The 52686-nt window shown below is 59.2% G+C and carries 42 protein-coding genes and 2 pseudogenes (1 of these 44 cut by a window edge); 16 read left to right on the top strand and 28 right to left on the bottom strand.

What is annotated here, in order from left to right:
* A pseudogene (locus CKW15_RS19230) lies at positions 1-161 on the bottom strand (IS256 family transposase); the annotation flags it as partial.
* Positions 162-320: 159 nt separating this feature from the next.
* Here CKW15_RS19230 and CKW15_RS19225 point away from each other — a divergent pair.
* Complete coding sequence (locus CKW15_RS19225; RefSeq protein WP_095152603.1) at positions 321-1880, top strand: autotransporter outer membrane beta-barrel domain-containing protein; 1560 nt, start codon at positions 321-323, stop codon at positions 1878-1880.
* A gap of 83 nt (positions 1881-1963) precedes the next feature.
* Here CKW15_RS19225 and oadA read toward each other — a convergent pair whose 3' ends face one another.
* Positions 1964-3772 (bottom strand): sodium-extruding oxaloacetate decarboxylase subunit alpha, encoded by a 1809-nt coding sequence (gene oadA / locus CKW15_RS19220; protein WP_095152602.1) that lies wholly within the window; start codon positions 3770-3772, stop codon positions 1964-1966.
* An 11-nt stretch (positions 3773-3783) separates the two neighbouring features.
* Complete coding sequence (locus tag CKW15_RS19215) at positions 3784-5199, bottom strand: acetyl-CoA carboxylase biotin carboxylase subunit (RefSeq protein ID WP_008045577.1); 1416 nt, start codon at positions 5197-5199, stop codon at positions 3784-3786.
* A 190-nt stretch (positions 5200-5389) separates the two neighbouring features.
* Between CKW15_RS19215 and CKW15_RS19210 the strand changes: the two genes are divergently transcribed.
* Entirely contained in the window at positions 5390-6352 is a 963-nt protein-coding gene (locus tag CKW15_RS19210; RefSeq protein WP_095152601.1) for a LysR family transcriptional regulator, read from the top strand.
* Here CKW15_RS19210 and CKW15_RS19205 read toward each other — a convergent pair.
* The 3 genes from CKW15_RS19205 to CKW15_RS19195 form a co-directional block, all read right to left on the bottom strand.
* Positions 6294-6500 (bottom strand): PA3496 family putative envelope integrity protein, encoded by a 207-nt coding sequence (locus CKW15_RS19205; protein ID WP_095057893.1) that lies wholly within the window; start codon positions 6498-6500, stop codon positions 6294-6296. The two genes, CKW15_RS19210 and CKW15_RS19205, sit on opposite strands and share 59 nt — an antisense overlap.
* 201 nt (positions 6501-6701) lie before the next feature.
* Positions 6702-7568: a transcriptional regulator HexR gene (gene hexR, locus CKW15_RS19200; RefSeq protein WP_007954250.1), complete on the bottom strand. Its 867-nt coding sequence runs from the start codon at positions 7566-7568 to the stop codon at positions 6702-6704.
* Between the two features lie 134 nt (positions 7569-7702).
* On the bottom strand, positions 7703-10576 hold the full coding sequence (locus CKW15_RS19195) for an EAL domain-containing protein (protein WP_095152600.1): 2874 nt from the start codon (positions 10574-10576) through the stop codon (positions 7703-7705).
* 256 nt (positions 10577-10832) lie between these two features.
* On the opposite strand from CKW15_RS19195, the gene uvrD reads away from it, so the two are divergent.
* The 3 genes from uvrD (at position 10833) to CKW15_RS19180 (ending at position 14733) form a co-directional block, all read left to right on the top strand.
* Entirely contained in the window at positions 10833-13016 is a 2184-nt protein-coding gene (gene uvrD, locus CKW15_RS19190) for a DNA helicase II (protein WP_095152599.1), read from the top strand.
* Between the two features lie 289 nt (positions 13017-13305).
* A complete protein-coding gene (locus CKW15_RS19185; RefSeq protein WP_095152598.1) occupies positions 13306-14187 on the top strand; it encodes a Tim44 domain-containing protein in 882 nt (293 codons plus the stop codon).
* Positions 14188-14325: 138 nt separating this feature from the next.
* Positions 14326-14733, top strand: coding sequence for an SMI1/KNR4 family protein (locus CKW15_RS19180; RefSeq protein WP_095152597.1), 408 nt, complete (start codon positions 14326-14328; stop codon positions 14731-14733).
* Positions 14734-14751: 18 nt separating this feature from the next.
* Here CKW15_RS19180 and CKW15_RS19175 read toward each other — a convergent pair whose 3' ends face one another.
* A complete protein-coding gene (locus CKW15_RS19175; protein WP_095152596.1) occupies positions 14752-16515 on the bottom strand; it encodes a cation:proton antiporter in 1764 nt (587 codons plus the stop codon).
* 286 nt (positions 16516-16801) lie between these two features.
* On the opposite strand from CKW15_RS19175, the gene CKW15_RS19170 reads away from it, so the two are divergent.
* Positions 16802-17284 (top strand): acyl-CoA thioesterase, encoded by a 483-nt coding sequence (locus tag CKW15_RS19170; RefSeq protein ID WP_095057899.1) that lies wholly within the window; start codon positions 16802-16804, stop codon positions 17282-17284.
* 70 nt (positions 17285-17354) lie between these two features.
* Here CKW15_RS19170 and pdxY read toward each other — a convergent pair whose 3' ends face one another.
* Positions 17355-18227 carry a pyridoxal kinase PdxY gene (gene pdxY, locus CKW15_RS19165; protein WP_095057900.1) on the bottom strand — a complete coding sequence of 291 codons (873 nt, stop codon included), beginning with the start codon at positions 18225-18227 and terminating at the stop codon, positions 17355-17357.
* A 119-nt stretch (positions 18228-18346) separates the two neighbouring features.
* Here pdxY and CKW15_RS19160 point away from each other — a divergent pair, with 119 nt between their 5' ends.
* Positions 18347-18760 carry a DUF3301 domain-containing protein gene (locus tag CKW15_RS19160; protein WP_095057901.1) on the top strand — a complete coding sequence of 138 codons (414 nt, stop codon included), beginning with the start codon at positions 18347-18349 and terminating at the stop codon, positions 18758-18760.
* 4 nt (positions 18761-18764) lie between these two features.
* On the opposite strand, the gene CKW15_RS19155 is transcribed toward CKW15_RS19160, so the two are convergent.
* Positions 18765-19736: a CobW-like GTP-binding protein gene (locus CKW15_RS19155; RefSeq protein WP_095152595.1), complete on the bottom strand. Its 972-nt coding sequence runs from the start codon at positions 19734-19736 to the stop codon at positions 18765-18767.
* Positions 19737-19763: 27 nt separating this feature from the next.
* On the opposite strand from CKW15_RS19155, the gene CKW15_RS19150 reads away from it, so the two are divergent.
* Positions 19764-20132: an NADH:ubiquinone oxidoreductase gene (locus CKW15_RS19150; RefSeq protein ID WP_095152594.1), complete on the top strand. Its 369-nt coding sequence runs from the start codon at positions 19764-19766 to the stop codon at positions 20130-20132.
* Here CKW15_RS19150 and zigA read toward each other — a convergent pair whose 3' ends face one another.
* A complete protein-coding gene (gene zigA, locus CKW15_RS19145) occupies positions 20133-21338 on the bottom strand; it encodes a zinc metallochaperone GTPase ZigA (RefSeq protein WP_095057904.1) in 1206 nt (401 codons plus the stop codon).
* A gap of 94 nt (positions 21339-21432) precedes the next feature.
* On the opposite strand from zigA, the gene folE2 reads away from it, so the two are divergent.
* Positions 21433-22329, top strand: a complete 897-nt coding sequence (folE2, locus tag CKW15_RS19140; RefSeq protein WP_095152593.1) for a GTP cyclohydrolase FolE2 — start codon at positions 21433-21435, stop codon at positions 22327-22329.
* Between the two features lie 2 nt (positions 22330-22331).
* On the opposite strand, the gene CKW15_RS19135 is transcribed toward folE2, so the two are convergent.
* The gene (locus tag CKW15_RS19135; RefSeq protein WP_095057906.1) at positions 22332-22853 is read right to left on the bottom strand and encodes a DUF3617 domain-containing protein; all 522 of its coding nucleotides are present in this window, start codon (positions 22851-22853) and stop codon (positions 22332-22334) included.
* A gap of 133 nt (positions 22854-22986) precedes the next feature.
* Between CKW15_RS19135 and cls the strand changes: the two genes are divergently transcribed.
* Positions 22987-24426 (top strand): cardiolipin synthase, encoded by a 1440-nt coding sequence (cls, locus tag CKW15_RS19130; RefSeq protein ID WP_095152592.1) that lies wholly within the window; start codon positions 22987-22989, stop codon positions 24424-24426.
* Here the strand turns inward: cls and cfaB are convergent.
* From cfaB to hflK (CKW15_RS19105), 5 genes are all read right to left on the bottom strand, one after another.
* Positions 24423-25607: a C17 cyclopropane fatty acid synthase CfaB gene (gene cfaB, locus CKW15_RS19125; protein ID WP_095057908.1), complete on the bottom strand. Its 1185-nt coding sequence runs from the start codon at positions 25605-25607 to the stop codon at positions 24423-24425. The two genes, cls and cfaB, sit on opposite strands and share 4 nt — an antisense overlap.
* A 225-nt stretch (positions 25608-25832) precedes the next feature.
* Entirely contained in the window at positions 25833-27743 is a 1911-nt protein-coding gene (locus CKW15_RS19120; RefSeq protein WP_095057909.1) for a cation-translocating P-type ATPase, read from the bottom strand.
* On the bottom strand, positions 27740-28798 hold the full coding sequence (gene hflK / locus CKW15_RS19115; protein WP_095152591.1) for a protease modulator HflK: 1059 nt from the start codon (positions 28796-28798) through the stop codon (positions 27740-27742). Before hflK (CKW15_RS19115) ends, CKW15_RS19120 begins: the two co-directional genes overlap by 4 nt.
* The gene (gene hflC, locus CKW15_RS19110; RefSeq protein WP_095057911.1) at positions 28795-29835 is read right to left on the bottom strand and encodes a protease modulator HflC; all 1041 of its coding nucleotides are present in this window, start codon (positions 29833-29835) and stop codon (positions 28795-28797) included. Before hflC ends, hflK (CKW15_RS19115) begins: the two co-directional genes overlap by 4 nt.
* Positions 29832-31790 (bottom strand): protease modulator HflK, encoded by a 1959-nt coding sequence (gene hflK, locus CKW15_RS19105; RefSeq protein ID WP_095152590.1) that lies wholly within the window; start codon positions 31788-31790, stop codon positions 29832-29834. Before hflK (CKW15_RS19105) ends, hflC begins: the two co-directional genes overlap by 4 nt.
* 201 nt (positions 31791-31991) lie before the next feature.
* Here hflK (CKW15_RS19105) and lpdA point away from each other — a divergent pair, with 201 nt between their 5' ends.
* Positions 31992-33392 (top strand): dihydrolipoyl dehydrogenase, encoded by a 1401-nt coding sequence (lpdA, locus tag CKW15_RS19100; RefSeq protein ID WP_095152589.1) that lies wholly within the window; start codon positions 31992-31994, stop codon positions 33390-33392.
* 57 nt (positions 33393-33449) lie between these two features.
* Here lpdA and CKW15_RS19095 read toward each other — a convergent pair whose 3' ends face one another.
* A complete protein-coding gene (locus tag CKW15_RS19095) occupies positions 33450-33923 on the bottom strand; it encodes an Lrp/AsnC family transcriptional regulator (RefSeq protein WP_095057914.1) in 474 nt (157 codons plus the stop codon).
* A gap of 145 nt (positions 33924-34068) precedes the next feature.
* Between CKW15_RS19095 and CKW15_RS19090 the strand changes: the two genes are divergently transcribed.
* On the top strand, positions 34069-34695 hold the full coding sequence (locus CKW15_RS19090; RefSeq protein ID WP_095152604.1) for a LysE family translocator: 627 nt from the start codon (positions 34069-34071) through the stop codon (positions 34693-34695).
* 3 nt (positions 34696-34698) lie between these two features.
* Here CKW15_RS19090 and CKW15_RS19085 read toward each other — a convergent pair whose 3' ends face one another.
* The 5 genes and pseudogenes from CKW15_RS19085 to CKW15_RS19065 form a co-directional block, all read right to left on the bottom strand.
* A complete protein-coding gene (locus tag CKW15_RS19085) occupies positions 34699-36831 on the bottom strand; it encodes a hypothetical protein (RefSeq protein ID WP_095152588.1) in 2133 nt (710 codons plus the stop codon).
* The gene (locus tag CKW15_RS19080) at positions 36818-38014 is read right to left on the bottom strand and encodes a DUF3142 domain-containing protein (RefSeq protein ID WP_095152587.1); all 1197 of its coding nucleotides are present in this window, start codon (positions 38012-38014) and stop codon (positions 36818-36820) included. The genes CKW15_RS19085 and CKW15_RS19080 overlap by 14 nt, the downstream gene beginning before the upstream one ends.
* Positions 38015-38199: 185 nt before the next feature.
* A pseudogene (locus CKW15_RS19075) lies at positions 38200-39078 on the bottom strand (pyridoxamine 5'-phosphate oxidase family protein); the annotation flags it as partial.
* Positions 39079-39118: 40 nt separating this feature from the next.
* A complete protein-coding gene (locus CKW15_RS19070) occupies positions 39119-39745 on the bottom strand; it encodes a glutathione S-transferase family protein (RefSeq protein ID WP_095152585.1) in 627 nt (208 codons plus the stop codon).
* Positions 39746-39863: 118 nt separating this feature from the next.
* The gene (locus CKW15_RS19065; protein WP_095152584.1) at positions 39864-40766 is read right to left on the bottom strand and encodes a LysR family transcriptional regulator; all 903 of its coding nucleotides are present in this window, start codon (positions 40764-40766) and stop codon (positions 39864-39866) included.
* A 590-nt stretch (positions 40767-41356) separates the two neighbouring features.
* Here CKW15_RS19065 and CKW15_RS19060 point away from each other — a divergent pair.
* Genes CKW15_RS19060 through CKW15_RS19045 form a run of 4 tightly spaced genes read left to right on the top strand, consistent with a single transcriptional unit; the run spans position 41357 to position 46140 of the window.
* Positions 41357-42484, top strand: coding sequence for an AI-2E family transporter (locus CKW15_RS19060; RefSeq protein ID WP_095057921.1), 1128 nt, complete (start codon positions 41357-41359; stop codon positions 42482-42484).
* 14 nt (positions 42485-42498) lie between these two features.
* Positions 42499-44007 carry an efflux transporter outer membrane subunit gene (locus CKW15_RS19055; protein ID WP_095152583.1) on the top strand — a complete coding sequence of 503 codons (1509 nt, stop codon included), beginning with the start codon at positions 42499-42501 and terminating at the stop codon, positions 44005-44007.
* A complete protein-coding gene (locus tag CKW15_RS19050; protein ID WP_095057923.1) occupies positions 44004-45122 on the top strand; it encodes an HlyD family secretion protein in 1119 nt (372 codons plus the stop codon). Before CKW15_RS19055 ends, CKW15_RS19050 begins: the two co-directional genes overlap by 4 nt.
* Positions 45112-46140: a DUF2955 domain-containing protein gene (locus CKW15_RS19045; RefSeq protein ID WP_095057924.1), complete on the top strand. Its 1029-nt coding sequence runs from the start codon at positions 45112-45114 to the stop codon at positions 46138-46140. Before CKW15_RS19050 ends, CKW15_RS19045 begins: the two co-directional genes overlap by 11 nt.
* 92 nt (positions 46141-46232) lie before the next feature.
* Here the strand turns inward: CKW15_RS19045 and glmS are convergent, their stop codons facing one another.
* From glmS to atpG, 6 genes are all read right to left on the bottom strand, one after another.
* Positions 46233-48065 (bottom strand): glutamine--fructose-6-phosphate transaminase (isomerizing), encoded by a 1833-nt coding sequence (gene glmS, locus CKW15_RS19040; protein WP_095152582.1) that lies wholly within the window; start codon positions 48063-48065, stop codon positions 46233-46235.
* Between the two features lies 1 nt (position 48066).
* On the bottom strand, positions 48067-48843 hold the full coding sequence (locus CKW15_RS19035; protein ID WP_095057926.1) for a DeoR/GlpR family DNA-binding transcription regulator: 777 nt from the start codon (positions 48841-48843) through the stop codon (positions 48067-48069).
* 192 nt (positions 48844-49035) lie between these two features.
* A complete protein-coding gene (gene glmU, locus CKW15_RS19030; RefSeq protein WP_095057927.1) occupies positions 49036-50403 on the bottom strand; it encodes a bifunctional UDP-N-acetylglucosamine diphosphorylase/glucosamine-1-phosphate N-acetyltransferase GlmU in 1368 nt (455 codons plus the stop codon).
* A gap of 112 nt (positions 50404-50515) precedes the next feature.
* Positions 50516-50941 carry a F0F1 ATP synthase subunit epsilon gene (locus CKW15_RS19025; protein WP_059403770.1) on the bottom strand — a complete coding sequence of 142 codons (426 nt, stop codon included), beginning with the start codon at positions 50939-50941 and terminating at the stop codon, positions 50516-50518.
* Positions 50942-50986: 45 nt separating this feature from the next.
* Positions 50987-52366 (bottom strand): F0F1 ATP synthase subunit beta, encoded by a 1380-nt coding sequence (atpD, locus tag CKW15_RS19020; RefSeq protein ID WP_095057928.1) that lies wholly within the window; start codon positions 52364-52366, stop codon positions 50987-50989.
* A gap of 27 nt (positions 52367-52393) precedes the next feature.
* A protein-coding gene (atpG, locus tag CKW15_RS19015) for a F0F1 ATP synthase subunit gamma (RefSeq protein WP_095057929.1) crosses the window boundary here: on the bottom strand, positions 52394-52686 show its 3' portion. It continues 568 nt past the right edge of the window; the window shows 293 of its 861 coding nt (coding positions 569-861); its start codon lies beyond the right edge, outside the window; its stop codon occupies positions 52394-52396.

Genomic DNA, 52686 nt, shown 5'->3' with positions numbered 1-52686 from the left:
CCAAGCTCAGCACTGAGGGCTCGCTCGATCAAAGCCTTCTTGAACGCCGCAGAGGCGTCCTCAATGGCTTCAGCGGTCATCGGTCCATCGGTGAATTGCTCGAGCAGCTCTTTCGGGATTTTCGGTAGTTCTCGCAACGCGGGTTTCTTTTTGGTTGGCATACATGCACCTCTTACTCATGTTATGCCCGAACACAAAATTTCTGACACCCCCAAGTCGTCGCGCTACCGGGTAATTATCTGGAAAACCGACAGTACACAATCATCAAGGCCGGTAGCATCACAGGTGAATTCGGCGTCATTAAAAACGATTTGGCGTACATGAAAGCAACCCCCCGTCGCTTCGCAAAATCGGTCGGGCTGACCTTCGAACGTAATGGCGAACCAATCGCGATCTTCGCAACCAACGATAATGGCCGAAACCTCGCTGAAAGCATTGAAGAAAGCCAAGACATACCCAGCCCCCTCTCTGATGACGATGTGCCCCCGGATTTCGTAGTTCACAATCAAGAGGCAGACACTGTCGAGACTCCCGCCGTATCACCGACTACAGCGCAAACTTCCACCCCCTCTGCCGCGCCGACCGACAACGAACCAGCATTGGCCAATTCAACGCCAGCCACTTTGCCTCCATCAGAGCCTTTAGCGCATTTGCCACCCGATAATGTCGCCATCACTTCAGAGGTAACTGCCGGTACGTCCGAAATCGACGCTGCATCCATCGCAGCGCAGACGCCGACCACCCCTTCAATGCCAACCATTGCCGCCAATCCAGCTCCGACAACCCCGGCACCAACGCCTGCGACAAATCCCACGAGCCCTGCGCCCAAAACGGCTACTCCAACGAACGCAGCTGTCGCAGCCCTACTCGCCACCGACAAAAAAACTGCGCCCTACGCCATCGAACAACTGGCCGGCGGCAGCATCCCCAACCTCGCGAAAGTGACGTTGAACAGCGACGCTCCCGTGAGCGCCTCGATGCTCGCGGCCATGCGCCAACTGAACAGTGCCGCCGCTTCTGGTGGCCGGAAAAGAGCACCTCAACTGGCGGCCGGTAACGAAGCCAATGGCCGCGTCTGGCTCCAGGCATTGGGACATGGCGGAAAACTGGATCGTGACTTCGATACCTTGAAACACTCCACCCAAGGTCTGGTCATGGGGACGGATTGGGCCGTCGACCACGAGTGGCGCATCGGCCTGATCGGCGGCAAATCCCAAACGCGCATGGACAGCCGAGAACTCGACGGTGATCTCGATAGCTGGCATCTGGGGGCGTATGCATTGCGTCAGAACGGTCCGATGTCTCTGCGTCTCGGCGCGACCTACAGCAACCACGACGGCAGCACAAAACGCCGCGTAGCCTTCAAGGGTTTCAGTGATCGCCTGGAAGGTCAGTACGATTCCAGCACCCAGCAGGCGTTTGCAGAAGTGGGCTATAACCTCGGCCGGGCTAACACCAGCATTGAGCCCTTCGCAGGTCTTGGCTACCAACGCTATCAGCGCAATGGCTACACGGAAAAAGGCGGCGCTGCGGCGTTGAAGGTCGATGGTCAGGAACAGAACAACCTCAACAGCACCTTTGGTCTGAGACTGGCGAAGATCAATACCCTGGATAACGGCATGCAACTGACGCCACGGTTCAGTGCCAGCTGGAAACATACCTACGGAGAGATCGCCACAGAAACCCGCCAACGGTTGATCACGGGTGGTCGCAAGTACACCGTTTCCGGTGCGCCGCTGGATCGGGACAGCCTGATGGTGGACGCGGGGCTGGAGTTGGGGCTTTCGGCGCGACAGACGCTGGGCGTCGGCGTAAATGGTGAGATGGCAACCGACAGCCGAAACCATGGCGCAACGGCTCAGTGGCGGATGACCTTCTAAAAACCGTCTCCACAAATCCCGGACGAAAAAAAGGGGAGCACATGCCCCCCCGAGGTTTAAAGCGTTGTATCGAGGCTGTTAAATCAGCCTTCGATCTCGATCAGGATTTCGCCCGGGTTGACCCGGTCGCCCTTGGCCACGTGAATGGCGGTGACTTTACCGGCGATGGCAGCCTGGACTTCGGTTTCCATCTTCATCGCTTCGGTGATCAGCACAGCCTGGCCAGCCTTGACGGTGTCGCCTTCCTTGACCAGCACATCAACGATGTTGCCCGGCATGGTGGTGCTGACGTGGCCCGGAGCAGAGGCTTGCTTGCGCTTGCTGCCACCACCACCGACGAATTCGTTGAGCGGTTCGAACACCACTTCTTCCGGCATGCCGTCGATGGACAGATAGAAGTGACGCTTGCCTTCGGCCTTGACGCCCACACCGGTGATGTCGACGCGGTAGGTTTCGCCGTGAACGTCGATGACGAACTCGGTCGGCACGCCTTCGCCGCCCGCCGAAGCCACCTTGCCGGCTTCCGGAATCGGCAGCAGCACTTCAGGTGTCAGGGTTCCAGCCGCGCGTTCTTCGAGGAACTTGCGACCGATATCCGGGAACATGGCGAAGGTCAGCACGTCTTCTTCAGACTTGGCCAGAGCGCCGATGTCGGCACGCAGTTTGGCCATTTCCGGCTTGAGCAGATCGGCTGGGCGAACGTCGATCACTTCTTCGCTGCCGATGGCCTGGCGACGCAGTTGTTCGTTCACGATGCCCGGCGCTTTGCCGTAGCCGCCTTGCAGGTACAGCTTCACTTCGTTGGTGATGGTCTTGTAGCGCTCGCCGGCCAGAACGTTGAAGAACGCCTGGGTACCAACGATTTGCGAAGTCGGGGTCACCAAAGGAGGGAAACCGAGGTCTTCACGAACACGCGGAATTTCGGCAAGCACTTCGCTCATGCGGTTCAGTGCGCCCTGCTCTTTCAACTGGTTGGCCAGGTTGGAAATCATCCCGCCCGGAACCTGGTTGACTTGAACACGGGTGTCGACGGCAGTGAATTCGCTTTCGAACTGGTGGTACTTCTTGCGCACGGCGTAGAAGTACAGGCCGATCTCTTGCAACAGCTCCAGGTTCAGGCCGGTGTCGAACTCGCTGCCTTTAAGGGCGGCGACCATCGATTCGGTGCCCGGGTGGCTGGTGCCCCAAGCGAAGCTGGAGATCGCGGTATCGATGTGATCGGCACCGTTTTCGATGGCCTTCATCTGGCACATCGCGGCCAGGCCAGCGGTGTCGTGCGAGTGGATAAACACGGGCAGCGATTGCTCGCTTTTTAGAGCCTTGACCAACTCGCCGGTGGCGTACGGGGTCAGCAGGCCAGCCATGTCCTTGATCGCCACCGAGTCGCAACCCATGGCTTCCATTTGCTTGGCCTGGTTTACGAAGGCCTCGATGGTGTGCACCGGGCTGGTGGTGTAGGCGATGGTGCCTTGGGCGTGTTTGCCGGCGGCTTTCACGGCTTCGATGGCCACGCGCAGGTTACGCACGTCGTTCATGGCGTCGAAGATGCGGAACACGTCGATGCCGTTGACAGCTGCCTTGGCGACGAAGGCCTTGACCACGTCGTCGCTGTAGTGGCGGTAGCCCAACAGGTTCTGACCGCGCAACAGCATTTGCAGGCGAGTGTTAGGCAGCGCGGCGCGCAGCTGGCGCAGACGCTCCCACGGATCTTCTTTGAGGAAACGTACACAGGCGTCGAACGTTGCGCCGCCCCAGCATTCCAGCGACCAGTAGCCGACTTTGTCGAGCTTGTCGCAGATCGGCAGCATGTCTTCGGTGCGCATGCGGGTCGCGAGCAGCGATTGGTGGGCGTCGCGCAGGATTGTGTCGGTAACGTGGATTTGCTTGCTCATTATTCTATTCCTCACAGGCCTGCGTGGGCGGCGATGGCGGCGGCGATGGCCAGGGCCAGCTCTTCGGGTTTGCGCTTGATCGAGTAGTTGGTCAGTTCAGGGTGGCTTTCAACGAAGCTGGTGTTGAACTGGCCGCTACGGAATTCCGGGTTGCGCAGGATTTCCTGGTAGTACGCGGCGGTGGTCTTGACCCCTTGCAGACGCATGTCGTCGAGGGCGCGCAAGCCACGGTCCATCGCCTCTTCCCAGGTCAGCGCCCACACCACCAGTTTCAGGCACATCGAGTCGTAGTACGGCGGAATGGTGTAGCCGGTATAGATCGCTGTGTCGGTGCGCACGCCGGGGCCGCCGGGTGCGTAATAACGGGTGATCTTGCCGAAGCTCGGCAGGAAGTTGTTCTTCGGGTCTTCGGCGTTGATCCGGAATTGCAGGGCGAAACCACGGTGGTGGATGTCTTCCTGTTTCACCGAAAGCGGCAGGCCGGAGGCAATGCGAATCTGCTCGCGGACAATGTCGATGCCAGTGATTTCTTCGGTGATGGTGTGTTCCACCTGCACCCGGGTGTTCATTTCCATGAAGTACACCTCGCCCTCGGCGAGCAGGAACTCCACGGTGCCGGCGTTCTCGTAACCCACGGCCTTGGCTGCACGCACCGACAGGTCACCAATGTAGGCGCGCTGTTCCGGGGTCAGTTGCGGGCTCGGGGCGATTTCGATCAGCTTCTGGTTGCGGCGCTGGATCGAGCAGTCACGCTCGAACAGGTGAACCACGTTGCCAAAGCTGTCGCCGAGGATCTGCGCTTCGATGTGCTTCGGATTGACGATGCACTTTTCCAGGAACACTTCCGCCGAACCGAAGGCCTTGGTGGCTTCGGAAATGACGCGCGGGAATGCTTGTTCGAGTTCTTCACGGCTGTTGCAGCGACGAATGCCGCGACCGCCACCACCGGAGGTGGCCTTGAGCATCACCGGGTAACCGATGCGATCGCCTTCGGTCAGGGCTTCTTCAATGCCCGACACGTTGCCTTCGGTGCCTGGAGTGACCGGCACGCCGGCCTTGATCATGCTGCGGCGAGCTTCAGTCTTGTCGCCCATGCGGCGAATCACTTCAGCCGATGGACCGATGAATTTGATCCCGCGTTCGGCGCAGATTTCCGCCAGTTCGGCGTTTTCCGAAAGGAAGCCATAGCCTGGGTGCAGTGCGTCGCAACCGGTTTCCACCGCCAGGTTCACCAGCTTGCGCGGGTTCAGGTAGCCAGCCAGTGGCTCGGCACCAATGCTGTGGGCTTCGTCGGCACGCTTGACGTGCAAAGCATGACGGTCGGCGTCGGAGTAGATCGCGACCGAGCGAATGCCCATTTCGGCACAGGCACGTACGATTCGTACGGCAATCTCACCACGGTTGGCGATCAGGATCTTTGTTATCACTTGGAGTTTCCCTTGAGCCGGTGGTACCCACGACCTGCTAGACCCAGGTCGACGCGTGACCAAATGTTTCAATTTAGTCGCAGGTCCACACTAGCGCGCACAAGGGATTAACAAAAATGAATAATAATTGGGTCATGCATAAGTAAAGACTTATAGTTGAAGCATCCCCAGCGACACGAGCGCCCACATAATGCGTAAGTCATTGATGCGTATGACATTGCGTCAATTGCAGATTTTCAATGAGGTCTGCGATTTACGTTCCTACAGCCGCGCAGCCGACGAAATGTCACTCACACAACCTGCCGTCAGCCTACAGATTCGTCAACTTGAGGAGCTGGTCGGCCAGCCATTGTTCGATTACGTCGGCAAAAAGCTTTACATGACCGAAGCCGCTGAAGCGTTACAGCGGGCCAGTCGGGACATTTTCGGGCGCCTGGAAAACCTCGACATGCAGCTGTCGGACATGCAGGGCTCGTTGCAGGGGCAATTGAAACTGGCGGTGGAATCCAGCGCCAAGTATTTCGTGCCGCACCTGTTTGCCGCATTCAAACGCCAGCACCCGGAAGTGAACCTGCAACTGACTGTAGTCAATCGCGGCCAAGTCATTCGACGCCTGTCGGACAATCGCGACGACCTGGTGATCATGTCCATGGTGCCGCAGGACATGGGGCTGGAATTCTTGCCCTTCCTTAATAATCCGATCGTCGCCGTGGCGCCTCCGAATCATCCGCTATGTCATCTGGGACCGTTGCGCTTGCAGGATCTGGAGCCCTACACATTGCTGCTGCGCGAACCCGGTTCCGGGACGCGGCTCGCCTGCGAAGAATACTTCAAAGAGAAACGTGTGCACTTCAACCAGACTCAGGAAGTCTCATCGGCCGAAGCCCAGCGCGAGTGTGTGTTGGCAGGCCTGGGCGTGGCGCTGTTGACGCGCCACGCCCTGAACCTTGAGTTGGCAACCGGCGGACTGATCGAATTACCGGTCGAAGAGCTTCCGTTAATGCGCAGTTGGTGTCTGGTGCAGGCCAAGGCAAAACGCCTGTCACCCGTGGCTCACGCCTTCCTTGCGTTTATTCGTAGCGAACGAATTCAGATCAGCGCGCTGGTTGAGCGTTTCGACGGGAAGTCGAGGGCGATGCCTGCCAGAAATTGAGTTCCAATTCAGGAAAGTCACCAATTTCGGCCAACAGCTGGCGGCGTTCACAGCGATCTTCGATGGCGCGGCGAAATTCCATGCGGCGCTGATCTTCTTGCTGACGACGGGTTTTGACAGCGCTGTTGCGTTCTTCGTAAGGGGCCATTTCGAGTCTCCCAAGGCGAGTACGGGAGTTTCAAGATAGGCGTGGGGGATGACGGTTTGGCGGCTCGGGTGTTACAGACTGATGAAAATTGCTGCGTATTCGAGGACGCCATCGCGAGCAGGCTCGCTCCCACAGGAGATCGCGGTCAAAGGTGGGAGCGAGCCTGCTCGCGATTAAGGTCGGAACGACCTTACGACGACGTCAGTCGTCCAGCGCTTTCACCGACTTGGGCGACAACCGCAAGCTGCGCAGACTGCGCTTCACGCTCTTGAGGTGGTTGACCAGGCTCGGGCCACGCGCCATGGCGACGCCCATCGCCAGCACATCGATCACCACAAGGTGGGCGATACGCGACGTCAGCGGCGTATAGATTTCGGTGTCTTCATGCACGTCGATCGCCAGGTTGACGGTGGACAGCTCGGCCAACGGTGTCTGGCTCGGGCATAGCGTGATCAACGAAGCGCCGCTTTCGCGCACCAGGTTAGCGGTGATCAGCAAATCCTTGGAACGTCCGGACTGGGAAATGCAGATCGCCACGTCGGTCGGCTTCAACGTCACCGCCGACATCGCCTGCATGTGCGGGTCGGAATACGCCGCCGCCGTCAGCAGCAACCGGAAAAATTTGTGCTGGGCGTCTGCCGCTACCGCGCCGGAAGCGCCGAAACCGTAGAACTCGACACGCTGCGCCTGGGACATCAACGTCACGGCACGCTGCAATTCCAGCGGATCGAGCTTCTCGCGAACCTCCATCAAGGTATGCAGGGTGGTGTCGAAGATCTTCAGGCTGTAGTCGGCGACCGAATCGTCTTCGTGGATCGCGAACTGCCCGAAACTCGCACCCGCCGCGAGGCTCTGGGCAAGTTTCAGCTTCAGGTCCTGAAACCCGGAACAACCGATGGCACGGCAAAAACGCACGATGGTCGGTTCACTGATACCCACGCTGTGGGCCAGGTCGGCCATGGAACTGTGCATCACGGCCGCAGGATCGAGCAGCACGTGGTCAGCGACCTTGAGCTCCGACTTGCGTAACAGGTGGCGAGACTGGGCGATGTGTTGCAGCAGATTCAAAGGGCTGGACTCTTTGTTATTGGCAGGCGCCGGGGATGTAGCACGCTTGTAGTTATACTACATGAATCGGCTTTTTGCCTGCTCAATGCGTAACTCGATGTCCCCATTTCACGCGTCGTACACTCCATGTAGCCCTACAGGGCCTTTTCACTCATATCTAGCAGCACGGCCAGATCCCTCGCTTCGACCGGCCGACTGATCAAATACCCCTGAACCTCATCGCAGCGCTCTTTCCTCAGAAACTCGAGCTGCTCCTCTCGCTCCACGCCTTCGGCCACCACCTTCAATGACAGGCCATGCGCCATGGCGATGATCGCGCGGGTGATCGCCGAATCTGCTGTGCCCTCCCCCAGTCCGCGGATAAACGCCTGATCGATCTTCACGTAATCCACTGGAATGCGCTTGAGGTAGCTCAAGGACGAGTAACCGGTGCCAAAATCATCGATCGCCAGTTTCACCCCAAGATCACGTAACTGCTGGAACGTCGCGATGATGTGCTCGACGTTGTCCAGCAACTGGCTTTCGGTCAGTTCCAGCTCCAACAAGTGCGGCGCCAGCCCGGTTTCTTCCAGCACCTGCCGCACCAGACTGACCAGCTTGCCTTGGCGTAACTGATACACCGACAAATTGACTGACACCCGAATCGGCTCAAGCCCTTGGCGCTGCCACTCGCAGGCTTGCCAGCAGGCCTGGCGCAACACAAATTCGCCGATCGGACCAATCAACCCGGTTTCTTCGGCCAGCCCGATAAAGTCCCCTGGCGGCACGCGCCCCATGGTCGGATGATCCCAGCGCACCAGTGCTTCGGCAGCATTCAGCCGCCCCGTGGCCAGGCACAGTTTCGGTTGGTAAAACACCTTGAGCTGCTGCTCCTCGATGGCTTTACGCAGCTGGTTTTCCAGATTCAAACGCTCCATCGTGCTGGCCTGCAAGCTGTCGGTATAGAACTGGAAATTGTTACCGCCCAAATGTTTGGCATGTTGCATGGCCATGTTCGATTGATTGACCAGTGCCGAAATTTCTCGGGCGTTATCTGGAAGTAGACTGATGCCCATGGAGGCACTGATCACCAACTCATGCCCATTGACCGCGATCGGTACCCGCAATTTGGTTGCCAATCGTGTCGCCACCCGCGCCAGGCTCGAGAGGTTGCCGTAAGAGTTGAACAGCACGGCGAACTCATCGCCCGACAGCCGAGCGATGGTGTCGGCCTCCGGCAGCGCGTTGACCAGGCGACGGGCCATCTTCTGTAACAACTGGTCGGCGATTTCATGGCCCAGGCTGTCATTGAGTAACTTGAAGCGGTCCAGATTGATATGTAGCAACGCCAAACTGCGATAACCGCCCTGGCGCACCCGTTGATGCGCCTCGCTGAGCCGTTCACGGAACAGCGACCGGTTCGCCAGCCCGGTGAGTTCATCGTAATGGGTCAGGTATCGCATGCGCTCTTCAGATTCGCGCCTTGCGGAGAGATCAGCAAAGAAGCCGACAATATGACTGACCCTTCCCCGAGGATCGCGAACCATATTCAGCTGCAGCCATTGTGGATACATTTCACCGTTTTTACGGGTCTCTACGAGCTCTCCCTGCCAACTGCCATGCTGCTCCAGCGCCTGATGGATGGTTGCGTAATGACGGCGTGCGTCGCGGCTGCACGGCAACTCGACCACGTTGCGCCCAAGAATCTCCTCGATGTCGTAACCGGTCACCTGACTAAAGGCCTGGTTGACCGCGAGCAACGCGTATTGGGGGTCGAAAATCACGATGCCTTCGCTGGCTGCTTCAAACACTGTCGCTGCCAGTTGCTGCTGCTCTTCCATGGCCTTGCTGACGCTGATGTCGCGGCGCGTCCCGACCATGCGGATCACCCGGCCGTTTGCGCTGCGCTCGACCGCTCGCCCTCGGTCCTCGATCCAGACCCAATGACCCGCGCCATGGCGCACACGGTACTCGACCTGATAATCCTCGCTGCGCCCCTTCAAATGCTCGACCAGTGCTCGCCGCAGGGCCGGAAGGTCGTCGGGGTGCAAGCGCGGCTTGAGGTGGCGTAGCATCGCGGTCACGTGATCGGGCTCGAGCCCGAACAACTCTTGAATCTGCGTGTGATGCACTTCATCGGTTTGCAGGTTCCAGTCCCACAACCCGAGTTCGCTGGCTTTCAAGGCCAGCGCCAGACGCGCCTCACTTTTGCTCAAGGCCTGATTGGCCGCGTCCAGCTCCAGGCTGCGCTGGGCGACACGGCTTTCCAGTTCGATCTGAATCTGCCGCAGTTCATCCTCGGCCCGTCGGCGCTGGTCGATTTCCTGGGCCAGCTTCTGATTGAGCTGGTCGCTGTCGTTTTGAGCCTGCTGCAAATGCTCGATCAGCGCCTGGTTCTGAAAACGCCGTAACAGTCCACGATCAATCACCCGATTGACTTGCCAGGCCACGACGCTCAAGGCGCCGAGCAGGATCAGGCCAAACCATCCCCAGCCGTGCTGTTGTTCGTCACCGCCCCAAAACATATAGGCAATGGCCGGCAACAGGCAGGGCAAGACAAAGGACAGGAAGGCCGGCAAGCTGACCGCGTAGGCCACGCTGGCCGAGAGCGCTGCGGCACCGATCAGGCCGAACACCCAGGCTTGCTGGATGAAGTTATCGGCCGGTACCAGGGCGATACCGGCGCCGGCCAGGGTCAGCCCGGTCAGGCCCGAACCGAGCAAGAACATGCGACGCCAGATTGGATTGGCCTGACGGTGAGGAATGGCCGAGTCAAAAGCGGCGACCTGAATGACCCGCAGGGCCACCAGCGACAACAACCAGATCAACCACACACTGACCAGAAAATAGCGCTGCGGGCTCCAGAGCAATCCGGCACAGACCAGGCCATTGATCAGCATGAACAAAGTGGGCAACAAGGAACCCTGATACAGCAGGCGCGTGCGTTCGACCGCCATTTCCAGGGTGTACTGTTTGCGGATAACCCGGGGCTCCACAGTGGGGCCCGACAGGTCGGAGCTGAGGGTCATAGGCAATGTTCTTGTTCTTATAATGATGAGCATGGGCCCGAAACGTCGACGGAGCATACACAAGCAGGGGCCTGGACCAAACTGCAGCTGATCAATAATTCGCCAAAATTCTCGCCCCCCGATCCCCCTGAAAAGACCATGAGCGTGTCCCGTCAACGCTTGCGGCCAATGACTGACCGGTCGTCCCGAACGATCTTTCATCGGCAAAAGCGAAGCGAAGTTTGCCCGGTGTGTCGCCGCCCCCTAGAATGCCCCGATGCGCGATGATCTCTCCCTTCTGCTGAACTCCCTCAACGATGCCCAACGCCAGGCCGTAGCTGCCTCCGTGGGTCGTCAGTTGGTCCTGGCCGGTGCTGGTTCCGGTAAAACCCGAGTGCTGGTGCACCGTATCGCCTGGTTGATCCAGGTCGAAAACGCCTCGCCCCACTCCATCCTGTCGGTGACCTTCACCAACAAGGCCGCTGCCGAGATGCGTCATCGCATCGAGCAGTTGATGGGTATCAACCCGGCCGGCATGTGGGTCGGCACCTTCCACGGCCTGGCGCACCGCTTGCTGCGGGCGCACTGGCAGGAAGCCGGCCTGAGCCAGACCTTCCAGATTCTTGACAGCGACGACCAGCAACGCCTGGTCAAGCGGGTGATCCGCGAACTGGGTCTGGACGAGCAACGCTGGCCGACCCGACAGGCCCAATGGTTCATCAACGGGCAGAAAGACGAAGGTCTGCGCCCGCAACACATTCAAGCCAGCGGCGATCTGTTCCTGGCCACCATGCGCAGCATCTATGAAGCCTACGAGGCTGCGTGCCTGCGTGCGGGCGTCATCGATTTCTCCGAATTGCTGTTGCGCGCCCTCGACCTGTGGCGCGATCACCCAGGCCTGCTGGCGCACTATCAGAAACGCTTCCGGCACATTCTGGTCGACGAGTTCCAGGACACCAACGCCGTGCAGTACGCCTGGTTGCGCCTGCTGGCCAAAGGTGGCGACAGCCTCATGGTGGTCGGCGACGACGATCAGTCGATCTACGGCTGGCGTGGCGCGAAAATCGAGAACATCTACCAGTATTCCGACGACTTCCCGGATGCCGAGACCATTCGTCTGGAGCAGAACTACCGCTCTACGGCCGGCATTCTCAAAGCCGCCAACGCCCTGATCGCCAACAACACTGGCCGCATGGGCAAAGAACTGTGGACCGATGGCGGCGACGGCGAAGCGATCAACCTGTACGCCGCGTTCAATGAACACGACGAAGCTCGTTACGTTGTCGAAACCATCGAAAGTGCGCTGAAAACCGGACTTTCCCGTAGCGATATCGCGATTTTGTACCGCTCCAACGCCCAATCGCGCGTTTTGGAAGAAGCCTTGCTGCGCGAGCGCATTCCGTACCGCATTTATGGCGGTCAGCGCTTCTTCGAACGGGCGGAAATCAAAAACGCCATGGCCTATATGCGCCTGCTCGAAGGCCGCGGCAACGATGCCGCGCTTGAGCGAGTGATCAACGTGCCAGCCCGTGGCATTGGCGAAAAAACCGTCGAGGCTATTCGCGATCATGCCCGTCATAGCGATGTGTCGATGTGGGAAGCGATGCGCTTGCTGGTGGCCAATAAGGGCCTGACCGGTCGTGCAGCGGGTGCCCTGGGCGCCTTTATCGAGCTGATCGAAAACCTCGCCGCCAAGTGCATGGACATGCCGCTGCACCTGATGACCCAGACGGTCATCGAGCAGTCGGGCCTGATTGCCTACCACGAAGCGGAAAAAGGCGAGAAAGGCCAGGCCCGGGTAGAAAACCTTGAGGAACTGGTCAGCGCCGCGCGCAACTTTGAGAACAGCGAAGAGGACGAAGACCTGACGCCACTGGCGGCGTTCCTCGGTCATGCGTCGCTGGAGGCCGGTGATACCCAGGCCGACGAGCATGAAGACAGCATTCAGTTGATGACCCTGCACAGCGCCAAAGGCCTGGAATTCCCCTACGTGTTCCTCGTCGGCATGGAAGAAGGCCTGTTCCCGCACAAGATGAGCCTGGAAGAACCCGGCCGTCTTGAAGAGGAACGTCGCTTGGCCTACGTCGGCATTACCCGGGCCATGCAGAACCTGGTGATGACTTATGCTGAAACCAGACGCCTGTACGGCAGTGAAACCTACAACAAGGTCTCACGCTTCGTACGCGAAGTGCCGAAAGGTCTGATTCAGGAAGTTCGGCTTTCCAATAGCGTCAGTCGTCCGTTCAGTGGCAACCAGTCGATGAGTGGCGGCAACCTGTTCGGCGGCAGCGCCATTCCGGATACAGGTTTCAGCCTGGGCCAGACTGTACGGCATTCGGTGTTTGGCGATGGCGTGATCCTGAACTTCGAAGGTGCCGGCGCTCAGGCGCGGGTACAGGTGAACTTCAGCGAAGGAAGCAAGTGGTTGATGCTGGGTTACGCCAAGCTGGAAGCCATATAACAAGACTTTCTGTAGAAGCGAGCTTGCTCGCGAAGGTCGTCAACGATGGCGCGTTTTTCTAAATGAACGCGCTGCCCTTGGTTTTTTCGCGAGCAAGATCGCTCCTACAGGGATCATTTCCTTCCGAACTAAATCACAAGTCCTACAGCCCAAAGTACACGGGCCCACTTGCGCCGACAGAGCTGAACTCAACCTGTCAGGCAAAAGCCGGAAACACTCTGCCGCTAGCCAGTAACACTTCACCTGTGCAACATGGCGCGCGTGCCTTCCACAAATGGGAATTCCCTTTATGAAACGTTTTCTTAGCATCGCCATGGCGTTGTGCATCGGCCTGACGATGAGTCTCGACGTCAATGCCGCCAAGCGCTTCGGTGGTGGCAAAAGCGCAGGCGCTGCGCCGACTCACCAAACCAGCCAGATGGCTCCTTCTTCTCCAGGCATGGGCGGCGCTGCGGCGACCGCTGGTGCTGCCGGTGCCGCTGGCGCCGCTGCCAAGGCCAGTGGCGCTTCGCGCTGGCTCGGCCCTCTGGCCGGTATCGCCGCCGGTGGCCTGCTGGCGTCCATGTTCATGGGCGACGGCTTCCAGGGCATGCAGATCTTCGACATCCTGATCATGGCGGTCATCGCTTTCCTGGTCTTCCGTTTCATCGCCGCTCGTCGCCGCAAGCAGCAGCCACAAATGGCTCCGGCAGGCTACGCGCCGCCGATGCAGCGTGAAGCTTTCGAACAGAAGCCGGCTGGCGGTTCGATCTTTGGCGGCGCGGCAGCACCGGTCGCCGCTCGTCCGGTAATCAACGCTCCGGCCTGGTTCAACGAACACAACTTCATCGAAGCCGCGCGCAATCACTTCCAGTCCCTGCAACAGCACTGGGACGCGAACGAAATGGACAAGATTGCCGAGTTCGTGACCCCGCAAATGCTCGAGTTCCTCAAGCGTGAGCGTGCCGACCTGGGTGACGGTTTCCAGTCCACCTACATTGATAACCTCAATGTGCAACTGGACGGTGTGGATGATCGCGCCGACAAGACCATCGCTACCCTGACCTTCAACGGTGTATCGAAAACTTCACGTTTCGACCAGGGTGAAGCCTTCAGCGAAAGCTGGAACATGGAACGTGCACAGGGCGAGAACCAGCCTTGGCTGGTGGCCGGTATCCGCCAGAACGGCTGATCCCCCTCCGCGCTTCACTTGCTGCAATAAAAACCCCAGCCTCGGCTGGGGTTTTCTATTTCGCGGTTGCATCTATAGCAAGCTACTGTATAAACCGCCCCATATAAACCGCGCCATTCAAGCAAGAGGATCCCGGACGTGGAAGAAATCATCGAACAACTGCGTGAAGCCAACGAACCGGTACCGGTCCCCTTGGAGCTGCCTGACGAAGACATGCTGGTGGAAATCGAGGAACAACTGTTCATCGACATTCCGTTCGTCTTCAGAGAGTTTCTGCTGACCGTCAGCGACGTGGTCTACGGCAGCCTGGAGCCGGTGACCGTCACCGACCCGCAATCTCACACCTATCTGCCGGATGTTGCCGCCAATGCCTGGGACGCCGGCGTTGATCGCAGCCTGATTCCGATCTGCCAGGACGGTGACGACTTCTACTGCGTCGAAGAAGACGGCACTGTTGTGCTTTGGCAGGCCGAAGAAGAGCTGATTGCCGAAGAAACCTGGGAGTCGGTGTGGCACTGGGCGCGGGACGTCTGGCTGGAAAGCTGATTCAGCCGATGCCGGTGGTCAATGCCCGGACGACTCCTTGTGGTTGTCGAGTGTTTCCAGCAACGCCACCTGCATCCGCGTGTGCACGCGAATGAACCAACGCCACAGCAGCGCCGCCACGGCGGCCGCGACGATGGCGATCAGCAGCAGCAACTTGTTGGTCGGCAGAATACTGGCCGACAAGGCTGCCAACAGCAGGAAGATCACCAGCAGCGACAGGATCGGGATCACTTCGGCGATCACCCTTCGCACTCGCTGCGTGTGGCGCCCGGCCATCTCCGGCTTCACGCCCATTTCCGCCAGCAGCATCGACAGCGCCTTGAGCTTGCGATACGCCGCGATCAGGAATGGCAACGACAACAACAGTGCACCGCCCCAGATCAGTGCTTTTTGCCAGCTCGGGTCGCTGATCCAGGCTTGCACGTAAGCAGCCATGCGCTCGGCGAAGAATGCACCTGAGAAGAAGATCGCAATCACCAACGCCAGATTGACCCCCACCTGCAGCAAAATCCGTCGAATCATCGACACCAGCAAGGCGCCCTCTCCCTGCGGCTGAATGCTGCGCAGCCACTCGCCGTACATTCCCAGGACCCGTCCCAGGCGTTCGGGCATGACGTGCGCAAGCTTGATCGACAATGGATCGGCCGCGCGAATCAGATATGGCGTCAGCAAGGTGGTGATTACCGAGACCGCCACCGCCACGGGATACAGAAAGTTGCTGGTGACCTGCAAGGTCATGCCCAACGCCGCGATGATGAAAGAAAACTCGCCAATCTGTGAAAGCCCCATCCCGACGCGCAGCGAGGTCCGTCCGTCGTTACCGGCGATAAAGGCACCGAGGCCGCAGGACAACATCTTGCCGAGCACCACGGCTACCGTAATCACCGCAATCGGCCAGGCGTATTGCAGTAGGATCTTCGGATCGAGCATCAGCCCGATCGCCACAAAGAAAATGGCACTGAACAGGTCGCGAACCGGTTCGATCAATCGCTCGATCTTCAGTAATTGTCGCGACTCGGCCATGATCGCACCAATCAGGAATGCCCCCAGCACCATGCTGTATTCGAGCTTGACCACCAGCAGGCAGAAGCCGAAACACAGACCCAGCACCGTGATCAGGAGCATTTCGTTGCTGTCGAATTTGGCCACGTAGGCCAGCAACCGCGGCACCATCAAAATGCCGAGGACCAACGCAACGATCATGAACAGCGAGAGCTTGCCGACGGTGGAAAACACCTCGCCGGAGCTGACCGTACCGCTGACCGCGATACTCGACAGCAAAGCGATAATGCCGATGCCCAGGATGTCTTCGACGATCAGCACACCAAAAATCAGCTGCGCAAAACGCTCGTTCTTCAGCTTCAGGTCATTGAGCGCCTTGACGATGATGGTGGTCGACGAAATCGCCAGGATCGCGCCCAGGAACAGCGAATCCATGGTGTTCCAGTCGAACCAGCGACCGATCTCGTAGCCGATCCAGATCATCAGCACGATTTCCAGGAACGCGGCGATGAAGGCCGTGGCACCGACCTTGAACAGCTTGCGCAGGCTGAATTCCAGGCCCAGGCAGAACATCAGGAAAATCACCCCGAGCTCGGCCAGGGTCTTGATGGTCTCTTCGTCGTGGATCAGCCCGAAAGGAGGGGTGTGCGGACCGATGATGAAGCCGGCGACGATGTAGCCCAGTACCACCGGTTGCTTGAGGCGATGAAACACCACGGTCACCACACCTGCGATCAACATGATCACTGCCAGATCCTGGATAAAACTGATGGCATGCATGGCGTGGCGCTCCCTGGATGTCATTGACCGTAAGCCGACCGTAAGAACGGTCTGACTGAGGCGAGTAAAAATCTGCGTACCGCGTAGGAATTGCCCTCGAAACCGGGCTTTTGGCAGGGTAACACCGCGACTTGAAGCAGAAAGGCGGTGCAATATATGGAAACAGATCGATTCGGCGTGACGGCGGACAGGCGCACGGCGTCCCGATAACTGTTGGTTTGAAAAAACCGCTGAGGCACCCGCAGAGGTGCCCCCCTCAAACGTTGCCTTGCCCCGTGAGAATGCTATGGAACCCGGAAACGCCCAGCTGTCGATGACGGTATTGATGACCCCCGACATGGCCAATTTCTCTGGCAATGTTCACGGTGGCACCCTGCTCAAATACCTCGACGAAGTGGCCTACGCCTGCGCCAGCCGTTATGCCGGACGCTATGTGGTGACCCTGTCGGTGGACCAGGTGATTTTTCGCGAGCCGATCCATGTCGGCGAATTGGTGACCTTCCTGGCCTCGGTGAACTACACCGGTAATACCTCCATGGAAGTGGGCATCAAGGTGGTGACGGAGAACATCCGCGAGCGTTCGGTGCGTCACACCAACAGCTGCTTCTTCACCATGGTCGCGGTGGATGACCAGCGCAAACCGGCCCAGGTACCGCCGCTGCAACCGGACAACAGCGAGAGCAAGCGCCGCTATATCCAGGCTCAGCAACGCCGCCAGATTCGTCAGGAACTGGAAAAGCGTTATCAAGAGATCAAGGGCGACGCTTAAAGCAAAAAAAGATCGCAGCCTGCCGCAGCTTGGAGCTGCCGCAGGCTGCGATCTTTTTGCCTAAATCTGATTACAAACTGATCGACGTCGCTTCGAAGCGCACTCGCGGATGGGCAATCCGGTCCTGAGCGCGCACCAGTTCAAGCTCGTAACTGGCGCAAGCCTGGGTTTCCAGCAGTACTTCGTGCACCGCCGAGGCGGCAAACTCGAAGGCCGCCACCAGGCTGTCGCCCAACAGCACGCGGGCCAGGAACAACCCGGAAGTCAGGTCGCCAACGCCCACTGGCTGACGCGGAAACGCCAACAGCGGACGCTGTAGATGCCAGCTGCCTTCAGCCGTCACCAGCAGCATTTCAAAGACATCCGAGGATTTGCCGGGATAATCCAGATGTTTCACCAACACGGCCTTCGGACCACGCGCCAACAGCGCTCGGGCCATCGCCAGGCAATCGAACAGCGACTGCGGCTTGCGCCCCGAGAAACTATCCAGTTCCAGTTGATTCGGGCACATGAAGTCCGCCACGGCAGCGGCTTCTTCCAGCAGGAAGTCACTGACTTCGGCCGGCACACTGCAGCCCTTCTCCGGATGGCCCATGACCGGATCACACAAGTACAGCGCCTTGGGATTCATCGCCTTGATCCGCGCCACACCCGTCAGAATCGCCCGGCCCTGGGCCGCACTGCCAAGATAACCGGAGAGTACGGCATCGCAGTTGCCCAGCTCGCCAATCGCGGCAATGCCTTCGACCAGGTCAGGAATCTGATGGGGTGCCAACACGTCCCCGGTCCACTGGCCGTACTGGGTGTGGTTGGAGAACTGCACGGTGTTGAGCGGCCACACATTCACACCGACCCGCTGCATCGGGAATACCGCGGCGCTGTTGCCGGCGTGACCGAACACGACATGGGACTGGATAGCGAGCAAATGAGGCGTACGTTTCATGCGGTGAGTTTCCGTAAAACGATTGAAATTCTAGCCGCGCAGTATGCGACTAAACGCAGTCTGTACGACAGACCGGCGACGCAGTTAAGCTGACACTCTATTGTTGGAGCAACCTGTCGATGCTGACCCTTGGAAATATTTTCGTGCTGATGCTGTTCGCCACCGCGGGCGCATGGCTGTGGCACAACCACGGCTTGCGCGAGCGGGCGCTGGAGCGGGTCAAGCAGCATTGCAGCAAACTCGGCGTCGAGTTGCTGGATGGCAACGTGGCTCTGAAAAAAATCGCGTTCATCAAAGACGCCAACGGTCGTCGACGTCTGGGGCGTGTGTATAACTTCGAATTCACCGTGACCGGCGAAACCCGCCACAACGGCACCATCACCCAGTTTGGCGCGCACAGCGCGCACATCGAATTGGCGCCCTATCCTATGCCGCATGCAGAGACAGAAGCTGTCGTTGATGTGGTGAAGCCTCGAGCCGAAGTGATTGAGTTGAGCCAGTGGCGCCAGGAACACACCAAGTGGCGGCCTTGAGCCGTTAACCCGGCGTCGTACGGCACCCCTTCAACTGGCATTGCAGGACGTCGACATCCTGCGGCTCACTGAAAATCAGCTCCAGGCGCGAATCCTGCCGCCACTCGATGGGCTGCCAATCCAGCGCCGAGTTATCCACTGCATTGGCTGAAACCCATCCCGCGTCACTGTGGATAACCAGCTTCGCACGACGCCAGACCTGCCCTGACAGCCACCGCTCGATCAGCGTCGCATCGAATATCTGGCTCGGGTGCCAACGCCAACCGATGCTCCAGCCGCTGTCCTGCTGCTGACTCAAGCAAATGGGCAACGCGGGATCAGGCCAAACCGCAGGCATCTGCGCCAACCCCTTGGGCGCAACGAAGTTATCCACACCTGCCACGGCCTGAGCGGCCAAACCCGGCAACTCAACCAAGGGTAAAACGGCATTTTGCGTCCAATACATCGGACGCGCAGGCAGTCGAGCGGTAATCTGCGTGCGGTGTTCTTCGTCGAGATGCTCAGACTTGTTCAGCAACAACAATCCGGCGCCGTTCAGCGCCTCCTGTTGTGTCACAGGCAGTGGCTTGCCATCCGCGAGCGCCTGGGCATCCAGCACCAACACGCTGGGCTGAACGGCCAACACCCCTTGCCACGGCGCCGCGCTCAGTTGTCTGAGCAATTGCGCCGGATGCCCCAGCCCGGAGGGCTCGATGAACAGGCGATCCGGTTGCGCCTTGCGCAAAAGGCGCCCAAGGCCGATCTGAAACGGCGCGCCGTTGACACAACACACGCAACCGCCGGCCACTTCGCCCAGTGCGATACCATCGCTCTGCGAGGTCAGCAGCGCTGCGTCGAGGCCGATCTGGCCGAACTCGTTGATCAACACCGCCCACCGCTCATCGACCGGCCGTTGAGCCAGCAGGTGCTTGATCAGGCTGGTCTTGCCGGCGCCCAACGGGCCAGCAATGACGTGCGTGGGAATGTTCTGCAACATGGTCGAGGTTTTCTAAGGAGGTAATGGATGCGGTGGATTTTTTCGTTGCTGTGGGCGCTTGCCTGCGGTGAAGCACTGGCCCAGGCCTGCGTGGTTCACAGTCAGGCTGAACGCCTTGATGTGAAAGTCTGCCAGCAGAATCGCAATATCCCGGAAAAACTGTTCGCCGATGGTTTCTGCCAACCAACCCTGCCCGGGCAGAAGGTCTCAGTGGAATATGTCGATCAATGCCCGGCTGGCGCCTTCGGTGCTTGCAGCAACGCTCAAGTCGCCAATATGCCTTACCGGCAGGATATTCACTATTACGGCGTTGCCAGCGACGCGGCGTATTTGAAGCCTTATTGCGAGGCTCAGAGCCAGGGCACCTGGCTCACGCCTCAACGCGCAGACCGATAATCAGGCGGCCTCTTCATACCAAGGGCCAAACGGGTCCGCAAACACACTCCAGCCCTCGACGCCCAGCGCCATTTCATCCTCCGTCAGCAGGCAACTATCAAGCTCGGCATTCAGTTTTACGAAGTCGATGTTTTGACCGATGAAGACCAGTTCCTGCCGGCAATCTCCGGCAGCAGCGCTCCAGTTCTCCATGATTGCGGCCGTACTTTCCACGTCCTGCGGCCATTGGTTCTTCGGTACGAAACGCCACCAGCGCCCGGCGAAACCGTAACGCATCATTCCTCCGGCCTGGGACCAGCTACCCGCGTCCATGTGTTTGCTCGCCAACCAGAAAAACCCTTTGGAGCGCAGCAACTTGCCGTTGATCCACTCCCCGTCGATGAAGCTGAAAAAACGCTGGGGATGGAACGGTCGACGCGCACGGTAAACGCTGGAGGCAATGCCGTACTCTTCGGTTTCCGGTACATGTTCGCCACGCATTTCCTGCAACCAGCCTGGCGCCTGGGCCGCTTTTTCGAAGTCGAAGCGGCCGGTGTTGAGGATTTTCTCCAAGGGAATCTCACCCATCACCATCGGAATGATGGCCGCCTGACCATTGAGTCGCTCGAGTATGGCGATCAACTCCTCGCGCTCGCAGCGACTGATCAGATCGATCTTGCTCACGAGAATCACATCGGCGAATTCAATTTGTTCGATCAGCAGGTCGGTAATTGAGCGCTCGTCCGCTTCTCCAAGTGTTTCGCCACGGGAGGCCAGGCTTTCTGCTGCCTGGTAGTCGCGCAAAAAATTCATGCCGTCGACGACCGTGACCATCGTATCGAGCCGGGCGATATCGGCGAGGCTCTGCCCGGTTTCATCGCGAAAGGTGAAGGTTTCCGCCACCGGCAGCGGTTCGGAAATGCCTGTGGATTCGATCAACAGGTAATCAAAGCGACCGTCCCTGGCGAGCTTGCTGACTTCCTCCAGCAGGTCTTCGCGCAACGTGCAGCAGATGCAGCCATTGCTCATCTCGACGAGTTTTTCTTCGGCACGATTGAGGCTGACATCGCGTTGGACTTCACTGCCATCGATGTTGATCTCGCTCATGTCATTAACGATCACAGCGACGCGAAGGTTTTCACGATTACGTAGTACGTAATTAAGAAGTGTACTTTTTCCAGCACCTAAAAAGCCGGAGAGGACGGTCACAGGAAGGCGATTTGGCATCAGGATGTTCCTCGCGAAAGCTCGCACAAGAAAAGGTATCGTCGATTGTATTGTTATACTATAACACTTAACAACTTCTACGATGGACCTGCTCATGAATGCGCTGACTTTGCCGGATATCGCCGCGCAAGCCTCACTCCAAGCCTTTCCACTGGAATGGGTGGGGATGTGCGGTATCGCTCTTCCTGTTCTATTCGATGGCCAACGGCTGAGTGCAAAAGCCGACGCAGGCGTGAGCCTGGATGATGGAAATGCGCGGGGCATACACATGTCACGACTGTACCTGGCGCTTGAACTGCTCGAACGAGAAACCCTTTCGCCTGATTTATTACGTCGGGTGCTGCGCAGTTTTCTGGACAGCCATACGGGAATGTCCGCGAGTGCTTACTTGAAAATACATGGGGAATTGTTGCTGAAACGGCCAGCGCTGATCAGTCCTTTGGAAGGCTGGAAAAGCTATCCAATCAGCATCGAAGCGCGTTTGAAAAACGACATGTTCCACGTGGAACTAAAAACAGAGCTTCTTTATTCCTCAACCTGCCCTTGTTCAGCGGCCCTTTCACGCCAGTTGATTCAGCAGCAATTCGTCCAGGACTTCGCCAACCGCTCGCTGCAACACGCTGATGTTTTGCAGTGGTTGGGCTCGACCAAGGGCATCATTGCGACGCCCCACAGCCAACGTAGCTCGGCGCAATTGCACTTGAGACTGGACGAACATCTAGAGGATTTACCGTTTATTGCGGTCATCAATGACGCAGAAGCGGCGCTAGGCACAGCCGTGCAAACCGCGGTGAAACGCGCCGATGAACAAGCCTTTGCCTTGGCCAATGGGCAGAACCTGATGTTCTGCGAAGACGCTGCACGGCGCTTGAACCTGACGCTGAAACGTTCCCCAGGCATCAAGGCTTGTCATGTTCGTGTCATCCACGCGGAAAGCCTTCATGCTCACGACGCCGTTGCCGAGAGTCTTTTTAACTGGGGAACGTTCTAGCTTTAAGCGCGCGGTTTAACCGTGCCGCAATCTTGACCCAACCATACGGCGCGAGATTCGAGGCTGCCCTTCTGTTGAAGACCGGTGGCATTGAACGTGCCATTGACCTTGGTGGTGAACTCGCGATCACTCAGGAACGTGGCGACACCGGCCCCTTGGGCTTTCGGGCAGCTGAAGCGGAACTTCCACTGGTTACCCGTGCGATCGGTGATTTCCTGTTTGCAACCCGATTGCGGATCCGTCAGCGGAATGTCGTCGGACTTGACCTGCTCGGGGGTCAGACAAGCCCGAATCCCTTTGCCGCCCATGGTGATGCCCTGCTTCTCCAACTGCGCACGTTGCTCAGGTGTGAGTTGGTTCTGAATCTGGCCGAGGATCAATTGCAAATCAGGCATGTTCTGGTCATCGACCTTCATGTTGCTCGTGGTCAATTCCCATAAACCCGGTTGCAGCATTTGCGCCTGAGCTGCCACAGGAAGTGCCAAACCAAGCGCCACGGCCAAACCCAGCAGACGAACGTTCATCGAGTAACTCCTGATCAATAGTGGCCGTTAGACGTCAGCCGCTCGCTTCGGTTCATGGGCCAATTAATTAGCGACATTTTGCACAGAACATGGTCTGTTAGGCACTGAATCTTCAGGAGTAAGGCTGCCCCACATGGATTACTTCGGACCGCATATTTTCGGCTATACCATCGCCCTGCTGCATACGCTGGGCATGATCGCCGCGATACACGCCGTGTTGACCGTTCGAACCGCGCAAGGCTCGATTGCGTGGGCGCTGTCACTTTTTTTCATGCCCTACCTGATGCTCATTCCGTATCTGATATTCGGTCGCAGTTCTTTCGACGCTTATATCAAGGCAAGGCGCCAAGCCAACGAGGAAATGCGCAAGGCCATCTCTGAGCTCAACTGGCGCCCCTGGGTAGAGGAGGCGCTCACCGCCCGTGCGTCCACCGCATACGACTCATTAAGAGCGATGCCGAAGCTGGGCCATATGCCGTGCCTGGCCAACAACGAGGTGCGCCTGCTGATCAACGGGCAGGCGACCTTCGACGCCATTTTCGAAGCCATCGATCAAGCGAAACAGGCCGTACTGGTACAGTTCTTCATCATCCACGATGATCGCCTCGGCCAACGCCTGCAAAAGTTGCTGCTCAAGAAAGCTTCCGAAGGCGTGGCGATTTATCTGTTGTACGACCGAATCGGTAGCCACTCTCTGCCTCACAGTTATGTAGAGGCGTTGCGCGATGGCGGTGTCCAGGTCAAAGCCTTCGCTACCCGCAGCGGCTGGCTCAATCGCTTTCAAGTGAACTTCCGCAACCATCGCAAGATCGTCGTTGTGGACGGCTTCCTCGGATTCGTCGGCGGGCACAACGTTGGCGATGAATACATGGGAGAAAAGCCACCCCTGGCGCCCTGGCGCGATACCCACGTGCGGGTCCGTGGACCCGTGGTGGCCTGCATGCAGGAATCCTTTGCCGAAGATTGGTTCTGGGCCGCACGTGCGTTACCGCCGCTGATTCTGCCGCAGGTTTATCCAGAAGACGGCGTGCTGTGCCAATTGCTCGCCAGCGGCCCGGCGGACGCCTACGAGACCTGTTCCTTATTCTTCGTCGACGCCATCCACGCGGCGACGGAACGAGTGTGGATCACCACCCCCTACTTCATCCCCGATGAAGCCGTGTTCGCGGCACTGCGATTGGCAGTGCTGCGCGGTGTGGATGTGCGGATTCTGCTGCCTTCCCGAGCCGACCATCACGTGGTCTACGCCGCTTCCAGTCTCTATGCCTTTGAAGCGGTGAGTGCGGGCGTGCGGGTATTCCGCTACGAGCCCGGGTTCCTGCATCAGAAAGTGGTATTGATCGACAGCGAAATCAGCGCCATTGGCAGTGCCAACATGGATAACCGTTCGTTCCGGCTGAACTTCGAAGTGATGCTGCTGACGGTTGACCGCGCGTTTGCCGCCGAGGTGGACCGGATGCTCACCGATGACTTCGCCCAGGCCCACGAAATCGCCAAAGAAGAAAGCCGGGAGACCCACCGCCTGCAACACCTCGGCATGCGGGTCGCCCGGCTTATTTCACCGGTCCTCTAAATGTAAATGTCGTCCCGTGTCCATGGCAGTTCATGACTGCCATCGGCATGGGCTTTCACCGCGAGAATCTGGTGCAGGTTGATCCAGCCTCGAGCGAACGCGTAAGCACAGCCCGCCAGGTACAAACGCCAGATCCGCAAGGCCTGACCCGGCACCAGTTTGGACGCTGCATCGAGGTTGTCCTCCAGGCGCTCGCTCCAATGGTCCAGCGTGCGCGCATAGTGCAGGCGCAGGCTCTCGACATCGACGATTTCCAGCCCGGCGTCGCTGATCTCGGCAGAGATCATCGACAGGTGCGGCAGCTCACCGTTGGGGAACACATACTTCTCGATGAATTCACCGGCACCGCGTCCCACCGGACGGCCGTCGATATGTTTGGCGGTGATGCCGTGGTTCATCACCAAACCGCCCTCTTTCACCGCGCCGAACAGGGTCTTGCAGTACTCCGCCAGGTTCGCATGCCCGACATGTTCGAACATGCCGACGCTGACCACTTTGTCGAAACGACCGTCCTGCGGTAGATCGCGATAGTCGAGCAATTGCAGCTCGACCAGGTCCTCCAGCCCTTCCGCTTTAACGCGCTCACGAGCCAGGGCCAGTTGCTCTTTGCTGAGGGTAATGCCGAACACTTTCGCGCCGAACTCTCGGGCCGCAAAGCGCGCCAACCCGCCCCAACCACAACCGACATCCAGCAAATACTCGCCAGGCTGCAAACGCAGTTTTCGACACAGATGACGGAATTTGGCTTGCTGGGCCTGCTCAAGGGTTTCGCTGCCGGTCTCGAAGTAGGCGCAGGAATAGGCCATGTCGCTGTCGAGCCACAGCTGATAAAAGGCATTGCCCAAGTCGTAATGGTAGGAAATCGCCTTGGCGTCCGTGTCTTTGTCGTGGAGGGTACGCACGGGCTGGTTGTCGTCATTTTCGTCGAGCAACGCCTGGCTCCACTCATCACAGACGCGGATCACGTCGCTGATGGAACCTTCGAGTTCCAGTTTTCCTTCGACAAACGCCGCGCCTAGCGAGTCCAGGCTGGGATGGGTGAACTGGGTGACCATTTGTGGATCCTTGACCACAATCGTGACGCTGGGCGTCGGCCCCAGATTGAATTCATGGCCGTCCCAGAGTCGCAAGCGAAGCGGTAATTGCAGATTCTGTAAGGCCGGTGGTAGATGCGCGAGCATGGGAATACCCCTTGTTTCAGACGTCTGATCAGAGGGTAGACCATGTTGGAAAAATCGCGGGCTATCGAATTAATAGCCGTTTCCCATGGATTCACGACGCCCATTCAGCCGCCGTGAACACGCAAAATGGTGCGCCCTTATTACAAATGACTACGAACCGGCGCCACAGTTCTAAAAAGCGTATAAGCCTTTAACGTGGGGGTTAGCGCCGGTCCCGGATGCCATTCAGGCTTCGTCCTTGAGTTTGAGCAACGGCTCCTGAAACCTTAGCAAACGCCCGGCATTACCCAGCACCAGTAACGTGCTGAGGTTATGCAGCAATGCCGCCACCATCGCCCCGGCGGCGCCGAGCCAGCCGAAGGCAGCAAAGGCCACGATCGCCAGGGTCCAGCCCAGACCAATGATGACGTTGACCTGCAACGTCCGACGGCACTGACGACTCAGACGCACGCAGGTGCCGAGCCGACGCAAGTCGCTGCCGATCAACACGATGTCTGCCGAGGCCAAGGCGATATCCGCACCACCAGCGCCCATGGCCACACCGACCACGCCGGCCTTGAGCGCGAGGGAATCGTTGATGCCATCACCGACCACCATCGGCCGGAAACCGCTGTCGATTTCCTTGAGCACGCGGTTCAGTTTGTCTTCAGGCAAGGCCTGCGCTTCGACGTCACTGATTCCGACATCACGGGCGAGCGTTTGCGCAACGCTTTGACGGTCACCCGTCAGCAACAGCTGCCGACCCAACCCAAGGTCACGCAGTTCACTCAGCGCAAACTGGGCTTCGGGCTTGACGCTGTCGGCCAGCAACAGCCAGGCGAGAAACTCACCGTTGAGCGCCAGCCCGGCAATCGGGCCATCGTGGTCGGGAACGGTAGACGTGGTGATGCCCAGCTGACTGAACAATTCCGGACGGCCGAGTGCGGCTTCGCCTTGCCCGGTCATCGCCACAACGCCCAGGCCTTGGCGCTCATGAATGTCCGAAAGCAGCAGGAAATGTTCCTGGGAAACCAACCCTGCCAGGGCACGACTCACCGGGTGGCTGCTGGCTGAGCCGAGGCTCGCGGCGAGCTTCAACAGATGGCCGTGATCCTGCAGCGGGCTGTCGATGGATTGCAGTCGCAACGTGCCAAAGGTCAGGGTCCCGGTCTTGTCGACGACCAAGGACGTAAGGTCGGCCAACTCTTCCAGAAACGCCGAGCTGCGAATCAGAATCCCGTGCCGCGCCGCCACTGCCACCCCGGCAATCGCCGTGGCGGGTGCCGACAACACCAACGCACAAGGACACGCCGCCACCAACACCGCGAGCATAGCCTGGGCATTGTTGGTGACGAACCAGGTCACTGCCGCCAGCAACAAAACCAACACCATGTAACTGCCGGCGTAACGTTCGAGCAAACGCGTAATCGGCGGCTTGGAACGCTCGGCGTTTTGCATCAAGGCGATGACTTTCCCGAGGGTCGACTCGTTGCCGGTGCGGGTCACTTCGATGCGCAGCAAACCATCCAGGTTGATAGCACCGCCGAACACCGACATGCCGACACCCGCCTCCATCGGCACCGACTCGCCGGTGATGGACGCAGTGTCCAGACTCGCCTGGCCAGACAACACCCGACCATCGGCCGGCACCCGATCACCGGCACGGACTTCGACCAGATCCCCAGGCAGAAGTGTGCCGTTGTCGACTTCGATGATGGTGCCGTCCGCTTGCACCTTGCGCGCGTGGCTACGGGTCAGTTTGCCGAGGGCGTGAATTGCTTCCTGGGAACCGATCACACTGCGCTCTTCCAGCACATGGCCGAAGATCATGATGATCGGCAACAATGCCGCAGTCAGCAGATCGCCGGTGGCCCATGCCCCAAGCATCGCCAGGGCGATCAATTGATCGGTGATGCCGTGCAGGCTCGGATACCGCAAGCTGTACCAGGCTGAGCGCATGACCGGCACGGCGACCAACAACGAAGCGAACCCGAGCAACAACTGACTGACGCCGGCCTGCTCCGGCGACAACCAGCGCCAGATCAAACCCAGCGCCAAAAAGCCCAAGGCGAGCATTGCCAGGGTCAACTGGCGCGCAGCACTGCGTTGTTCTGCCGAAGACAACATGCTCGGGGCGGCAGCGGTTTGAGCGGTCATTGTGCAGCTCCCTGAATGATCAGGCGGGAATCGTCTTTAGGATCGACCGTCGTCACCGAACCGGCCTGGCGGAGAATGTTCGGCATTCGTTCACGGTAAATGCGCAGGAGCATTTGCGGGTCGGTGCCCTGTTGTTGCGCCTTGGCCAGACTCAACACCGTGGCTGTGTCAGCAGACGCTTTTGCCAACCGTTCGCTGGCCTGCGCATGGGCAACTTGCAGCGTGCGGTCGGCTTGTTCGTTGGCGGACTGAGTGAGTTTCTCGGCTTCGGTTCGCGCATTGGCCACGGCTTTGTCCGCTTGCTGGCTGGCCGTCAGAACCGAGTTGAACGCATTGACCGCAGGGCCCGGTAGACTCGATTGCACATCGACCCGTGCAACTTCGATGCCTAACCCCTGCCCGGTCGCGGTGAGCTCCGCCAAGCGCCGATTGATCCCTTGCACCAGATCACCCCGCAAGCGTTCACGCCGCTCTGCCGCTTGGCTGTCGGCACCGATCAGCTCCGGACGGGCGACCAGAATGGTGTCCAGATCGCGTGCAGCGGTGAGCGCTACGGCGCTTCGGGTGACAAGACGATCCAGCGCCGGCAACACATGTTCACCCTGAAGCACAAAGGCATAGGGCTCAGTGACTTTGTAGAACACCCGCACTTCAAGTTGAACCACGCCCGCATCACCCGTCAGCAGGTAACCGGAGCCCGCCAACGCATCGCTGATGGGCGTGGCGAAACTGGCGACGCGATCCGCCTGTACAGCGGCCCCACTGCGCAGCAGGTTTTCCACCCGACGCTCGACTACGCGATCCGCCGCCGGCAACAAAATCACCTGTTCGAACGGTCGTGGCCAAGCCAACAACAACCCCGCATTCTGGATTCGATCCAGCGCGCCGAAGTGCAAAACGACCGCTCGATTCTGCGGATCGATCTGTCGCACATTGGAGACTGCCCACGCAAACGCCGCCAGAACGGTCACCGCGTACAGGGCGAGAAATGCCAAGCGCCCGGCCTGAATCCACGGACTGCTCAACTCATTTGTTCCACGTGGAACCAAACTCATGGCTGCGATCCGGACTTGTGTTCAAGGTTCGGAGGACCGTCAACCAACACTCGGAACGGTGCGGCGTCGGTACGCAAAATCAACTTGGTCCCCGGCGTCACCACTGTGCCCAAGGTGTCGAGCGAGCGCAGCAAGTTGTAAAGCTGTGGCGAACCCGCGTAGGCACGACCGTAAATTTGCGCCGCTTCAACCCGGGACTGAGCTTCGATATCTGCCGCTTTGACCGTGGCATCGGCCTGCACAATTCGCGCATCGCGCTCGGCGGCGGAACGGATTTGCGCCGCTTCACGTTTGCCAATCGCCGTCCGCTCCGTCGCGATGGTTTCACGCTCGGCACGCATTCGGTCGACCGTCGCGGTGAGTGTCACCGACGGCAAGGTCAGGCGCTCGATACCGACTTGCAGCACACGTACCCCATAAGTGGTGAGCAACTGCTGATCGATCTGCTGACGCAATTGCGCCTCGAAATCGGCGATGTGCACTTGATTGGCGTCGGTGTTCACCAGATTCGCCAGATCAAAACTGCTCGCGGTCGTTTCCAGCGCCGACCCCACAAAAGTACGAATCTGCCGCGCTGCTTCATCCGGCTGGTTCTGCACCGCGCGCATGAATCGCTGCACGTTTTCAGGATCACCCTGCACCTGCCAGGCCACGTAGGCCTGAACGATGATGCGCAAACCGTCCCGCGTGCCGACATCCTGCAAACCGCTGGAGGTGGTGCGCAGCCGCAAGTCCACCGGGATCGCGGCTTCGAACGGTGCCGGCCAACGCCAGCCAAGTCCCGGTTCCAGCAGGACCCGCGACGGATTGCCGAAACGCGTGATCACCGTGGCCTCACCCGAACGCACTTGCACCAGGCTCGCGGCGGCCACCGCGAATGCCACCAGCAAAGCCGCCCAGCCCATGCGTCGCCATGGGAACGGCCCCGCTTCCTGGGGATCACCGTGATGATGGTGATGATGACCGTGGTGGTGCCCGCCATGGCCGTGGTTGTGGCCGGCGTGGTCATCGTGATCGTGAGTGTGGGACTGGCTCAATTGGCAGCTCCTGGCTGAGCGGTTTTGCGCGACGGCGCAGGGTCAACCGGCGGCGTAAACGTACGGAGGTCGATGGTCGGCGCATTGCTGCTGCCACCCAGTCGATGGTCAAGAATCAGCAACCTGGCGTTGGCCAGGCCTTGGGACAATTGGCTCAAATATTGTTCGAGCACAAAGGCCTGGCCGGCGCTCGCATAGGCCTTCTGTTCGGCGTTGAACTTCAAGTCTGCCGCCTGAGCGCTGGCGTTGATTTCACGCGCCACGGCCGTCGCCTGGTCGCGAGCGATGCTGGCCTGCAATTGCGCCTGATGGGTGGCTTCGGCCGCTGCACCGCGTTCGCGGGCGATCAACGCCTGCGCGCCAATCTGCGCCGCTTGCACGCCGTGATACGCATTGGCGGCGCCGGCGGGTGGATGAATGGCTTCGACCACCGTGGCCAGAATCTCTACGCCGCTGTCGAGTGTTTGTAGATCGGCCTGCACGGCTCGACCGATCTCTTCGGCCAGCCCTACCCTGTCTTCGCCGAGCAATCCGTCGAGGGTGCGCGAAGCAAAATCGTGAACCAGAATCCGGCTCGCAGTGCTGCGAATCAGCATCGGCACGTCAGCGCTGTTGTACGTTGCCGCCAACGCGGCTTGATCACTCAGGCCAATGCGGTAGATGAAACGCACGTCCATGTTGACGACCTGAAAGCTCTGTTTGTCGCCACGGCTGCTGGCAATCACCTGAGACTTGTCGTTCACATGGCTGGCATCCCACAAGCGATTGGCGATGGCAGGTGCCGGGCCTTCGGCGGGCTCGGCCTGAAGGGGTGCAGAGGTTTCGCCGACGCTGGTCGCCAACTCGTGAACCACACCGTTCTCAACGCTCAATACCCGTCCCAATGGCCAGGGTAATCCCGCGTGCAAGCCAGGACCGAACACTTCAACCGGTTTACCGAATCGCTCGTAAATGCCGCGTGCTTGCAGCGGAATTTCGTGAATGCCGGTCAGGGCCCAACCGATGATCGCCACCACCGCCAGCACCGGCACGAATGCCCGACGCATGTAAGTGAACGCCCAAATCTGGCGCAAATCGATGCCGAAACGGTTGTGCAATTCATGCTGCAACGCCAGCAAGGGTTGTGGCGGCCAGCGCAGCATGTCGGCGACAAAACTGCGGGCCAGCAGCTCGGGTTCGAGACGCTCACTGCGCGGGCTGAACAATGACAGGACCGCGCGCAACAGCAACTCAGCGGCCACCAGCCCCGGCAAAAGGCCGATCAATACCGCCAGGCGAACGGGCCAGACCGAGGACTCGTTGGCGAACAACAAACAGACGGCGCCGAGCACCAGGCTGATAATCGCGACGCGGGTCAGTTGCGCCAGCGAATTGGCTTCTGGCCATTGCGCGGTATTTTCCTGCGCGAGGTGACGCTCCAGCACCAGCAGCCCGAAAGCCAGCAGTAACGAAATCGCCGCGCCAACGGTCGCCGACATGCCCAATGCCGCGGGCGGCAATGTGAGGTTCCAAACCTGTTCGACGCCGGACAGCGCCAGCAGCGCCCACCCGCCTAGCCACAACGTGGGGGTGCCGATTTGCGTGACCCCGTGCTGCCAGCGGCGACTGATTCGATCGAGCAAGCGCTCATACCAATCCGACGGTGCCTCAGGTTCATCGATGACAACCACCGGCACCACCGGATTCATCGCCCGCTCACGCCACTGCGCCACCCACCAGGCCGATTGCAGGCCCGCAATCAACACCAGAAAAGCCGCGCTCTGATTGACCAGCAAAGCAGGCCAAAGCGATTGCGGCGCAAACAGCCCGACAACTAACGCCAGCAACACACCTGTCGCTGCAAGCACGCCTGCGCCAATCGCAAACTGGCGCAAGCGTCGTCCTTGAAAAAGGGCCTGTTGAAAGCGCGGCAACCCTGTAACCGGCGCCTCATCCACATCGAGATCGACTTGCATATCACCCCAGCGTTGGTTTTGCTCACATGGCAATTCGTTACGATATAACGAAAGCGGTGAAATTTTCGTATTTAATCGCGCTATCCAGAATTGCTCAATCCGAAGCCTTGACCGAAAAGGTACAGAACACACATATTACGCTCGTAATTTTACCTGCGAACTACTTTTACCCATTCCGTCTTTTCATTCAGGAGAACATCCATGAGCACCTATGACGTCGTGATTCTCGGCGGTGGTCCCGGCGGGTACAACGCGGCAATCCGTGCCGGGCAACTGGGTTTGAAAGCGGCCTGCGTGGAAGGACGCGCCACCCTCGGTGGCACGTGTCTGAACGTCGGATGCATGCCATCCAAAGCCTTGCTGCATGCCTCCGAACTCTACGACGCGGCCATGGGTACGGAATTCGCCAACCTGGGCATCGAGGTCAAACCCACCCTTAACCTCGCCCAAATGATGAAGCAGAAAGATGAAAGCGTGACCGGGCTGACCAAGGGTATCGAGTTTCTGTTTCGCAAAAACAAGGTCGACTGGATCAAGGGCTGGGGCCACATCGACGGACCGGGCAAAGTCACGGTGACAGACAGTGCGGGAGGCAAGACCGAGCTGAGCGCCAAGGACATCATCATCGCCACCGGCTCCGAGCCCACTCCCCTGCCCGGCGTAGACATCGACAACAAACGCATCCTCGACTCAACCGGCGCGCTGTCTCTGAGCGAAGTGCCAAAACATCTGGTGGTGATCGGCGCCGGGGTGATCGGCCTGGAGCTGGGCTCAGTGTGGCGACGCCTTGGCGCAGAGGTGACGGTGGTCGAATTCCTCGACCGAATCTGCCCCGGTGTTGACGGCGAAGCGGGCAAAACACTGCAACGGTCACTGAGCAAGCAAGGCATCAAATTCAAGTTGAGTTCGAAAGTGACCAGCGCCAAGGCATCCACCTCCGGTGTCCAGCTCAGCGTCGAGCCCGCTGCTGGCGGTACTGCCGAGCTGCTGGAGGCAGATTACGTGCTGGTGGCCATCGGTCGCCGTCCTTATACACAGGGCCTTGGCCTGGAAAACGTCGGCCTCGCCACGGACAAACGCGGCATGCTCGCCAACAAGGGCCACCGCACCGAGGCGGCGGGCGTGTGGGTGATTGGCGACGTGACGTCCGGGCCGATGCTCGCGCACAAGGCTGAAGACGAAGCCATGGCCTGCGTCGAGCAGATCGTCGGCAAGGCTGGCGAGGTCAACTACGACCTGATTCCCAACGTGATCTACACCAAACCCGAACTGGCCAGCGTCGGCAAGACCGAAGAGCAGCTCAAGGCGGAAGGTCGCGCCTACAAGGTTGGCAAGTTTCCCTTCACCGCCAACAGCCGGGCGAAGATCAACCACGAGACTGAAGGCTTCGCCAAAGTGTTGGCCGACGAGCGCACCGACGAAATTCTCGGCGTGCACCTGGTGGGCCCGAGCGTCAGCGAAATGATTGGCGAGTATTGCGTCGCCATGGAGTTCAGCGCCTCGGCCGAGGACATTGCCCTGACTTGTCATCCTCACCCGACTCGCTCGGAGGCGTTGCGCCAGGCGGCGATGAATGTCGAAGGGATGGCGACGCAGATGTAGAAGATCAAAAGATCGCAGCCTTCGGCAGCGCCTATGAAGGCTGCGATTTTTTTGCTTTCAGGTTGGCAAATGCTCCAACGGCAACGCCCCCGGCGATTTCACCGTGTGAATCGCAAAGTTGCTGCGGATGTCGCTCACACCCGGCAACTTCAGCAAACTTCCGGTGAGAAAACGGTCGTACGCGCGCAGGTCTGGCACCACCACTTGCAGTAGAAAGTCCGACTCCCCCGACACCAGAAACGCCGAGATCACTTCCGGCAACGCCGTCACCGCCAGGCGAAATGCTTCGGCCTGTTCGTCGTTATGGCGTTCAACCTTGACCCCGACAAACACCGTCAGCCCAAGGCCCACTTCGTCGCGATCGAGATTGGCCTGGTAACCGCGAATCACCCCGGCCTCCTCGAGCATTCGCACCCGACGCAAGCAAGGTGACGCGGACAGCCCGATCTCGTCCGCCAATTGCACATTGCTCAGGCGCCCGTCCCGTTGCAGTGCGGCGAGAATTTTGCGGTCGTAGGCGTCCAGTTTCATGGTTTGGCAGATCCTGATGGTTACAGCTGAATTATCCAGCAGATTATGCCAATCAAGAACCTAATAGAAGCGAACTACGCAAGCACCTGCCCCGCCTCTGCGCCCTAGACTGGCCCTACCGAATCGATAACGAATGGGGAACGACATGGCAGGACTTGGACTGTTTTTCATGGCGCTGGCAGTGGTCTATCTGTTGCCGGGACCTGACATGATCCTGCTGTTGCAAACCGGAGCCCGCCAGGGCAAGGGCGCAGCACTGGCCACGGCTGTCGGCCTGGCCATCGCCCGGGGTTGTCACGTGGCATTGGCGGCTTTGGGGCTGGCGGCATTGTTCAAAGCGGCGCCGTGGACCTTCGATGGGGTGCGTCTGGCGGGTGCCGCGTACCTGCTGTGGCTCGGCATTCAGTGTTTGAGAACCACGATGTTGCCGAGCCTGACCGATCAGCTCATGCGCGAAAAAACACGCTGGAGCACAGCGATTCGTCGCGGTTTGCTGACCAATCTGCTCAACCCCAAGGCTTTGCTGTTTTGCTCCGTGTTGCTGCCGCAGTTTATTTATCCACAGGCCGGGCCGGTGCTTGAACAATTCGCGACCCTAGGAGTGGTGCTGGTCGGCGTCGGCTTGCTGTTCGACAGTGCTTACGCACTCATCGGTGCTGCACTGGGCCGCTGGCTGCAACGCAGTCCTTCAGCCCAACGCTTGCAGCAATGGTTGTTCGGCAGCCTGTTGATCGGTTTCGCCGTACGGCTGACCTTTGTTCAACAGGCGTAAGCCTTACTGCGCCTTGCGGCGGCGACGAATAATCAGCAACAGTGCCGCTGCCGCGACCACCAGGACACCGCCAACCTGCAGGGGCATCTTGTACGGACGAAGGGCTGAACGCGCCCCGTCAGTCACTTGCGTCACATAGCGTTTGTCAGCGTTTTCGAAGTCGGGATACGGGCATTGATGACCAAAATCAGCCGCCCATTCCACGTAAGGCCCCTCTTTGACATAACGCTGATAAATCGCACTTTGCTCGGCCAGGCTGCTGTTCCAGCCCGCAGCCTCACACAGCACCGCCGCGAATGCCTGACTGGTGTGCGGCAGATTGTCCGCCGCGCGGTTGGCCAGCGCCGTGGCCACAAAACGGTAGTGGTAACGCTCATCCGGTTGCGCGGCGCTGGCCTGCTGGCGTTTTACTTCGGCCTCGGCCACTAGCGGACCGACCTTCAGCTCAGCGTTTGCCAAAACATAGTTGCCGCCGAAAGTGGCGTAATCCGGGGCCAATTCGTAGCCCAGAATGTCCATGCCCCACTCCCGTGCAGTCCACGCTGCATTGAACAACGCAGCGGCCCGCCGAGTCGGCCACCACGCCGAATCAGCCGCGAGGCGCTGCTGGCCATACAACCTGGCCTTGTTCTGCAAACCGGGGTTATCGAAGTAAGCCGGTGCCTCCTCGTAATGCCCTTCGCGCAACAAACGCCGCCCAAGCAAATTGCGCAGGTTCGCTGCCACCGGCAAGGGCACATAGTTATCGCGCTCCTGCTGAGTGAGCGGCGGTGGCGCCGGGACTTGGGTGTCGACGTAGTGTTTGAGTTCTTCGAGGGTCAGCACGCGCTCGGCCACCGTCGCCGCGTCGAACCAATAGATGCTTTGACTGCGATAGAGCTGATCGAAGGCTTGCAGGTAATCGCCACGTTGCAGCGCCAGAATCGCGCTCTCACCCTCGACCCGGCATTTAGGCTGCACCGTTTCGTAATCGAAGTCTGGCGTGCGTCGTTCGCCCCAGGACTCATTCTGCGGGAAGGCTTGGGCAGCCTTGGCGTAAGCCCCGGCGGCAGTAGATTTATCGCCCTCGCGCAGCGCCAGTTTTGCCCGTAGCCACCACGCCAGACCGCCGTCACCGGCGTGTTCGAGGAAGGCTTTGGCGCTGGCGTAGTCGCCCTGTTGATAATTCATCGCCGCCAATCGATCCGCGTTATCGAGGCTGCCACGGGTGCTGTTTTGCAGCAGCTTGATCATTTTCTGTTCGTTTGGCGCTTGATCGCCGAATGACCAGCCCAGCCGGCTGATCAGCGACGCCGTCACCAATTGCTGCACCGGTTTGCCCTTGAGCAGTTCAGCCAGTTGATCTTCTGGCATTGCCGCCAGATCGGCCATCAACAACTTCAGCGAGGTGTAGCCCACCGCCGACCCATGCAGGTTTTGCGCGGCATAGAGTTCGATGGCGCGGTTCCAGTCGCCGGCGGTGCGCACTACCCGGGCCTCTTCGCCGAGACTGGCAATGCCCAGTTCCAAAGGATCACTGAAGCCATCGATGCTCAGTTGTCGTGTCTGCTCGAACGCTTTGCGCGATTGTTCCAGTCGATCAGGGCTCGCGTCGGCTTCGGAACTCATCGCGAACATCGCCCGCCCCAATGAGTAGGCTGCCCAAGTGCTGCGCAATGCGCGTTGATCAGCAGGCAGTGCCAGTACTTTTTGGAAGTACTCGGCCGCCAAGCTATGGTCACCCGCGCTGAACGCCACGGCCCCGGCCAGATAGAACCTGAACTCGGCGGGCAGGCTCGCGCCCTGCACTTCCACCTGGCGAGCGTCGGTCAAGCCACGCAATTGTTTGACCAGTACCTGCTGTTCCGCCGTCAAATCCGTCTGCTCGGCCAGATCCCGCTGTTCGGAATAGCCCGGCGTCTCACCATAGCCATCGCCGGGGCCCAGTGTCGCGGCCGTCGCGTGCTTGAGCCCGGCGATCGCCTGCCCGAGGCGACTCACCTCGAAGCTGAAATTGCCTTCCGGCAACTCCGCCAGCGACTGCTCGCGGTTGTCCAGCAAGCGCATGGGAAAGTCCGGGCCGCAGGCCAGCGCCGAACCCAGCGGCAGGCTGAGACTCAGGCAAAGCAGATGACGCGGCCAGTTACGGGGAAACATTCGAACCTCCTTGATCAATGTGTGCACAGCGAGCCCAACCGATGGCGCGCTGTCCGCCGGCCGGTATTCGACCGTCGTGCAGGCGGGTGAAGGTAAGCAGGTCGGGGCTCTGTTGCAATGCATAACCGGCCAGCGCATCGGCGCCATCGCAACCTTGCACCGCCAGCGTCAAGCGCTCAGGCCACGCGCTGTCGAGGTTGCCCTGGTTGCTGATGGCGATGTCATAGAGGCCGTTGTCGACCGATAGTTTCAACGTCAGCTGACTTTCGAGCACATCACCGCGGGCCACCGCACGCAACGTCGTCAGGCTCCAGGCGCGGCGGTCGTTGGCCAATGGCAGACGAAACCAGATCAGTCCTGCCAGGTGTTTGGGAGGATCAGCGCGCAAGGTGGCTCCAAGTGCCTTCAGTTGTTGCGGGTCAGCGAGCAGTTCACGGCGCTGACCGTCACGTTCAACGGGGACTTCACTTTCAACAACCGGTGCGCCGCTGCCCCCCGGCAGTAACGCAACGCCATAGGCGGGTAGTGCCAGATAAAAGGGTTTCGTCGTGACGCGACTCCAGGCATTCGCCCATTTTCGAGCCTGATCGGCGTCAAACAACCCAAGGCGCGGATCACTGACCGCATGCACTTGCAAAACGCTGCTGTCGACGGCCGATAACAGCGCAGGCAGCTCGGAACTGTCGAGCCAGGCCGGCAAAGCGGTGATGCTCAGCGGTACAGACGCCGGCAGAGCGGCACGCAGTTGGGCAAGAAATTGGCGATAAGCCGGTAGCCGTGCGCTACCTGCATCGTGGTCGATTTCCACACCAGAAAGGGTCAACCCTTGTGCCTGCCAATCGCTGATCAGTTGCTGCACCTGGGCGGTGATTTCAGCCTGGTCCAGCGACGGGAGTTGCCCGTCGAGACGAATCACCGCAATCAGCGGCCGGCCATCCTGCCTGAGCATTCCCGGATCAATCCGCGCCCGGCTCCAGCCCGCCTTGGGGAAGGCCTGCAACGCCAGCACCCGCAGGGTCGAAAAATCTGCGCGGCTGTCGCTGAGAGCGGCGTCATGGGCCGGTGTCCATTGCCGTTGCCAGATGTAGAGTTGTTGATCCAGCGGTGGCGCGTCTTGTCGTTCGCAACCGCTGAGCAGCGCCAGCGTCGAAAGCAAGACGATCGCGCGAGTGAGAAAAACCATGAAAAACGCCTGTCCCTGAAAAGCAGAAAGGGCCTGTTATGTCCGTTAACGGTTTGAACACTGCAACCGCTGTGGGAGCAAACTCCCACAGGTTTCGTGTACTCACTGACTCACGGCCCTTTTTCGTGTTGCGCACTACCCTACTCAGCGAATGCCCTGGGGGCAATGTTCGCTTCTGATATAGAGCGCCAACGTAGCGCCAGTGCACCGGGGCGACGCACCGCTTGCTCGACCTCAAACGTCCACAGACGCTCGGCCCCTTCGAATGCCTCTATCTGCGGGCCCTCCAGGATGATGTCGGTCCGTCCGCTGAGTTGTAGCAAGTCACCGGTATTGAAATCGATAAACAGCAAACCGGCGCGGGGATTGAGCAGCAGATTGCCCAGAGTATTGAAATGCAGGTTGCCGGCAAAGTCAGGAATAGTCAGGCGATTCCCTTCCACTCGTACGAATCCACCCTGACCACCCCGGTGAGAAACGTCCACCGAGCGTTCGCCTTCAACCTCTATATAGCTGGCGACAAAGAAGGTGTCCGCTTCAGCGATCATGGCTTTGGCGGCGTCATCCAGGCCGTTGAAACGTTGAGCGACACGGGCCGAAGGGTCAGCCAAAGGCACTGATCGAAACTGTCGCAATTGAATGTACCGGGGGCAATTGCCGAATGACTGATCCACCGTCACCCCAAAGCCCTGCGTCGATAACGCACGAACATGACCATTGATGCGGTTGCGTCGCCGGGTGTGCAATTCGATACCCAGCAAACCGATCGCCGCGCCCTCGGTGAGCTGTGCAGGGTCGTCAGCCGCCGGCAGGCTGCTCAGTTGCAGAAGACCGGGCTGCGGTGATTGGGCGAAACCTGGCTCACCTTCAAGCACGCTGGCCCAGGGATGCCCCTCCCCATCGACCGCTGCGTACAACATGAACGGCAGTTGCTGATAGAAGGTGCGGTGCTGATCTGGCATCTCATGGCGAATCACCTTACGCCCGAATGCCTCCATGCGCTCGGCAACCCCCACGTGCACCTGCAATTGTTTTTCGCCGGCATGCCATGGTGAATGGTCCATTACGACTTCTCCCCTCGCCACATGTTCAGTGTTAGCCGTATCAGGCTGTTTTTTGCAGCCCGGCGACGGTGCGCGGCATGCCGACAAAACCGGGCAGCGCTTCAATACGGGCCAGCCAGGCCAGGATACTGGTGTAGTCGTCGAGGCAGACATTGCCCTCGGGGGCGTGGGCGATGTAACTGTAGGCCGCAACGTCGGCGATGGTCGGCTCGCTGCCAGCCAGATAGGTTGAATGGGCCAATTCGTGATCGATGACTTTGAGCACGGTGTGGGCGTAAGCAACCACTTCTTCAGCGTTGTATGGCGCACCAAATACCGTGATCAGCCTTGCGCGGGCCGGGCCGAAGGCAATCGGACCGGCAGCCACCGATAACCAGCGCTGGACCCTGGCGGCACCGACCGGGTCGGCTGGGAGCCAGCGGCCGTTGCCGTATTTTTGCGCCAGGTAAACCAGAATCGCGTTGGAATCGGCCAGCACCACGCCTTGGTCATCAATCACCGGCACCTGACCAAACGCATTGAGGGCGAGGAATTTCGGTTGCTTGTGTTCGCCTTTGGCCAGGTCGACAAAGATCAGCTCGGTCGGCAACTTCAATAAGGAGAGCATCAGTTCGACACGGTGGGCGTGACCCGAACGTGGGAAGTTGTAGAGTTTGATGGGTTGCATGTCGACACCTCGGTTGAGTGGCGCTGTTCAGGGGAGAGACGGGGCCTATCTTCCGCCCGCAACCAAACCAACAGAATAACCAGCCAACGCAATCCATTATTTCACCCAGCGGAATAATTCAACGCTGCAACGCCGGATGTTCGCGCAGTGTCTTCACCGCAAAATCGACAAAGCTGCGCACCCGGGACGGGGCTTTGCGCCCACCCTGGTAAAGCACGTGAATGGGTAATGGCGGCAGCTCGAAGTCAGCCAGAATGATTTCCAGCTCGCCGGCCGCCACTTTGCCTGCGACCTGATAAGACAACACCCGGGTGAACCCAAGCCCCAGGCACGCCGCCGTAATCGCCGCCTGATTCGCTGTCACGACCAGTCGCGGCTCCACCCGGACACTCACGGGCTCACCCTGATCAAGGAATGGCCAACTTCTGAGTTGGCCGATGGCCGACGTCGCAATCATCGGCGCCTGCGCCAGTGCTTCCGGGTGCTCGGGCCGACCATGACGGTCCAGAAAGTGAGGGGATGCACAGATCACCCGCCGCACTTCGCCCACCCGAATCGCATGCTGGTTGCTATCGGGCAGTTCACCGATGCGCACAGCGACGTCGATGCCTTCCTCGACCACACTCACCACCCGGTCAACCAGCACGGCGTTGATCGAAACATCGGGAAATTGCGTCAGAAAGTTCACCATCAGCGGTGTGACGAACAACTCGCCAAACAGGACCGGCGCAGTAATCGTCAGTTGCCCACGAGGTTGCGCATGACTGCCCGCCGCAGAATCTTCCGCTTCCTGTACTTCGCTGAGAATTCTCCTACAGTCTTCCAGATACCGCTGACCCGCCTCACTCAGATACACACTGCGTGTGGTGCGCGTTAGCAACGGGGTGCCGATGCGTTTCTCCAGGGCTGCCACCGCCCGGGTAACGCTCGCCGCCGACAAACCCAGACGCCGCGCTGCCGCGGAAAAACCCTGCGCCTGGGCGACGGCCGCGAAGATCTGCATTTCCTGGAAGCGGTCCATGGATGTGTCCTTGTTAAGGATAAAAAAGGGCAGTCGCAGTTGCCGGTTTTTTCAGCGTGGTCTTCAATAACCTAGTTGGGCATACAACCCTCAAGTAAATCAATGAGCTACCCAAATGCCACCCGTTCGAGAGCGACAACATTGCTTTGTGAACGAAAAAAACATCCGAAAAAAACGAACTGGGGGTCTTTTGATAATTATTGAGGAGGATTGTCTTGCGGGGCGTTCAGCCTTTCGCAATCATCCGAAGTTGCCCACTGCCATGGGCTTCCACCTGAAAGAAAATGAACCTGGTACAGCGCCAAGCTCGCTCCACAGGGTGGTTTCGGCATCGCTATCCATGGGAATCACGATTTTGCCTATCTCGTGAGGCAGAAAACTAGACTGCCCCCTATACTCAAAACCACCCTTAGACCTATTGAACTTCAGTAGGTGCCATTTTTGTTTCCCTAGATGAAATCAATCCCTCTTGGTCGTGGGTATCTGAACGGATTTACATCCTTTTTACTTACAAGATTTACTTGTTAAGGATGAATTGAAACTTCAGCAGCAAGATGGCCAAGCCTGGTGACACCGCGAGGAGTTCGACAATGTTACGCACAGACATATCCGCTAGAGCACTGTCCGGTGGTTTTCTTGATGTACTGATTCGCGCCGGGTTGATTGCGGTGCTGGTACTGTTCTGCTTCCAGATCTTCAACCCCTTCCTCAACCTCATGCTGTGGGCAGTGATCCTGGCCATCACCCTTTACCCACTGCACACCATGATCAAGCGCAAGGTTGGCAACAAGGACGGTCGTGCCGCCACCCTGATCGTGGTCGTCGCCCTGGCCTTGCTGATGGTGCCGATCTACCTGCTGGGTACCTCGATCAGCGAGTCGATTGAAGGCACCCTGGCGATCCTCAAGTCCGAAACGCTAGAGGTTCCGCTGCCAAACGAAAAAATCGCGTCCCTGCCGCTCATCGGCAAGCCGCTTTACACCTACTGGATGCAAGCTGCCACCGACATGAGCAGCGTACTGATGAAGTTGATGCCCTACATCAAGTCCATCGGGCTGACCCTGTTGGGTAAAATGGCCGACGTGGGCGTGGGCTTCCTGTTGTTCATCGGTGCCTTGATCATTGCCGGTGTACTGATGGCCTATGGCGAAAACGGCGAAAAAAGCGCCCTGGCCATCACCTCGCGTCTTTCCGGTCCTGAACGTGGGCCGCGCATCACCGAACTGTGCACCGCCACCATCCGCGCTGTTGCTCAGGGCGTGGTGGGTATCGCCTTCATCCAGATGCTCGCGGTGGGTGTCGGTTTCGTACTCATGGGCGTCCCGGGTGCCGGGCTGCTGGCCATGGTTGCCCTGTTGATGGGCATCATGCAGTTACCGGTGGTGCTGATAACCCTTCCGGTGATCGCGTATGTCTTCGCTGTCGACGGTACGACCCTGGGTACTATCATATTTTGTATCTACAGCCTGATCGCCGGCATGGCCGACAACATCCTCAAGCCACTCATGCTGGGACGCGGTGTCGATGTGCCTATGCCGGTGATTCTGATTGGCGCGCTGGGCGGCATGGTCAGTGGCGGTTTCATCGGTTTGTTCATCGGGCCGGTTGCGCTCGCAGTGGGCTACCAACTGTTCTGGCAGTGGGTCGATGACAAACCGGCCGAGGTCGTAAGCGAGACTGTGCAACTCGAGGCAATGAACGATCAACATCCTGTCTGAGGAGTTTGCGTTTGATGCCTTGCCTTGCTCGCATCAACCGGTTGCTCCTGTGTAGCACCGCCGTTCTCGGCGGTTGCGTACAGCTGGGTCCGGATTTCCAGTCGCCAGCCCAACCTTGGGTTGAGCACTGGAACACTCCGGCCCTGGAGCTCACCAACCAGAAACACACGCAACCCGACAGTCGTCAGTGGTGGCAAGTGTTCGAAGACCCGGTGCTCAATCAATTGATCGCCGAGGCCGACGCCCACAACGCCGACCTGCTGGTCGCCGGCCTGCGGGTCATGGAATCCCGCGCACAACTGGGTATCGCCCAGAGCGGTCGCTATCCGCAACTGCAACAGGCGAGCGCCGACAGCCTGTACCTGGACCGTAATCAATCGGGTGGTACGAACCCTCAGGACACGAACTTCTGGCAACACAGCGCCGGTGTCGATATCGGCTGGGAACTGGATTTCTGGGGACGTTTCAGCCGTGCCATCGAGTCGGCCGACGCGTCCTGGTTTGCTGCCCAGGCCAACTATGAAAACGTCCTGGTGCTGTTGCACGCGCAATTGGCGCAAACCTATTACGCCTTGCGCACCGCCGAAGCACGCCTGTACATCGCGCGTAACAATGCCAAATTGCAAAAACGCAGCTACGAGATCACCGAGCGCCTGTTCAAAAGCGGGGCCGAAGCCGAACTCGACCTGCAACAGGCCAAGACTCAGTACCTGGGCACCCTGAGCACCATCCCCGAATTTGAAAGCCAGGTCGCAAGCTTTCGTAATGCGTTGTCCACCCTGGTCGGCCGACCACCCGGTGCATTCCCCGAGCTGAACAACAACACGGGACTGGTGCCACTGCTCGACACGGCCGTGCTGCAGGATGTGCCCGCCAACTTGCTGGTACGACGCCCGGATGTTCGCGCGGCCGAGCTGCAAGTGGCGGCACAGTCGGCGTTGATCGGTGTGGCCGAAGCCGATCTGTACCCTTCGGTCAGCCTGGTGGGCAGCATCGTCTGGTCCGCCAGTTCACTCAAGGGCGCTTCCGACACCCTCGACCTGGTGGGCGGTCCGAGCTTTCGCTGGGACATCTTCGACCATGGCCGAATCACCAACAATGTGCGCGTGCAGGACGCGCGCTTGCAGCAGTTGATCGTTATTTACCAGGACAGCGTGCGCCAGGCGGCGCGAGAGGCCGACGATGCCGCAACCGGCCTGATCAAGGCGCTGGAACGCGACCGTATCCTCAGTGAAGCATCAATCGCAGCCGACCGTTCGGTGACCCTGGCCAACGCTCAATATCGCGAAGGTTATTCAGATTTCCAGCGCGTGCTGGATGCCCAGCGCGCCTTGTTTGCCCAGCAGGATATCTATCTGGTCAATCGCGGCACCGCCGTCAACAACCTGATCGCCCTGTACAAGGCGTTGGGCGGAGGCTGGTACAGCGACAGACCGATGATTGATGCGGCGACCCGCCAACAGATGCAGCAACGAACCGATTGGGGCGATCTGCTCGATGAACCGAAGGAAGGTACCCCATGAGTGACAGCCCACAACAGGCCGATGTGAACGCCACCGAGCCCGCTGCCGACCCGGCCAAAAAAGCGGTCAATTGGGTGGTATTGCTGATTATCCTGAGCCTAGTCTGGTATCTGTTGGCCGATCGATACACGCCCTACACGCAGCAGGCCCGGGTGCAGGCCTTCGTGGTGCCGGTGGCGGCGGAGGTGTCCGGCCGGGTGACCAAGGTGCACGTTCGCAATAACCAGGACGTCAAGGCAGGCGAATTGCTGTTTGAGGTCAATCCGGAGCAGTACCAGATTGCGGTTGATCGCGCCCGCTCCGACCTCGAGACGACGCGTCGCCAGGTCGGGGCCAACACGGCCGGCGTCGACTCCAAGCAAGCGTCACTGCGTGCATCCCAGGCCAATGAGCTCAAGGCACGTCAGGACATCCAGCGGCTTGAACGCCTGTACAGCGAAGACCCTGGCACTATCTCTCTGCGTCGCCTGGAAATCTCCCGCGCCACGCTGTCAGAGTCCATCAGCCAGGTCGCCGCCGCCAAGGCCGAAGTACAACGCGCGCGCGAAACACAGGGCGGTAGCGGAGACGAAAACGCCCAATTGCTCAGCGCCGCCAGCAACCTGGAAAAAGCCGAACTGGACTTGAGCAATACGAAGGTCCACTCCCGCTCGGCCGGCCTGATCACCGATCTGCGCACCGACGTCGGCCAATTCGCCGCCGCTGGGGCGCCGGTGATGACCCTGATCGCTATCCACGATGTCTGGATCAGCGCCGACATGACCGAAAACAACCTGGGCGACGTCAAGCCAGGCACACCGGTGTCGATTATCCTCGACGCAATCCCGGGGGAAATTTTCAAAGGCCATGTTCGCAGCGTCGGCTATGGCGTCGATGTGGGCCAGACCACCCCGCCCGGTAGCCTGCCAACGGTAGAGAACAGCCGCGACTGGCTGCGTCCGGCACAGCGGTTTCAAGTCATCATCGAATTCGAGCCCGGTGAGTTGACCGGTCCCCAGGGCATCCGCTCTGGCGGTCAGGCCGAAATCATGGCGTTCCCTAGCGACAACAGCCCGCTGAACCTTCTTGGGCGCGTGTTCCTGCGAATGATGAGCTGGCTGTCCTATGCCTATTGAGCGCTCGCCCCGAGTCCAGCGCGCCCTGCGCCTGAGCTTCGGCACGGCGCTGTGCCTGGCGGCGAGTTATGGATTGGCCCTGCCTATCCCGTTCCTCGCGCCGATGTTGGCGATGATGATGCTGGCGGCAATGAACCGGCCACTGCCGTTCAAGGCCAGCCTGGGTCTGATCCTGATACTGATGTTGACCACCGGGAGCGGCCTGCTGCTGATTCCCCTGTTGCGCTATTACCCGTTCAGCGGCGTGTTGTTGGTCGGACTCTGCCTGTTCATGGCCTTCGGTTATGGCTTGCGCGGCGGCAACCCACTGGTGGCGACTTTTCTGGTGGTGGGGCTGACTTTGATCAGTTCAGCCGGAACCGCTGAATTCGGCCTGGCGCTTGAGGTGATCGTCGCCCTGGTCAAGGGACTGTTCCTGGCCGTGACGACGTTGACGATCAGCCACTTTCTGTTTCCAGAGCCCGCCAGTGCTCCCCCGCCAAAACCCAAGCCAGCCCTCACGCCCACCGAAAGCGGTTGGCTGGCAATGCGCGCCACTCTGGTGGTGCTGCCAGCCTTCCTGTTGGCCATGATTGACCCGGCCAGTTACATGCCAATCATCATGAAAGCGGTCGGTCTCGGCCAGCAGAGCTGCGCGACCAACGCCCGCAACGCCGGCCAGGAATTGCTCGGCTCGACCCTGTTGGGCGGCCTGATGGCGATATTGTTCTGGTGCGCGCTGAGCCTGTTCGTCAACTTGTGGATGTACTTTCTGTGGATGCTGCTGTTCGGCTTGCTGGTGGCCCGAAAGCTCTATGGCCTGGCCATCACCCGGCAACCGCCGAGTTTCTGGCTCAACAGCCTGGCGACGCTGATCATTCTGCTCGGCCAATCGGTACAGGACAGCGCAGCGGGCAAGGATGTCTACACCGCATTCGCCATCCGCATGGGCCTGTTCATTCTGGTTACCTTGTATGCCTGTGCCATGGTGCATTTGCTCGATACACGGCGGGAAAAGCGCCAGGTCCCTCAACGTTAATACCGAACGCAACTGACGAGCCTGTTCTCTGAAAACAAAAAACCCCCGTTGATCGGGGGTTTTTCATATGCATGAACTGGCCTGTGGATAACTTATTCCACAGTCACCGACTTCGCCAGGTTACGCGGCTGGTCAACGTCGGTGCCTTTGAGCACGGCAACGTAATACGACAGTAATTGCAGCGGAATGGTGTAGAGGATCGGCGACAGGATGTCGTGGATGTGCGGCATCTGTACGACGTGGGTGCCTTCGCCATTGGTCATGCCGGCCTTCTCGTCAGCGAAGACGACAAGCTGGCCGCCACGGGCGCGGACTTCCTGGAGGTTGGACTTGAGCTTTTCCAGCAGCTCGTTGTTCGGCGCCACGGTCACCACCGGCATGTCGTTATCCACAAGCGCCAACGGGCCATGTTTCAGCTCGCCGGCCGGATAGGCTTCAGCGTGGATGTAGGAAATCTCCTTGAGCTTGAGCGCCCCTTCCATTGCGACCGGGAACTGAGCACCACGACCGAGGAACAGTGTGTGGTTCTTCTCGGCGAACAGCTCGGCAACTTTTTCCACGATGCTGTCCATCGCCAATGCCTCGCCAAGGCGAGTCGGCAAGCGACGCAGCTCTTCGACCAATGTAGCTTCGACGCCTTTGGCCAGTGTGCCGCGAACCTGGCCCAGGGACAGCGTCAGCAACAGCAAGCCAACCAGTTGAGTGGTGAATGCTTTGGTCGACGCCACGCCAATTTCGCGCCCGGCCTGGGTCAGTAAGGTCAGGTCGGATTCACGCACCAGCGAACTGATACCCACGTTGCAGATGGCCAGGCTGGCGAGGTAGCCCAGTTCCTTGGCGTTACGCAGCGCTGCGAGGGTGTCGGCGGTTTCGCCGGACTGGGAAATGGTCACGAACAGGGTGTCCGCCTGCACCACCACCTTGCGATAGCGGAACTCGCTGGCCACTTCGACCTGGCACGGGATGCCAGCCAGCTCTTCAAGCCAGTAACGGGCAACCATGCCGGCGTGATAGCTGGTGCCGCAGGCCACGATCTGTACATTGCGCACTTTGGCGAACAACTCGGCCGCCTGTGGACCGAACGCCTGCACCAAGACTTGATTCTGGCTCAGGCGACCTTCCAGGGTGCGTTGCACCACGGACGGTTGCTCGTGGATTTCCTTGAGCATGTAGTGACGGTATTCGCCTTTGTCGGCGGCTTCGGCGCCATCGCTGTATTGCACCGACTGGCGCTCGACCGCTTTGCCGGTCACGTCCCAGATCTGCACGCTGTCACGACGAATCTCGGCGATATCGCCTTCTTCCAGGTACATGAAGCGATCAGTGACCTGGCGCAGGGCCAACTGGTCGGACGCGAGGAAGTTTTCACCCATGCCAAGCCCGATGACCAGCGGGCTGCCACTACGTGCCGCCACCAGCCGATCAGGCTGTTGTGCACTGATGACCGCCAGACCATACGCGCCATGCAGTTCTTTGACGGTTGCCTTGAGGGCCACGGTCAGGTCGCGCAGGTCCTTGAGCTTGTGGTTCAGCAGGTGCGCGATGACTTCAGTGTCGGTGTCCGACGTGAAGACATAACCCAAGGCTATGAGTTGTTCGCGCAGGGCTACGTGGTTTTCGATGATGCCGTTGTGCACTACGGCCAGATCACCCGAGAAATGTGGGTGCGCATTGCGCTCGCAAGGCGCGCCGTGGGTGGCCCAACGGGTGTGAGCAATACCCAGACGACCGACGAGCGCTTCTTCGGCCAGAGCCTGCTCCAGCTCGCTGACCTTGCCCGGGCGACGACGACGCTCGAGTTTTTCATCATTGGAATAGACCGCCACACCGGCGCTGTCATACCCACGGTATTCCAGACGCTTCAGGCCTTCGACCAGGATGGCGGTGATGTTACGTTCTGCGACTGCCCCGACAATGCCACACATACTATTTCTCCTGACTGACAGCCGCGCAAATCAACGTGATACCGCGGGCCTGAATCTGATCCCGTGCCTCAAGGGGCAGGCGATCATCGGTAATAAGGGTATGGACGCTGCTCCAGGGCAGCTCCAGATTGGGAATTTTGCGGCCGATTTTGTCGGCCTCGACCATCACCACCACTTCACGGGCCACTTCAGCCATGACCCGGCTAAGCCCCAATAATTCATTGAAGGTGGTGGTACCGCGAACCAGATCGATGCCATCGGCACCAATGAACAACTGGTCGAAGTCGTAAGAGCGCAGAACCTGCTCGGCCACCTGCCCCTGAAAGGACTCGGAATGCGGATCCCAGGTGCCGCCGGTCATCAACAGCACCGGCTCGTGCTCAAGTTCGCTCAAAGCATTGGCGACATGCAGGGAGTTGGTCATCACCACCAAACCCGGTTGTTGGCCGAGCTCGGGAATCATGGAGGCGGTTGTACTGCCGCTGTCGATGATGATGCGCGCATGTTCGCGAATTCGCGCAACGGCAGCGCGGGCAATGGCTTGTTTGTATTTGGAGACTGGCTCGCCGACATCGGCCACCAATTCCTGAGGCATGGTGATCGCCCCGCCATAACGCCGCAGCAACAGACCGTTGCTTTCTAGTGCCGCCAGATCCTTGCGAATCGTAACTTCAGACGTTTCGAAACGCTTGGCCAACTCGTCCACACTCACTTCGCCCTGCTCGTTGAGCAAGGTGAGAATGTTGTGGCGGCGTTGTGGTGTATTGCGCTTTGACATGCTGGATAAGTTTCGATTCGAAAGATAACGAAAGCAATAAAAACCTATCGGTGAAACTTCGTCAAGGGCGAGGCGATAAAAAGAGCTGTGGATAACCAGTAGGAGCGAACTTGCTCGCAATGGAAGCGATGCATCTATTCAGAAAGATAGCGTCATCGTTCGTCCATCGCGAGCAAGAGGGCTGTGTATAACTTACGACTTCTTGATTTTTTCCGGCCGCTTCCAGCCGTCGATGTTCTTCTGCCGAGCACGCCCAACTGCCAACTGCGCTTTATCCACAGTTGAGGTAATCGTCGAACCGGCCGCCGTGGTTGCACCGTCCAAGATATCCACAGGCGCTACCAACGAGTTATTGGAGCCGATGAACACATCTTCGCCCAACACGGTTTTCCACTTGTTGGCGCCGTCATAGTTGCAAGTGATGGTGCCGGCACCAATGTTGGTACGCGCACCGATCTCGGCATCGCCCAGATACGACAAATGACCAGCCTTGGCGCCCTCTCCCAAATGCGCGTTCTTCAGCTCGACAAAGTTACCCACATGCGCCCGAGCATCCAGTACGGAACCCGGACGCAACCGTGCGAACGGACCGGCATCGCTGCCTTCGCCCAGAATCGCACCGTCGATATGGCTGTTGGCCTTGATCACCACGCCCTTGCGCAGGGTGCTGTCCTTGATCACGCAGTTCGGGCCGATGATCACGTCGTCTTCGATGATCACTTTGCCTTCGAGGATGACGTTGATATCGATCAGCACATCACGGCCTACCGTAATGTCGCCGCGAACATCGAAACGTGCCGGATCGCGCAGCGTCACACCTTGCGCCATCAAACGGCGACCGGCGCGCAGTTGATAATGCCGCTCCAGCTCGGACAGCTGCTTGCGGTCGTTGGCGCCCTGCACTTCCATCGCGTCGTGGGGTTGTTCGGTGGCGACGATCAGACCGTCACTCACCGCCATGGCGATCACGTCGGTCAGGTAGTACTCGCCCTGCGCATTGTTGTTGGACAAGCGGCTCATCCAGTCGCCGAGGCGTGCGAAAGGCAACGCCAGGATGCCGGTGTTGCCTTCGGTGATTTTGCGTTGGGCTTCGTTGGCATCTTTCTGCTCGACGATGGCGGTGACCTTGCCATCGCCATCACGAACGATACGGCCGTACCCGGTCGGATCATCCAGATCGACGGTCAACAGACCCAGCTGTTGTGGGCTTACCTGCTTGAGCAGACGCTGAAGCGTTTCGACTTCGATCAACGGCACGTCACCGTAGAGCACCAGCACCGTGTCGGATTCAATAAATGGCACCGCTTGAGCCACCGCGTGGCCTGTACCCAGCTGCTTGTCCTGCAGAACGAAATTCAGATCATCCGCTGCCAGACGTTCACGCACAGCATCGGCGCCGTGACCGATCACCACATGAATGCGCTGTGGATCAAGTTGCCGGGCGCTGTGGATAACATGACCCAGCATCGAGTTGCCGGCAATCGGGTGCAATACTTTTGGCAAAGCCGAGCGCATGCGCGTGCCTTGGCCAGCAGCGAGGATAACGATTTCAAGAGACATGACTGGCTACCAATCCTGGGTGGTCAGCGGCTGCGACCGGGTTTAAAAATCGGAAAAGAAAAAAGGGTAGCCGAGGCTACCCTTTTTAATCAATCACACAACAAGCGCAGCCTTAGTGGCCAAACTTCTTGCGGATCTGCTGGACGGTGCGCAGCTGAGCTGCGGCCTCGGCCAGACGTGCGGCAGCAGAACCGTAATCGAATTCTGCGCCACGTTCATGCAAGGCCTTCTCGGCAGCCTTGACGGCTTCCTGAGCGGAGGCTTCATCCAGGTCGGCAGCACGTTGCACGGTGTCGGCAAGAACCTTGACCATGTTCGGCTGAACCTCGAGGAAACCACCGGAGATGTAAAACACCTCCTCTTCCCCGCCCTGCTTGACCAGGCGGATCGGCCCTGGCTTCAGATTAGTGATCAGCGGCGCGTGACCCAGAGCGATACCAAGATCACCCAGTGCACCGTGCGCAATCACCATCTCGACCAGACCGGAAAAGATTTCCCCTTCCGCGCTGACGATATCGCAATGGACTGTCATAGCCATCTGATTGCCTCAACCTAAATTAGCGCCCGTTGCCGGGCGCCGGGATTACAGTTTCTTGGCTTTTTCGATCGCTTCTTCGATGCCGCCAACCATGTAGAACGCTTGTTCTGGCAGGTGGTCGTAGTCACCGTTGAGGATGCCTTTGAAGCCAGCAATGGTGTCTTTCAGGGAAACGTATTTACCCGATGCACCGGTGAAGACTTCAGCCACGAAGAACGGCTGCGACAAGAAGCGCTGGATCTTACGAGCACGGTTTACCAACTGCTTGTCGGCTTCCGACAGCTCGTCCATACCCAGGATCGCAATGATGTCCTTCAGTTCTTTGTAACGCTGCAGAACGTACTGAACGCCGCGAGCGGTGTCGTAGTGGTCCTGGCCGATTACGTTCGGGTCCAGCTGGCGCGAAGTCGAGTCGAGTGGATCGACCGCTGGGTAGATACCCAGGGAAGCGATGTCACGGGACAGAACGACGGTAGCGTCCAAGTGGGCGAAGGTGGTCGCTGGCGACGGGTCGGTCAAGTCATCCGCAGGTACGTATACCGCTTGGATCGAAGTGATCGAACCTTCCTTGGTCGAAGTGATACGTTCTTGCAGAACGCCCATCTCTTCAGCCAGGGTCGGCTGGTAACCTACTGCGGAAGGCATACGGCCCAGCAGTGCGGATACTTCAGTACCGGCCAGGGTGTAACGATAGATGTTGTCGACGAACAGCAGAACGTCGTTACCTTCGTCACGGAACTTCTCGGCCATGGTCAGGCCGGTCAGTGCTACGCGCAGACGGTTACCCGGCGGCTCGTTCATCTGACCGTAAACCAGTGCCACTTTGTCCAGAACGTTGGAATCCTTCATCTCGTGGTAGAAGTCGTTACCCTCACGAGTACGCTCACCCACACCGGCGAACACGGAATAACCGCTGTGCTCGATGGCGATGTTACGGATCAGTTCCATCATGTTTACGGTTTTGCCTACACCGGCACCACCGAACAGACCGACTTTACCGCCTTTGGCAAACGGGCAAACCAGGTCGATAACCTTGATGCCGGTTTCCAGCAGGTCGTTGCCGCCTGCCTGTTCAGCGAACGAAGGCGCTGGACGGTGAATGCCCCAACGCTCTTCAGTAGCGATTGGACCAGCTTCGTCGATCGGGTTGCCCAGAACGTCCATGATCCGGCCCAGAGTCGCTTTACCGACCGGTACGGAGATGGCTGCGCCAGAGTCGATAACGTCCAGACCGCGCTTCAAGCCTTCGGTGGAACCCATCGCAATGGTACGAACCACGCCGTCGCCCAGCTGCTGCTGAACTTCCAGGGTGGTCCCGGCCGCGCTTTGTACAGTCAGCGCGTTGTAGATGCTCGGTACGCTGTCGCGTGGAAATTCCACGTCGATAACGGCGCCGATGATTTGAACGATACGTCCGCTACTCATAGCTGGATCCTCTGAATATTTGAACCGTTAAACCGCGGCAGCGCCGCCGACGATTTCCGAGATCTCTTGGGTGATCGCAGCCTGACGCGCCTTGTTGTAGACCAGCTGCAAATCGCTGATCAAATCACCGGCGTTGTCGGTAGCGTTCTTCATCGCGATCATCCGCGCAGCTTGTTCAGCCGCGTTGTTCTCGACCACCGCCTGGTAGACCTGCGACTCCACGTAACGGACCATCAAGCCGTCTAGCAGCTCTTTGGCATCCGGTTCGTAGAGATAGTCCCAGTGGTGCTTGAGGTTCTGATCCGGGGTTGCCACCAGTG

It is taken from the genome of Pseudomonas sp. Irchel s3b5 (assembly GCF_900187435.1).
GTDB lineage: Bacteria > Pseudomonadota > Gammaproteobacteria > Pseudomonadales > Pseudomonadaceae > Aquipseudomonas.
This window is presented reverse-complemented; position numbering and strand designations above follow the sequence as displayed.

Coding starts and splice junctions, on each gene's coding strand:
- CKW15_RS19225 (WP_095152603.1), top strand. CDS start 321: ATGAAAGCAACCCCCCGTCGCTTCGCAAAATCGGTCGGGCTGACCTTC.
- oadA (WP_095152602.1), bottom strand. CDS start 3,772: ATGAGCAAGCAAATCCACGTTACCGACACAATCCTGCGCGACGCCCAC.
- CKW15_RS19210 (WP_095152601.1), top strand. CDS start 5,390: ATGCGTAAGTCATTGATGCGTATGACATTGCGTCAATTGCAGATTTTC.
- CKW15_RS19205 (WP_095057893.1), bottom strand. CDS start 6,500: ATGGCCCCTTACGAAGAACGCAACAGCGCTGTCAAAACCCGTCGTCAG.
- CKW15_RS19195 (WP_095152600.1), bottom strand. CDS start 10,576: ATGACCCTCAGCTCCGACCTGTCGGGCCCCACTGTGGAGCCCCGGGTT.
- uvrD (WP_095152599.1), top strand. CDS start 10,833: ATGCGCGATGATCTCTCCCTTCTGCTGAACTCCCTCAACGATGCCCAA.
- CKW15_RS19185 (WP_095152598.1), top strand. CDS start 13,306: ATGAAACGTTTTCTTAGCATCGCCATGGCGTTGTGCATCGGCCTGACG.
- CKW15_RS19175 (WP_095152596.1), bottom strand. CDS start 16,515: ATGCATGCCATCAGTTTTATCCAGGATCTGGCAGTGATCATGTTGATC.
- CKW15_RS19170 (WP_095057899.1), top strand. CDS start 16,802: ATGGAACCCGGAAACGCCCAGCTGTCGATGACGGTATTGATGACCCCC.
- pdxY (WP_095057900.1), bottom strand. CDS start 18,227: ATGAAACGTACGCCTCATTTGCTCGCTATCCAGTCCCATGTCGTGTTC.
- CKW15_RS19160 (WP_095057901.1), top strand. CDS start 18,347: ATGCTGACCCTTGGAAATATTTTCGTGCTGATGCTGTTCGCCACCGCG.
- CKW15_RS19155 (WP_095152595.1), bottom strand. CDS start 19,736: ATGTTGCAGAACATTCCCACGCACGTCATTGCTGGCCCGTTGGGCGCC.
- CKW15_RS19150 (WP_095152594.1), top strand. CDS start 19,764: ATGCGGTGGATTTTTTCGTTGCTGTGGGCGCTTGCCTGCGGTGAAGCA.
- zigA (WP_095057904.1), bottom strand. CDS start 21,338: ATGCCAAATCGCCTTCCTGTGACCGTCCTCTCCGGCTTTTTAGGTGCT.
- folE2 (WP_095152593.1), top strand. CDS start 21,433: ATGAATGCGCTGACTTTGCCGGATATCGCCGCGCAAGCCTCACTCCAA.
- CKW15_RS19135 (WP_095057906.1), bottom strand. CDS start 22,853: ATGAACGTTCGTCTGCTGGGTTTGGCCGTGGCGCTTGGTTTGGCACTT.
- cls (WP_095152592.1), top strand. CDS start 22,987: ATGGATTACTTCGGACCGCATATTTTCGGCTATACCATCGCCCTGCTG.
- cfaB (WP_095057908.1), bottom strand. CDS start 25,607: ATGCTCGCGCATCTACCACCGGCCTTACAGAATCTGCAATTACCGCTT.
- CKW15_RS19120 (WP_095057909.1), bottom strand. CDS start 27,743: ATGACCGCTCAAACCGCTGCCGCCCCGAGCATGTTGTCTTCGGCAGAA.
- hflK (WP_095152591.1), bottom strand. CDS start 28,798: ATGAGTTTGGTTCCACGTGGAACAAATGAGTTGAGCAGTCCGTGGATT.
- hflK (WP_095152590.1), bottom strand. CDS start 31,790: ATGCAAGTCGATCTCGATGTGGATGAGGCGCCGGTTACAGGGTTGCCG.
- lpdA (WP_095152589.1), top strand. CDS start 31,992: ATGAGCACCTATGACGTCGTGATTCTCGGCGGTGGTCCCGGCGGGTAC.
- CKW15_RS19095 (WP_095057914.1), bottom strand. CDS start 33,923: ATGAAACTGGACGCCTACGACCGCAAAATTCTCGCCGCACTGCAACGG.
- CKW15_RS19090 (WP_095152604.1), top strand. CDS start 34,069: ATGGCAGGACTTGGACTGTTTTTCATGGCGCTGGCAGTGGTCTATCTG.
- CKW15_RS19085 (WP_095152588.1), bottom strand. CDS start 36,831: ATGTTTCCCCGTAACTGGCCGCGTCATCTGCTTTGCCTGAGTCTCAGC.
- CKW15_RS19080 (WP_095152587.1), bottom strand. CDS start 38,014: ATGGTTTTTCTCACTCGCGCGATCGTCTTGCTTTCGACGCTGGCGCTG.
- CKW15_RS19070 (WP_095152585.1), bottom strand. CDS start 39,745: ATGCAACCCATCAAACTCTACAACTTCCCACGTTCGGGTCACGCCCAC.
- CKW15_RS19065 (WP_095152584.1), bottom strand. CDS start 40,766: ATGGACCGCTTCCAGGAAATGCAGATCTTCGCGGCCGTCGCCCAGGCG.
- CKW15_RS19060 (WP_095057921.1), top strand. CDS start 41,357: ATGTTACGCACAGACATATCCGCTAGAGCACTGTCCGGTGGTTTTCTT.
- CKW15_RS19055 (WP_095152583.1), top strand. CDS start 42,499: ATGCCTTGCCTTGCTCGCATCAACCGGTTGCTCCTGTGTAGCACCGCC.
- CKW15_RS19050 (WP_095057923.1), top strand. CDS start 44,004: ATGAGTGACAGCCCACAACAGGCCGATGTGAACGCCACCGAGCCCGCT.
- CKW15_RS19045 (WP_095057924.1), top strand. CDS start 45,112: ATGCCTATTGAGCGCTCGCCCCGAGTCCAGCGCGCCCTGCGCCTGAGC.
- glmS (WP_095152582.1), bottom strand. CDS start 48,065: ATGTGTGGCATTGTCGGGGCAGTCGCAGAACGTAACATCACCGCCATC.
- CKW15_RS19035 (WP_095057926.1), bottom strand. CDS start 48,843: ATGTCAAAGCGCAATACACCACAACGCCGCCACAACATTCTCACCTTG.
- glmU (WP_095057927.1), bottom strand. CDS start 50,403: ATGTCTCTTGAAATCGTTATCCTCGCTGCTGGCCAAGGCACGCGCATG.
- CKW15_RS19025 (WP_059403770.1), bottom strand. CDS start 50,941: ATGGCTATGACAGTCCATTGCGATATCGTCAGCGCGGAAGGGGAAATC.
- atpD (WP_095057928.1), bottom strand. CDS start 52,366: ATGAGTAGCGGACGTATCGTTCAAATCATCGGCGCCGTTATCGACGTG.